At 43.0% G+C, this 57,671-nt stretch carries 39 protein-coding genes and 1 pseudogene (2 of these 40 only partly in view); 23 read left to right on the top strand and 17 right to left on the bottom strand.

Annotation, left to right across the window (positions count from 1 at the left end; genetic code table 11):
• Positions 1 to 736, bottom strand: the 5' portion of a protein-coding gene (basC, locus tag H3U73_RS09190; RefSeq protein WP_198190433.1) for a putative histamine N-monooxygenase. The gene continues 581 nt to the left of window position 1, outside the view; the window shows 736 of its 1,317 coding nt (coding positions 1-736); the start codon lies at positions 734 to 736; its stop codon lies off the left edge, out of view.
• A gap of 61 nt (positions 737 to 797) precedes the next feature.
• Positions 798 to 3,662 carry a condensation domain-containing protein gene (locus H3U73_RS09185; RefSeq protein WP_198190432.1) on the bottom strand — a complete coding sequence of 955 codons (2,865 nt, stop codon included), beginning with the start codon at positions 3,660 to 3,662 and terminating at the stop codon, positions 798 to 800.
• 221 nt (positions 3,663 to 3,883) lie between these two features.
• Between H3U73_RS09185 and H3U73_RS09180 the strand changes: the two genes are divergently transcribed.
• From H3U73_RS09180 to H3U73_RS09150, 7 genes are all read left to right on the top strand, one after another.
• Positions 3,884 to 5,497, top strand: coding sequence for a (2,3-dihydroxybenzoyl)adenylate synthase (locus tag H3U73_RS09180; protein ID WP_198190431.1), 1,614 nt, complete (start codon positions 3,884 to 3,886; stop codon positions 5,495 to 5,497).
• 32 nt (positions 5,498 to 5,529) lie between these two features.
• A complete protein-coding gene (locus H3U73_RS09175) occupies positions 5,530 to 6,405 on the top strand; it encodes an isochorismatase family protein (RefSeq protein ID WP_198190430.1) in 876 nt (291 codons plus the stop codon).
• Positions 6,406 to 6,459: 54 nt separating this feature from the next.
• Positions 6,460 to 8,061, top strand: coding sequence for an ABC transporter ATP-binding protein (locus tag H3U73_RS09170; RefSeq protein ID WP_198190429.1), 1,602 nt, complete (start codon positions 6,460 to 6,462; stop codon positions 8,059 to 8,061).
• Positions 8,058 to 9,650: an ABC transporter ATP-binding protein gene (locus H3U73_RS09165; protein ID WP_198190428.1), complete on the top strand. Its 1,593-nt coding sequence runs from the start codon at positions 8,058 to 8,060 to the stop codon at positions 9,648 to 9,650. Before H3U73_RS09170 ends, H3U73_RS09165 begins: the two co-directional genes overlap by 4 nt.
• 64 nt (positions 9,651 to 9,714) lie before the next feature.
• A complete protein-coding gene (locus tag H3U73_RS09160) occupies positions 9,715 to 10,503 on the top strand; it encodes a 4'-phosphopantetheinyl transferase (protein WP_198190427.1) in 789 nt (262 codons plus the stop codon).
• A 163-nt stretch (positions 10,504 to 10,666) separates the two neighbouring features.
• The gene (locus H3U73_RS09155) at positions 10,667 to 11,830 is read left to right on the top strand and encodes an isochorismate synthase MenF (RefSeq protein WP_198190426.1); all 1,164 of its coding nucleotides are present in this window, start codon (positions 10,667 to 10,669) and stop codon (positions 11,828 to 11,830) included.
• A gap of 20 nt (positions 11,831 to 11,850) precedes the next feature.
• Positions 11,851 to 12,618 (top strand): SDR family oxidoreductase, encoded by a 768-nt coding sequence (locus H3U73_RS09150; RefSeq protein WP_198190425.1) that lies wholly within the window; start codon positions 11,851 to 11,853, stop codon positions 12,616 to 12,618.
• 95 nt (positions 12,619 to 12,713) lie between these two features.
• Here H3U73_RS09150 and H3U73_RS09145 read toward each other — a convergent pair whose 3' ends face one another.
• Both H3U73_RS09145 and H3U73_RS09140 read right to left on the bottom strand, forming a co-directional pair.
• Positions 12,714 to 12,914: a helix-turn-helix transcriptional regulator gene (locus H3U73_RS09145; protein ID WP_180214759.1), complete on the bottom strand. Its 201-nt coding sequence runs from the start codon at positions 12,912 to 12,914 to the stop codon at positions 12,714 to 12,716.
• Between the two features lie 39 nt (positions 12,915 to 12,953).
• Positions 12,954 to 13,547 (bottom strand): DUF2975 domain-containing protein, encoded by a 594-nt coding sequence (locus H3U73_RS09140; RefSeq protein WP_157784911.1) that lies wholly within the window; start codon positions 13,545 to 13,547, stop codon positions 12,954 to 12,956.
• Positions 13,548 to 14,150: 603 nt separating this feature from the next.
• On the opposite strand from H3U73_RS09140, the gene H3U73_RS09135 reads away from it, so the two are divergent.
• The 6 genes from H3U73_RS09135 (at position 14,151) to H3U73_RS09110 (ending at position 30,436) form a co-directional block, all read left to right on the top strand.
• A complete protein-coding gene (locus tag H3U73_RS09135; protein WP_198190424.1) occupies positions 14,151 to 15,068 on the top strand; it encodes a DMT family transporter in 918 nt (305 codons plus the stop codon).
• Between the two features lie 1,522 nt (positions 15,069 to 16,590).
• Complete coding sequence (locus H3U73_RS09130) at positions 16,591 to 26,679, top strand: ESPR-type extended signal peptide-containing protein (protein WP_198190423.1); 10,089 nt, start codon at positions 16,591 to 16,593, stop codon at positions 26,677 to 26,679.
• 978 nt (positions 26,680 to 27,657) lie between these two features.
• Positions 27,658 to 28,014, top strand: a complete 357-nt coding sequence (locus H3U73_RS09125) for a hypothetical protein (RefSeq protein WP_025331585.1) — start codon at positions 27,658 to 27,660, stop codon at positions 28,012 to 28,014.
• A gap of 587 nt (positions 28,015 to 28,601) precedes the next feature.
• Positions 28,602 to 29,147 (top strand): iron transporter, encoded by a 546-nt coding sequence (locus H3U73_RS09120; protein ID WP_025331586.1) that lies wholly within the window; start codon positions 28,602 to 28,604, stop codon positions 29,145 to 29,147.
• 108 nt (positions 29,148 to 29,255) lie between these two features.
• Entirely contained in the window at positions 29,256 to 29,591 is a 336-nt protein-coding gene (locus H3U73_RS09115; protein ID WP_025331587.1) for a cupredoxin domain-containing protein, read from the top strand.
• Positions 29,592 to 29,605: 14 nt separating this feature from the next.
• Positions 29,606 to 30,436: an FTR1 family protein gene (locus H3U73_RS09110; protein ID WP_198190422.1), complete on the top strand. Its 831-nt coding sequence runs from the start codon at positions 29,606 to 29,608 to the stop codon at positions 30,434 to 30,436.
• A gap of 112 nt (positions 30,437 to 30,548) precedes the next feature.
• Here the strand turns inward: H3U73_RS09110 and H3U73_RS10770 are convergent, their stop codons facing one another.
• Positions 30,549 to 30,674, bottom strand: a complete 126-nt coding sequence (locus H3U73_RS10770) for a hypothetical protein (protein ID WP_255516570.1) — start codon at positions 30,672 to 30,674, stop codon at positions 30,549 to 30,551.
• A 139-nt stretch (positions 30,675 to 30,813) separates the two neighbouring features.
• Between H3U73_RS10770 and H3U73_RS09105 the strand changes: the two genes are divergently transcribed.
• The 4 genes from H3U73_RS09105 (at position 30,814) to H3U73_RS09090 (ending at position 35,632) form a co-directional block, all read left to right on the top strand.
• Complete coding sequence (locus H3U73_RS09105; protein WP_198190421.1) at positions 30,814 to 31,632, top strand: FTR1 family protein; 819 nt, start codon at positions 30,814 to 30,816, stop codon at positions 31,630 to 31,632.
• A complete protein-coding gene (locus H3U73_RS09100; protein WP_198190420.1) occupies positions 31,619 to 32,512 on the top strand; it encodes an EfeM/EfeO family lipoprotein in 894 nt (297 codons plus the stop codon). Before H3U73_RS09105 ends, H3U73_RS09100 begins: the two co-directional genes overlap by 14 nt.
• Positions 32,513 to 32,522: 10 nt before the next feature.
• Positions 32,523 to 33,812 (top strand): iron uptake transporter deferrochelatase/peroxidase subunit, encoded by a 1,290-nt coding sequence (efeB, locus tag H3U73_RS09095; RefSeq protein ID WP_198190419.1) that lies wholly within the window; start codon positions 32,523 to 32,525, stop codon positions 33,810 to 33,812.
• Positions 33,813 to 34,018: 206 nt separating this feature from the next.
• The gene (locus tag H3U73_RS09090) at positions 34,019 to 35,632 is read left to right on the top strand and encodes a phosphoethanolamine transferase (protein ID WP_084551398.1); all 1,614 of its coding nucleotides are present in this window, start codon (positions 34,019 to 34,021) and stop codon (positions 35,630 to 35,632) included.
• A gap of 96 nt (positions 35,633 to 35,728) precedes the next feature.
• Here H3U73_RS09090 and pepN read toward each other — a convergent pair whose 3' ends face one another.
• Together pepN and H3U73_RS09080 are read right to left on the bottom strand one after the other, a co-directional pair.
• A complete protein-coding gene (gene pepN, locus H3U73_RS09085) occupies positions 35,729 to 38,371 on the bottom strand; it encodes an aminopeptidase N (RefSeq protein ID WP_198190449.1) in 2,643 nt (880 codons plus the stop codon).
• A 156-nt stretch (positions 38,372 to 38,527) separates the two neighbouring features.
• On the bottom strand, positions 38,528 to 39,823 hold the full coding sequence (locus tag H3U73_RS09080) for an MFS transporter (protein ID WP_084551396.1): 1,296 nt from the start codon (positions 39,821 to 39,823) through the stop codon (positions 38,528 to 38,530).
• Between the two features lie 342 nt (positions 39,824 to 40,165).
• Here H3U73_RS09080 and H3U73_RS09075 point away from each other — a divergent pair, with 342 nt between their 5' ends.
• The gene (locus tag H3U73_RS09075) at positions 40,166 to 41,566 is read left to right on the top strand and encodes an amino acid permease (RefSeq protein WP_084551395.1); all 1,401 of its coding nucleotides are present in this window, start codon (positions 40,166 to 40,168) and stop codon (positions 41,564 to 41,566) included.
• A gap of 236 nt (positions 41,567 to 41,802) precedes the next feature.
• Here the strand turns inward: H3U73_RS09075 and H3U73_RS09070 are convergent, their stop codons facing one another.
• The gene (locus H3U73_RS09070; protein WP_198190418.1) at positions 41,803 to 42,588 is read right to left on the bottom strand and encodes a thiazole synthase; all 786 of its coding nucleotides are present in this window, start codon (positions 42,586 to 42,588) and stop codon (positions 41,803 to 41,805) included.
• Between the two features lie 539 nt (positions 42,589 to 43,127).
• Between H3U73_RS09070 and H3U73_RS09065 the strand changes: the two genes are divergently transcribed.
• Complete coding sequence (locus H3U73_RS09065) at positions 43,128 to 43,634, top strand: MarR family winged helix-turn-helix transcriptional regulator (protein ID WP_084551393.1); 507 nt, start codon at positions 43,128 to 43,130, stop codon at positions 43,632 to 43,634.
• Entirely contained in the window at positions 43,621 to 44,268 is a 648-nt protein-coding gene (locus tag H3U73_RS09060; protein ID WP_078475514.1) for a peroxiredoxin-like family protein, read from the top strand. The genes H3U73_RS09065 and H3U73_RS09060 overlap by 14 nt, the downstream gene beginning before the upstream one ends.
• 198 nt (positions 44,269 to 44,466) lie before the next feature.
• On the opposite strand, the pseudogene H3U73_RS09055 reads toward H3U73_RS09060, so the two are convergent.
• From H3U73_RS09055 to H3U73_RS09045, 3 genes and pseudogenes are all read right to left on the bottom strand, one after another.
• Positions 44,467 to 44,925, bottom strand: a pseudogene (locus H3U73_RS09055) (YagU family protein).
• A 435-nt stretch (positions 44,926 to 45,360) separates the two neighbouring features.
• Positions 45,361 to 45,555 (bottom strand): sulfur carrier protein ThiS, encoded by a 195-nt coding sequence (gene thiS, locus H3U73_RS09050; protein WP_037394784.1) that lies wholly within the window; start codon positions 45,553 to 45,555, stop codon positions 45,361 to 45,363.
• Entirely contained in the window at positions 45,555 to 46,670 is a 1,116-nt protein-coding gene (locus tag H3U73_RS09045) for an FAD-dependent oxidoreductase (protein WP_198190417.1), read from the bottom strand. The genes thiS and H3U73_RS09045 overlap by 1 nt, the downstream gene beginning before the upstream one ends.
• A gap of 169 nt (positions 46,671 to 46,839) precedes the next feature.
• Between H3U73_RS09045 and H3U73_RS09040 the strand changes: the two genes are divergently transcribed.
• Positions 46,840 to 47,112, top strand: a complete 273-nt coding sequence (locus H3U73_RS09040; protein WP_084548210.1) for a DUF3079 domain-containing protein — start codon at positions 46,840 to 46,842, stop codon at positions 47,110 to 47,112.
• A gap of 817 nt (positions 47,113 to 47,929) precedes the next feature.
• Here the strand turns inward: H3U73_RS09040 and pta are convergent.
• Entirely contained in the window at positions 47,930 to 49,627 is a 1,698-nt protein-coding gene (gene pta / locus H3U73_RS09035) for a phosphate acetyltransferase (protein ID WP_198190416.1), read from the bottom strand.
• Positions 49,628 to 50,359: 732 nt separating this feature from the next.
• Here pta and H3U73_RS09030 point away from each other — a divergent pair.
• On the top strand, positions 50,360 to 51,178 hold the full coding sequence (locus H3U73_RS09030; protein ID WP_157785010.1) for a PQQ-binding-like beta-propeller repeat protein: 819 nt from the start codon (positions 50,360 to 50,362) through the stop codon (positions 51,176 to 51,178).
• A gap of 194 nt (positions 51,179 to 51,372) precedes the next feature.
• Here the strand turns inward: H3U73_RS09030 and H3U73_RS09025 are convergent, their stop codons facing one another.
• Positions 51,373 to 52,788 carry a hypothetical protein gene (locus tag H3U73_RS09025; RefSeq protein ID WP_198190415.1) on the bottom strand — a complete coding sequence of 472 codons (1,416 nt, stop codon included), beginning with the start codon at positions 52,786 to 52,788 and terminating at the stop codon, positions 51,373 to 51,375.
• Between the two features lie 257 nt (positions 52,789 to 53,045).
• On the opposite strand from H3U73_RS09025, the gene H3U73_RS09020 reads away from it, so the two are divergent.
• On the top strand, positions 53,046 to 54,050 hold the full coding sequence (locus H3U73_RS09020; protein WP_084551386.1) for an MBL fold metallo-hydrolase: 1,005 nt from the start codon (positions 53,046 to 53,048) through the stop codon (positions 54,048 to 54,050).
• Positions 54,051 to 54,326: 276 nt separating this feature from the next.
• On the opposite strand, the gene H3U73_RS09015 is transcribed toward H3U73_RS09020, so the two are convergent.
• The 4 genes from H3U73_RS09015 to efp form a co-directional block, all read right to left on the bottom strand.
• Positions 54,327 to 54,980, bottom strand: coding sequence for a TetR/AcrR family transcriptional regulator (locus H3U73_RS09015; RefSeq protein WP_100126139.1), 654 nt, complete (start codon positions 54,978 to 54,980; stop codon positions 54,327 to 54,329).
• A gap of 50 nt (positions 54,981 to 55,030) precedes the next feature.
• Positions 55,031 to 56,080, bottom strand: coding sequence for a UDP-N-acetylmuramate dehydrogenase (murB, locus tag H3U73_RS09010; protein ID WP_084551385.1), 1,050 nt, complete (start codon positions 56,078 to 56,080; stop codon positions 55,031 to 55,033).
• A complete protein-coding gene (locus tag H3U73_RS09005) occupies positions 56,077 to 57,462 on the bottom strand; it encodes an MATE family efflux transporter (RefSeq protein ID WP_084551384.1) in 1,386 nt (461 codons plus the stop codon). Before H3U73_RS09005 ends, murB begins: the two co-directional genes overlap by 4 nt.
• A 139-nt stretch (positions 57,463 to 57,601) precedes the next feature.
• Positions 57,602 to 57,671 carry the end of an elongation factor P gene (efp, locus tag H3U73_RS09000; RefSeq protein ID WP_025331610.1) on the bottom strand. It continues 491 nt past the right edge of the window, so the window shows 70 of its 561 coding nt (coding positions 492-561); its start codon lies off the right edge, out of view; it ends in the stop codon at positions 57,602 to 57,604.

The following is a 57,671-nucleotide window of genomic DNA, read 5'->3' as shown; positions in this document are numbered from 1 at the left end:
TAAAGCATTCCTGTCCCAGTTTAGAAAACTCCATCGGATGAAAACCGGCAGAACGGGTAATCCAGCGGATTGACGCGCCTGCCCGGATTTGTTCCGGCTGCAATGCGCGATAAAGAGCCAGCACACATTCAGCGGCACTTTGCCCAGCCCCAACCACGGTAACCTGTTTACATTCCTGCAATTGTTTCTGCATATAGGTAAATTGCGCTGAATGCTGTATCAGCGGGTGACTGGTATTTTTCAGCCACTCAGGATGGTAAGGTTTGGTACCCACACCAACAGCAATATCTTTACTGGAAAAAATTTGTCTGTCTCCGGATGCAGATTCACTTTCGAGAATAAATCTTTCCTGACGATAATCATAACTTACTGCCTTGACACAGGCATCGAAATGACAGGATGGCAACTGGCGTACTGCCCAGCGACAATAATCATCATATTCCTGACGCGGAATCAGAAAACGGTCATAGTAATAAAACTGATACAGGCGCCCCTGCTGACACAGGTAATTAAGATAACTTAAGGGATGACACGGATCAGCCATGGTAACCAGATCTGCCAGAAAGGGTACCTGCAATGTGGTACCGGGCAATAATAGGCCAGCGTGCCAGTGAAAAGTAGGCGTTTTATCCAGAAATACTGCATTGACTTCTGAATGACCAGATAATAATGCCGCCAGCCCCAGATTAAAAGGACCAATCCCAATACCTGCCAAATCCGTTTGCTTTATATCCATGTTTCTTCCGTCCCTATGTACAAAAAGTTAAATATTTAAATATTTACAACATGTAATGCTTTCATACTGAATCCATTTCTGCCCGGATCAGTTGTTCTACTTCCTTCATATTGCGGCAGCCGATTAACTGGCGCGGATTCAGAGTCAGTCTGAAACTGTGATTTATCCGGCTGGTAATTTCTTTTACATGCGAAGGGCGTAATCCGAGCTGGCTGAATGGCCGGGTATGTTCAATAACTATGGTTTGTTCGATATTCAGCGTATCGCGGTAAATATGTTCTAATTGTTCTCTTTGGCGGATAACTGCATCAGCACACTGCCCATTCGGATTGATTGTGATACCGGATAATGTCTGATTTAATACAGAATCAATATTTTCCAGACCCTGATCAGCCAGTTGCTGACAGACGCTGACCAGAACTGCGAGAAAATCGTGAATGATGGCTGCATCAATGGCAGCCTGTGCAAAATCAATATTAAACAGCAATGCGCCGTCATCACTGAGCATGAAGCGAATATCTATCGCTACCTGTGGTGTCTGAGTTAACCCGTTAACATAATGAACTGCGCTACCCGCCGGTAATACCGGCCACGATAATCCATTAGTAATAACGATTGGTAAAACCGGTGCCTCGCCATGCTGCTCAAATAGTAATCTTGCCAAGTCCACACCGGAAAAGGCCAGATGCTGCAAACCGTCCAGCATACTCTTTTGTAACTTAGCCGCCTGTTCGATAAATCCGGTTGCAGATGACCAGCAGACCACAACAAAAGTGGATTGATTGGAGAATTCACCCTCATACAGCGGCAAAACCGGTACCGCTGCCGACAGCAGGCCGGGTGTCTGCTGCCAGCGATTTAATACCGCCAGAATCAACGCCATCAATAAGGAATTTTTAAAGAGCCCCTGCCGTAAACCTGACTGACATAATTTATCGAATGTCTGTGCAGGCAATACGGCGCTTTGTCGCTGATAGGGTGAAGTTTCCAGTGTCGCTAAAGGCTGTTTCCAGGGTAATTGCGGGATGCTTGTAACAGGCTGCAACTGTGCCTGCCAGTAGGCAAGTGCTGTGTTATAAGTCTGACTATCCGGTTGCTGCCTGTTTTCAGACAGCAGTGGCGCCTCTTTCAGCTCCGTATCCGTGAATAACTCACACATCAGCGCTGCAATAGACCGTCCGTCGAGAATCAGCGCATCAAAGCGCGCAAAGACAATAAACTGCTGTGCGGATAACTGAAAAAGTGTGATATCCCACGGCGATTCCTGTAAATCAAATATTTCCTGCTGATAACGCCGGCGAAAACTGTCAATTTTTTCGGTAGCTGCTGCCGACTCTTCTCCACACAGATTGATTTCAGTTAAATTAATAATTACCTGCGGATTTACCCACTGTACACAACGCCTAACATCAATATAGGTTCTTAGGCTGGCATGATGCTGTACCATATCAGCCAGACGCTGCCGGAATGCGGGTAAATCCAGTGTTCCGGCATATTCGCGAAATTCCTGCATCGCCACACCGCCAAGCGCAAAAGCGGTACTTCGGCCGGACAAATAAGATTTTTGCAGAGAGTTTAAAGGGGTGGCTTTTTCATCAGGTTCCGTAATATTCAGGTACTGATTCAATTCAGTTAGTGGGCGTGAAAAATATTCCGGCTGCGCGATCAATGTATTCAGCAGAGTCAGAAAACGTTCAAATAGTCCGTTTACCCATGTATCGGCTAATGCATCCAGACGAATATCCCAATTAATGAGTAAATCATTATTTAGCTGCACAAACTGTGCATCCAGTGCCACCTGCGGCCCCTGTGAAATACACCAGTCCATACTGCCAAAATATTCATGTACCTTGGATGAGAACAGATTTTTTTCAGGTAAATCAACTGCGGCAGTAAATACTACCGGTGCGATTTGCGGCGTAGCATGATGACGTGACAAACGCCGCATTACATTGACACCACTGAATTGCCGGTGATCCAGACATTGCCGCCATTCAGTCGCCAGACGCCGGCAAAAAGTTTCCAGATCAGGCGTTTCAGTCATATCAACATTTAACAGCACCAAATCAGCAAAATCACCAATGGTTCGGTTAATATGAGGCAAAAGCGGTTCCCGCCAGAAAAACGGCACATTAAGCCGGTAAGCACGATCATGGGTGACCTTGCCCAATGTATAGGCAAACAACCCCAGTATCAGAGCAGAAAAGGTTAACCGCTGCTGACGGGCAAACTGGCGCAACAGCAATGCCTGCTCTACACCGATAATTGCACTTAAGCGTGTGCTTTGTGCTCCGGCCGGGGTTGGTTGCTTTAAAGGTAAAGCAGGCGCAGGTGCGATAGTATCCATGCGTGACAGCCACCACTGGCGAGCACGCTGTTGCTGTTGGCGCTGGTACAGATCCTGCTGAATCCTGTTGCGCCAGTCATAAAAAGATGGCGGTGAAGGCAGACAGACGGTACTGTCTGCGTAAAACTGAGCCAGATCCTCCATCAGAATCCGGAAGCTGGAAGGATCAACAGCAATCATATCGGCATCTATATGCAGGCGGAAAACCTGATTACCCAGAAGGCTGACAGAAAAACGCACTGTCTGTCCTTCATCCAGACTGAGTTGCTGATGTGTCCATTGTCGGCGTTTGTCTTCAAGTTTCTGTTGCTGCTGTGCCTCAGATAAATGTAAAAAATTATCTATTTCCAATACATTTTGCGGTGGTGTATCTCTGATTCTTACTTCACCTTCAGCATTCAGTTGCAAACGTAACAGCTCATGCCGCCGGTACAGACATTCAATTGCCTGCCTGAGCCTGTCTAAATCCAGCTGAGTGCCATTGAATTCGGTATACAGATGCGCAGCTACACCACCAAGCATGGCGTCATGTACACGCCCAAACCAGCATGCAGACTGCATTGAAGTAAGTTCACACATTATTTCTTTACTCTGTTGACAAATTTACGATTTTTGACGATGATACAGGTAAATGAAAATGATTACTAGTTTCATTTAACTAAAATTTATCACGACAGCAAACCGTAATTAGCAACCCTGAACAGACCATCAGAAAAATGTTGGATGATTCAATTTATTTTGATTAATCAATATTTTTTTCTGATTCAGCTGGTTTAACAGATAGAAAAAAGGCTGATAAGATGATTAGCTATACACACTGGCCTGAAGATTTAGCCCGGAAATACCGCCAGAAAGGTTACTGGCTGGATCAGCCGTTAACCCGCGTGCTGACACAAACTGCCAGACAGTTTCCGCAGTCAACTGCCATTATCTGTGGTGAACGGCATTTCAGTTATGCGCAGTTAAATCAGCTTTCCGATAATCTGGCAGCCCGACTGAGCGCACAGGGCTTTGGTATAGGTGATACTGCACTGGTGCAGCTACCTAATATTGCCGAATTTTATATTGTCTTTTTTGCTCTGCTGAAAGCCGGTATTGTGCCTTTGAATGCACTGTTTAATCATCGTCAGCATGAATTAAAGAGTTTTTTCAGCCAGATTAAACCCCGGCTGCTGGTGGCCTCACGCCATCATGAAGTATTCAGTGGAAATGATTTTCTGAATGAACTGACTGCTTTACAGCTGGCGCCGGCTTTAACTCTAATGCTCAATGCCTTTGCTGATGATGAAAGCCTGCCGGACTGGTATACCACTGCGCATTCTGATATCTGCCATTATGCTGCTACGCCGGCAGATGAAGTGGCTTTTTTCCAGCTTTCCGGCGGCAGTACCGGTACACCAAAACTTATTCCGCGTACGCACAATGATTATGATTACAGCGTGCGTGCCAGTGCCGAAATCTGCGCTCTGAATCAGCATACCCGATTACTCTGTGCCATGCCGGCAGCACATAATTATATGCTGAGCTCACCCGGTGCTCTGGGTGTATTTCATGCCGGCGGATGTGTAGTAATGGCGGCAAGCCCCGAACCTCTGAGCTGTTTCAGCCTGATTAAACAGCATCAGGTGACCATGGCTTCGCTTGTACCCAGTGCCGTATCTATGTGGTTACAGCAGGCACCTGAGCAACTGGAAAAGCTGCACTCACTACAATTAATTCAGGTAGGCGGTGCCAGTTTCCCGGAATCAGTGGCACGACAAGTATTAAATGTTTTCGGCTGTCAGTTGCAGCAAGTATTCGGGATGGCGGAAGGACTGGTGAACTATACGCGGCTGGATGATAGCGAAGAGCTTATTGTCACCACACAGGGGCGTCCTATCAGCCCGGATGATGAAGTAAAAGTGGTGGATGAAAACGGTGACGAAGTGCCTGCCGGAGAAACAGGTATGCTGAAAACACGCGGTCCCTATACTTTTCGCGGTTACTACCAGAGCCCTGAACACAATGCACAGGCTTTCGATACAGAAGGTTTTTATTATTCAGGTGATTTGGTACAGCGTAACAGCAACGGATATTTGAAAGTGGTGGGACGGGTTAAAGATCAGATTAACCGCGGTGGCGAAAAAATTGCTGCTGAAGAAATTGAGAAACTGATGATTACCCATCCTGATGTTACCGAAGCTGCACTGGTGGCTATTACGGATGAACGTTTTGGTGAAAAAAGCTGTGCATTTATTGTGTCACAGAATCAGCACTTAACTGCTCTGAGCCTGAAACGCCATCTGCTCAATCTGGGTATTGCTCATTACAAACTGCCTGATCAGGTATGCATTGTTGATAGCCTGCCGCTTACTGCCGTCGGCAAAACCGACAAAAAACGCTTACGTGAAACCTTTCAGCAAAATCCTGCCTGAAATAATTATCAGAATGAGAAACGAGAGACAGCATGACTATCAAACAAATCGATGATTATCCGATGCCTGCTCTGGCACAAATCCCGCAAAACAAAACCAACTGGGAAGCTGATACTGCACGCTCTGTATTATTAATTCATGACATGCAGAATTATTTTCTGAATTTTTATCAGCAGGACAGCACACTCATCCGGACAATGATAAAGAATCTGCAAAGTTTGCGCAGCTGGGCGGCTCAGCAACAAATTCCCGTGGTGTATACCGCCCAGCCGCATCAGCAGCATCCTCAGCAACGGGCGCTGCTGAATGATATGTGGGGTGCGGGTATTACTACCGCACCTGTTGAAGAGCAGAAAATAGTTGACGCCCTGACACCACGTCCGGAAGATACCATACTGACCAAGTGGCGTTATAGCGCTTTTCAACGTTCAGATTTACTGACACACATGCATAACTGGCAGCGTGATCAGCTGATTATCGGTGGTGTTTATGCGCATATCGGCTGTATGCTTACCGCTGCAGAAGCATTTATGCAGGATATTCAGGTATTTTTTGTAGCTGATGCACTGGCTGACTTCTCTGCGGAGCAACACCAGCAAGCGTTAAATTATGTTGCCGGCTGTTGCGGGCAGGTCACTACTACAGAGGCATTGTTACCGGCAACAAATAGTCTTACCCGTGCATGGCTGACACAAAAAGTTCAGACATTACTGGAAATACCGGAAGAAACCATTAACCCCGAAGAAAACCTGATTCTCTACGGTTTGGATTCTTTACGCATTATGCAATTTGCCGCAGAACTGAAACAGTATGACATCAATATTGGCTATGATGTACTGGGTCAGCAGCCTTCACTAAACAACTGGTGGCAGCTCATCGAAAAACAAAATAAAACTGTTTCAGCCTAGCATTGGCTGCAAATAATTAGCCGGACGCTGCATACAGCTTTAGGAACATAAAACATGACTGACTTAAATCTATCCGGCAAGAGCATACCGCCCGGTCTGGCACATCAGTGGCGGGTAGCCCTGCCCGGGCTAATAAGCGGTACACTTGCCGCCGTAATTGCCGGTATCGCCATGCTGGCAGGACTATGGTTTATCATTAAATTTATCGATAACATGAGCTGGTGCTGGCTGAATTATGCACTGGTCAGCTGGCTGCTGGCCGCATTGTTTACGGCCTTGTCCTCATGGCTGGCACATCAGGCAGAAAGCCGCTTTGCGGCGGCTTTACGCCGGACAGTGGCACAGCATTTAATCCGCCTGCCGTCCAATATACTGGCTAAACAGAATGAGCAGACACTTAAACAGCTGCTAACCGATGATGTTGCCAGTTTGCATCATATGCTGGCGCATTTACCCGGTGAGATTGCCGTATTCACGGTTATTCCGCTTTTATCCATCGGTATCCTTATTTATTTTATCGGCATATCGGCAATATGGGTATTATTACCCGGACTGATTGCTTCTGTTTATTATCTCATCATCATACCGCGCATGACCCGGCGTGACGGTACCGCACGTATGCAGGTAATGCTGGATATTATTAATAAGGCCGATGAATATGTACGCGGGATTCCGGTTTATCGTATTTACGGGCAGCATTCCAGCGCATTAACTGCTTATACAGAAGCAACTGAAAAATTTACCCGCAATATGGTGCACTGGGTAGCCAAGGCAGCCACGCCGGCAGCCATAGCCACTGCTATGCTACAGGCAGTAGCGACATTTGCCATTGGCTACTGGGTTAGTTATACACAGGACACCACTACTCTGGCAGCCACTCTGTTATTCAGTCTGGCCATTGTGACACCCGCATTACGTCTCGGGCATGGTATTGATTACATCAGAGCCGGACGCGCTGCTGCCAAACGTCTGACCGAATTTTTACATCAGCCCTTATTACCGGCCGGAACCATAAATCATCTGCCGGAGCCGGCAGTATTATCTATGCATGATGCAGTTTTTTCTCAGGAAGAACAGCCGGTTTTACGCAAACTCAGCTTCACATTTCCCGCCGGCGCCATTACCGCTATTACCGGCCCCAGCGGAGCAGGTAAAACCACTTTACTCAATGCATTAGCCGGATACATACCATTGACATCCGGAACTGTTCAACTGGGTAAGACCGATCTGTCTGCATTACATGACGACACCCGCCACCAGCTGATTCTGTTTATTCCGCAAGGATATGATGTTTTAGACAATACGATTCGTGCCAATCTGGCCTTAACTGCTCCTGATGCCAGCGATGAAGTCATGCAGCAGGCTCTGGCCAGAGCCAATCTGAATCTGGATTTATCAACACCTGCCCGTACCCTGTCCGGCGGAGAAAAACAGCGTATCTGCATTGCACGGGCTTTTCTCACTCAGGCAGAAATTATCTTAATGGATGAGCCTACCAGTGCGCTGGATGACCAGAATGCCCGGGAAATATTTCAGGCTTTGCAGGAACTGGCTCATACGGCGCATAAAACCATTATCATTGTTACTCACCAGCCGGCTCTGGCCGATAAAGCCGATGCAAAACTGGTACTGGAAGCATTAAGGAGCGAGGCATGAATACAGCAGCCGGCAACAAACACTCCCTTTTTGAAACCATACCGGCCGCCACCAGACCCCGCCTGATTGCTGTCAGCATCGGCTGGATACTGGTTGCCGTACTGGAAGCATGTGCTTACACCATACTGGCTCTGGCTATAGTAAATCAGCAGTCGCCACTGTGGGTATTGATTAGTGCTGCTATAGCCATAGTGATTACGGTACTGGTTACCCGTAACGGCTTTCTTACCGGCGTACGTCTGGCCGGAGATTTATTTGCCGCACTGGGACGTTCTCTGTCCAGCGCTAAATTATCCTGGTTTAATGACCAGCGCCGTGCGGTTATCAGTAAAACTGCCGGACAGGAAATTCCGAATTTCATGAGCATTCCGGCGCATCAGTTGCAGACGTTTTTACATGCGCCCTGTCTGCCCCTGTTTATCTGTATCGGGCTGGCCTTTGTTGCCGGTACAGGCATCATGTTAGCTGCACTGGCGATGATATTGCTGTCCTTACTATTACAAGTATGGGCACAATATGCTTTAAATAAAACTGATGCACAACGCCATCAGACCGAACTGGACAGCACCACGGCAACCATTGAACTGGTTGAACACCTTACTCTGCTGCGTACAGCCGCAGGATCGGCTCATGCGCTGGATACTATCCAGCAGCGCTGGAGCACTCAGGAAAACCTGCTAAGCAAAATTAACTGTAGTGCAGCCAGTGCAACGCTGATAGCTACTTTAGCTAATGTGCTGCCCATGGCAGGTATGGCGGTTTATTGTATTTTGTCCGCTCAGAACGATGAATACCTGATACTGGCTGTATTATTACTGATGGGGCGCGCCGGCGCACCATTAAGCGCACTGGCTACTGCCGGTCTGAGCATTAATGATTTAATCAGCTCACTGCGCCACTTTCAGCAACTTACCCATCCTCCGGTACTGCCTGAAACAGAAGAAACGCGCACCCCGAAGCATGCACAGTTATCTCTGCATAATCTGAACTGTATCACCAGCTCGTCAACCATTAATCAGGATATCCCCGAAGGTGCACGCTTACATGTCGCCGGTGTTAGCGGCAGTGGCAAAAGTACCTTGCTGCAACTATGCCTGCGCTTTGATGATCCGGCTATGGGTGAAATCAGATTAGACGGCATTCCACTGCCTCAACTGTCTTATCAGACACTGACCGACAATATGGCTTATGTGGCTCAGAACCCGATTATTTTTACCGGCACTCTGGCAGACAATATCCGCATTGGCCGTTTTGACGCCAGTGACGCCGAAATCGAAGCTATTGCCAGACAATGTATGCTGGGAACAGTTATCGACCGGACGGATGAAGGCATTCACCAACATGTCGGCCAGCAGGGCTCTGCCCTATCCGGCGGCGAACAGCAGCGCGTAGCCATTGCCCGTGCTCTTATCAAGCATGCGCCGATACTGATTCTGGATGAAGCCACATCAGCACTGGATGAAAGCACGGAACAACAACTGATTGATACTATACTCAGCCAGTCCCGCACCCTGATTTTTGTGTCGCATCGCAGTGCGGCTCCGTGGCAGCCTACCCTGACTCTGGATTTATCGCCGGATATGACATAAACACCAGATATGATTCAGGCAAATACTACTGATTAGAGCCATATCTTAAAAATACGGGCTATGCATGTCATTTATATCAGACCCGAGTAAAATAGACTGCCGGCAAAACACTTCTGCCGGCAGCAGAAAATTGCTATTGCCGGTGAATGATTTACCTGCATTATTCTGTCATCGCACAATCAGCATCGGCAATAACACCATTCACCAGATATGCATGCCATTAGCCGACACAGCGGTTTTGCATAAAATTGGTCAGATACATAACATCTTTCTGCCGGACAACATCAGACAAAGCCGGCACAAACGCCAGACAGAATTTATAGCCGGCCGGCTGGCGGCAAAATATGCATTATTACAGTATGGTTACAGCAACTTTACTCTGAAAACAGGCTCACAGGGACAGCCGCTTTTTCCTGAATCCTTACAGGGAAGTCTGAGCCACACCAGCAATCAGCGCCAATGTCTGGCTATTGCCTGCGTACAGAAAAAACAGCCGACACACCGCTTTCTGGGTATCGATATTGAATACCAGCAGCATCAGAGTATTATGAATGAGCATAAATCCACTCTGAGCCTGTTTCTCCGAGCAGCTGAATTACGCTATATAACCAAACACACTACTGACCTGCCGCTGATGGCGCTGCTGCTTTTTTCAGCTAAAGAGAGCATTATCAAAGCATGGTTTCATCAATATCAGAAACTGATTAATTTTACTGATATAGCTTTCCAGTCGTATCGTCATTCATACCTGAATTTCCTGATTGATTTACCGCTTACCCATGCAAATCCGCAAACAGCAGAAGTTTGTTTCCATTGCACAAAAGAAAAAATAATAACCATTGCATATATCTGAAACAGCTTGTGGCTGAATTTTGCCCAGAACAGAAAATTTTTCTGTATTTTTATTATAATTATTGATAATGATTACTATTTGCATTAATATAAACAAACTTACATAGCCTGATTTATCTAGACTTTTCATTACATACAACCCGCATCTGTCTACAGGTAATAAAATGACGATTACAGAATCAAGCGCTGTTTCCCGCTCTCCTATTCAATCTCAGGATCAGTTTGCCTGTTTTGCAACCAGACAGCATCACATCAGTGCCAGACATCTTATCCACAAAATACACATGCCGGTTAATCAGTCCGAATCCTGCAATCAGCAGATTGCCGACTGTTTTAATCACATCAAAGCGCAGGGATATGCCAATCCCATTCTTATTGCTGCTATTCCATTTGATACCAGAAAAAACGGTACCTTAAATTTTTACAGTGAATTTAATCAAACTTCACCAGCTCACTTTGAGCACAATACTGGTTCAGCAGGCAAAACAGCAAACTCCCTTATCCGCAAAAAATCATTGGTAGAGCGTCAGGCATTCGAACACAGTGTTCAAACAGCTTTAAGCGCTATGGCGGATAAACAGATGCAAAAAATTGTACTGTCACAGGCAACAGAATTTGAATTTGCCCGGCAGTACAGCCCTGAGGATTTACTGAATATTCTTATCCGGCAAAATCCTGATGCCTATAAATTTATGATTCCTGTGGAAGAAGACCAGTATATTTTTGGTGCCAGCCCGGAATTACTGCTATCGCGCCAGCAGCAACAGGTACGCAGTAACCCACTGGCCGGCTCCCGACCACGCCCGGCCATTCCGGAACACAACAGCCAGACTCAGACAGAACTTTATCAGTCGGTCAAAGACAGGCATGAACATCAGCTGGTTATCGATAATATCCGGCATAAGCTCAGCAGCTATTGCTCAGCATATCAAGCATCAGAAATACCCGAAATTTTAACTACATCAACCATGTTTCATCTGTCATCAGTCTTTCAGGGGCAACTGAAAGCCGATGCGCCCGATGCACTTAATCTGGCACTTCATCTGCATCCCACACCAGCCGTTTGCGGCACACCAACGGATATCGCCAGAGACTTTATTCTCAATCATGAAGGCTATAACCGTCATTACTACAGCGGACTGAATGGCTGGATGGATGCCAGCGGTAACGGAGAATGGGTCGTTACTATCCGCAACGGCTTACTGAATCACAATATTATCCGCCTGTATGCCGGAGCAGGCATCGTTGAAGGCTCAGACGCAGCAGCAGAATGGTTTGAAACCGAAGCCAAAATGCAAACTATGCTCAATGTATTTCAGCAACAGTAACATTATCTGGAGAAACAACCATGCAGCAAGCTATTATCGTTACCGGTGCAGCCCAAGGTATAGGGGCTGCGATTGTTTCCAAACTGCTCAAACAGCACTATCATGTTATCGGAATCGATAAACAGCCCTATTCACCGAGCTGGCCGGTACAACAGATGATTGAAGCCCAGTATCAGACTTACTGGACAAGCATTAGTCAGGATATCACTGCTTTCGAAGAAACCCGTATATTACTCAATACCCTGATTAATCAATACAATATAACTGGTCTGGTTAATGTAGCCGGGGTATTAATCCTTACACCATTGCTGAGTGCCACTGAGGCACAATGGCAAACCAGCCTGAATGTTAATCTGCTGGCGCCCATATTCATCAGCCAGCATTTAGCCGCACATTTCCGGCAGCAGCGACAAGGCTGTATTGTTACCGTCAGCTCTAACAGTGCACGCATGGCACGCACTGAAATGGGTTTATATGCCACCACCAAAGCAGCACTCAGCCACTTCTGCCGCAATCTTGCTCTGGAAGTTGCCCCGTATGTCCGGGTTAATATCGTTTCACCGGGCTCTACCCTCACAGCGATGCAACAACAATTATGGACCGACAACGAACCACCGGCCGGAATACTGGATGGTGACTTAACACAATATCGTCTTGGCATTCCTCTCAGAAAACTGGCTCAGCCGGCAGATATCGCCAATACCGTTTCTTTCCTGCTCTCTGAAGAAGCCACACAGATCACTATGCAGGAAATTGTTGTAGATGGCGGGGCAACACTGGGCGTCTGATTCGCTTTAAAGAAAACAGATAAAATACGATTTTTATTTTAGTTTTTCTTATGGGTAAAATATGACAATGCGCTAATGAAACGACATGATAAAGGTTATAATGTCGTTTCCGAGTGATTATCTTTAATATATTCCAATATATCAGCCGGCTGGCAATCCAGATACTGACAGATTGCCTCCAGCGTAGCCAGCCTGATACCTTTTACTTTTCCCTGTTTAAGCAAAGATAAGTTTTGCTCGGTAATACCAATAGCAGCAGCCAGCTCTTTTGATTTCACTTTCCGTTTAGCAAGCATAACATCTAAATTTATTCTAATCGGCACATTAAACTCCTGTTAAATAAACTGCTTATTTTCTTCTGCAATCTGGCATGCTTTTTTTAGTATCTGACCGATAATCATAATACTGATAGAAGGGAATAACAGAATTAAATCACTACTTTCAAATGATATCGAAATATACCGATCCGGAAAATGATTATTAAGCGTTAAGATAAACGATAGCAGAGGCTCTGAGAGCAGTTGTAAAACCTCCCAAATCACCAAAGCTTTACCAAATGCATAACAGTAATTTGCTGATTTCACAGAAAAATAATCTGCTTTACTGTAGCTTAAAAACAGCAATCTGAGCTGAACGAAACCATAAGCCAGAATCGCAATGATTATGGTATCAATTAAGGTAGCAGAAACTGCCTGCCATAGAGAAAGTCTGGATATATCAATATCAGCATTACCATCACCCATACTATGAGTAATAAAAAATGAATATCCTCCGGAATTCAGTCCGATATTATGAATATCAAAAAAATAAAATAATAAAGGAGATATCATTCCGATACCTATACAGAATATAGGAATCAGGGTTAACTGAGACATTAATTTGCAATAACGGTTCAATCGGGAATGTGTTTCAAGCCTTACAGTGTTCATGTTTAGTACCTTTTTATAAAAATATAAAAACCAGACATACAATATCATGTAAATTTAAATTTAACAATAAAAAATTAAAATAAAACGATAATAATTTATTATATAAAATTAATTATTATAATTATTCTTCAACCAGATAAAACAACAGCCGGCTTTTATATCTAAAATGAACTAAGCCTGTTCCCTGCTGATACAGAATTAATCTTCAAATAACCATTAAACCGTTACAGAATAAAACAATCATTTAAGTGGTCGGTTGCATTATCAAATGTTATAAAAATAATCAGCACCGGCGATGATAAATATATTGATTTGACATAATCGGTATAAAAACCAGATTAAAGTCAGTAAAAACATTTCTGCTCTGACTATTATTCAGTAAATACAAATTCAGAAACCGAGAGATGGGACAGGCAATCAAGAATTCTTAAAAGTATAAAAACAGACTTGTTAAACAGTATAGAATATTGGCTTTAGCATATGATTATTTAATTATCGTGTCAGATAGCTACAAGTTTGAATGAATGATCGAAATCTGATTCTGAGTTTAGTCAGCATATTCGAAATCTGCCATGTGGAAAGATTTATCGGAGAAAGTTCATAATGCCTAAAGCCTTAGCCGGAATTTTATTTGCACTATCAGCAGCCGCACTAAATGGTTCTATAGGTATTATCAGTAAATTACTGATGGCCAGTGGATTGAATCCTTATGAAATAGCGTTTTATAAAACGTTTCTGGCTTTTGTTTTTGTTTCACTACTCTTGATACGTACTCCATTTGCCCGGCAAATTCAGATAGTTGCCCCTGTATCAGATAATAATATAAAAATCTGGATGCATATTGGTCTGTGTGCTCTGTTTGGAATATTTACTTTGTTTTTCTTTGAAACAATCGCTTACGGGCATGGCAGTGCGGCGAATGTAGTCGTAATACTCATGGCTTCCGCTACGATAGCTGCATTAGTTTTCGGCTGCTTATTATTAAATGAAAAAATTAAAATATCAGCCGTTTCCGGTGTTGCTGTTGCAATCGCCGGCATTAGCGTTATTTCATGGTCCGGGCAGGCCTCATTATTATTATTGATATTTGCCAGTGCCGCAGGAGCCGGTTACGGGCTGTTTAGTGTATTGGTTAAGAAATTCGGTTTACATGGTGGTATTTATCTGACCAGATTTTTATTATTGTTTGGTCTGATCTATCTGGCTATACCCTATTTAGCAACCTTCCGGCAAAATCCTTTTGATTTTCACTGGCAAACCGTCGCAGGGCTGATAGCTTTGGCCATTTTACCTACTATTCTGGGATTTTACTGTACTACCAAAGCGCTTGGTTATTTATCCGCTGCTCAGGTTCAGGTAACTGAATTAGCTGAGCCAATATTTGCCATGCTGATGGGCTGGCTGATTCTGTCTGAATTACCTGACTATGCTTTTTTCCTCGGTGCTCTGTTAATTATTACCGGTATTATGCTGATTAATGATGTATTGGGTTTATTAAAAACTTATTTTTTAAAAGAATAAAGATCAGCAAAAGGTAATCACTCTTTTGTTAGTTATCATATCTTTAATCAAAAAATCTGCAATGCTGATACTCTGGCAGAAAATACACTATTCATAATTCCACCTTTAATATATTTTTTATTGATGTTTTATACCATTCACTTTTATTTATCACCCTGAAAACTAATTTTCTTTAAAGATAAAAAAGCAATCTATAATAGAATTAATTCAGCCAAAAACTAAACCCGTTGATTCATTCTAATATATAAATTAATTTTGATTTGCAATGTACAGATTTAATGGATTTCTCCCGCAAGAATTAAAATTCGTTCTGAAGAAATCTGAAAAGTTACACTCTTATAATATTAATCTATGCTATTACAAATAAGATATTGAACCAAACGGAGCGGTTTAATATCATAATGCTGATTATCTAAATAGCATTATGATATTGATAAACGTATGGATACCTTATTTAATATACCACAAAGAACATTAAACGAATTTGATGATATATCATAACTTTTCATTGAATATCGAGCATTTTATGGTATTAAGGATTGTCAATCTGAATCAAAAGAATTCATTAAAGAAAGATTGATAAGCAATGATTCAATCATTTTTCTAGCCTACGATAATTAAACAGCATATGGTTTTATACAGTTATATTTTTCATATTCTTCTTTAGCTATATCACCCACTATCATTTTGAATGATTTATATATTATAAAAAGCGACAAAAGATGCGGTGTTGACACGCAATTAATGGAAAACTAAGAAACTTCGCTAATAATTCTGTATATAACGGCATTCCATTATGCACATCAATCGATAACTTCAAAGCCAGAGCTCTGTATGAAAAGTCAGGTTATAAAATTGATGATCAATTTGTTTACTATTTTTTAAAGCCAGATAAGAAATGAGATATGAAAATTTATGATTTAGCCGGCTAATTTGTTCGTCTTACTTTCTTATCTCTGCTGATTTGGATTTATGTTTTCTTAAATCCAAATTATTTTTTATCTTTAATATCCGTTTTAAATAATTTGCAAATATCAAATATTTCTTTTTCTATCATTCACGGCCATAAAATGACATAGTTTATTGTTTCTCTCTCATATTTATTCTTTATTTTATTTTTTACATTAAATTCTTACATTTAAAGTTAATTATAAATAAGTACATTTATATTTTTTTATGTTAATTCTATATATTTAATATTAATTATTCAGTTTGCTCATACCTTTGTATTAAAAAGTTACAAGATTAAGTTAATCATTTATCTATTCTGAAAATATTAATAATTAATAATTAAGAATTTATAAGCTTTTATTTTTCAAGCGTAATCTTTTTCATTAATTGGATTTAACGCTGGGTAAACCTTTGTCATTGTTTATTCCGGAAGATTATTTCCTGAGTCGGCTATCTGCTGATACAGCCGTCAAGATAAGCAGATATTTTACAGCCGGGTAAGCAGATTCAAATTGTAGTACAGGGGGTTGGATTGTTGGTTTTGTAACTTTAATCAATCAGGAGAAAACCTATGAACAAGGTTTATCGGAATGTCTGGAATGAAAATACCCAAACATGGGTAGCCGCATCAGAGCTGGCGAATAGTAAAACCAAATCAAATACTGTTTGTGAACAATCAATAGTTAAAAAAATTATTAATAAGCTAGGACTGAAAAAAATTGTTAGCGTAACAATAACAGCGCTGATTTTAGAATGGCAGGCAATTGCTCCAGTATATGCAGCTAATGCGGCAATTGTCGGCGGCAATAACAGCGGTACAGTTTGGCCTGGTGGCGGCTATCAATATGGCGGCCATGGTAGCATGGTATTCTCGGGTGATGACGACCATTGTGGTGCAGACAGAGTTAATGGTCGCAGAACCGTTTCAGACGGCATTACAGCAAAAGATGAATACTTACGTTTCATTAGAAATACTGCGTTTGGGACCAGTCATCCATACGGAAGCGTAACTTCTAACAAAGCAGAAGCATGGAGTGATGAAGGTAAGACCGATGGCGGAACCGGTTATCAGGCCGCCCCTACCGGCGGTGATAACAATGCAATGCCTGTAGCTTATGGTATTTATTCTTTTGCCTATGGCTGCGGTTCTTACGCTACCGGGAATTATTCCACTGCATTCGGAGCTAACGCAACTGCAACTGCGGGCGGAGCAATGGCTTTCGGCGTAGCATCTCTGGCTTCCGGCGCTGCATCAATTGCCTTTGGTATAAGCTCTCAGGCAACTGGTATTTCCAGTGTGGCTCTGGGCTCTATGGCTTCTTCAAATGGTACCGGCAGCGTAGCAGTTGGTTTAAGCAGTGCTGCAAATAAAGATGCAGCGGTTGCTTTGGGTGCGGGTGCAACTGCATCCGGTAACAGCAGTGTGGCAGTCGGTAATGCAGCACAGGCAGTTGGCGATCAGAGTATCAGTATTGGCGCGGGTAATCAGGTCAGCGGGCGTAAATCCGGGGCAATCGGCGGTGTACAAAGCAATGCCATTTTCAAGGATGGTGAAATAATTGCAGCCCCGAGCAACCCAACCAATATTACCGGTAACAACACTTATTCTCTTGGTAACGAAAACGGCACAATTGCTGTTGATGATTCTGGTGTTTTCGGTAATAAAAATACCATTAGCGGTACAACTGAAGGCGTAAATAATATCCGTATTGTTGGTAATAACAATACTGTTAGTTCAGCCAAAGATTTGGTTTTTGGTAATGATAATACTGTTAGTTCAGCCAAAGATTTGGTTTTTGGTAATGATAATACCGTCACGGCCACTCGTGGCCTGATTCTGGGCAATGATAACACGGTTAATGCCGATCGTGGCTTAATTATTGGTAATAACACAAGTACAGGTGCCAATGCTACTGATGCAATTGCTATTGGTAATTCTGTCAGCGTTAGCAATGCCAGTGGTATTGCAATAGGTACCAATGCTACGACTATTGTAGACACAGGTGTCGCTCTGGGCAGCGGATCAGTTGCCGATATTGAGAAAGGAAAAACCGGCTTTGACCCTACTGGTACAAATTCTGCTGCGAATAATCCGACCTGGACCAGCACCGCAGGTGCTGTTGCTATTGGTAATACAGGCAGCGGAATAACCCGTCAGTTAACCGGTCTGGCAGCAGGTACAAACGATACCGATGCGGTGAATGTGGCACAGATGAAAAATCTGGCCAGTGTTACAACCACTGGTTTAAGCTCGTTGTCTACTGCTGTAAGCAAAGTCGGTGATATGAGCAATGTTAATAGTAATATCAGCACACTGAACAGCAATGTTTTAGCTTTACAGTCTGATGCGCTGCAATGGAAAAACAATGCCGATGGTTCCGGTGCCTATGATGCCAGCCATGGTACTAATCAGGCGCAGAAGATTACTAATGTGGCTGCCGGTCAGCTGGCAGACGATTCTACTGATGCAGTCAATGCCAGCCAGCTTTATCAGGTATCTACTTCTTCTGCTTCCGGTATCACTTCTTTATCCACTGTTGCTCTTAGCACTACCGGTAAACTGAATACGGTAAGCAGCAATGTTTCTGCTTTGCAGTCTGATGCACTGCAATGGAAAAACAATGCCGATGGCTCTGGTGCCTATGATGCCAGCCATGGTACTAATCAGGCGCAGAAGATTACTAGTGTGGCTGCCGGTCAGCTGGCAGACGGTTCTACTGATGCAGTTAATGCTAGCCAGCTTTATCAGGTATCCACCTCTTCTGCTTCCGGTATCACTTCTTTATCTACCGCTGCTCTTAGCACCACCGGTAAACTGAATACGGTAAGCAGCAATGTTTCTGCTTTGCAGTCTGATGCACTGCAATGGAAAAATAATGTTAATGGTATTGGCGGCTTTTATGATGCCAGTCATGGTACTAATCAGGCACAGAAAATTACCAATGTAGCTGCCGGTCAGCTGGCAGACAATTCTACTGATGCGGTCAATGCCGGTCAGCTTTATCAGGTATCCACCTCTTCTGCTTCCGGTATCACTTCTTTATCTACCGCTGTGAGCCGTGTCAGTGATATGGCCAATGTGAATGGTAATATCAGTACACTGAGCAGCTCTGTTGCTGATTTAAAATCTGATGCACTGCAATGGAAAAAGAATACCGATGGTTCCGGTGCCTATGATGCAAGCCATGGTACCAATCAGGCGCAGAAGATTACCAACGTTGCAGACGGTCAGCTGATAAATGGTTCTACTGATGCGGTTAATGCCGGTCAGCTTTATCAGGTATCTACTTCTTCTGCTTCCGGTATCACTTCTTTATCTACCGCTGCTCTTAGCACTACCGGTAAAATGAATACGGTAAGCAGCAATGTTTCTGCTTTACAGTCTGATGCGCTGCAATGGAAAAACAATGCCGATGGTTCCGGTGCCTATGATGCCAGCCATGGTACCAATCAGGCGCAGAAGATTACTAATGTGGCTGCCGGTCAGCTGGCAGACGATTCTACTGATGCTGTCAATGCCAGCCAGCTTTATCAGGTATCTACTTCTTCTGCCAGTGGTATCACTTCTTTATCTACCGCTGCTTTAAACACCACCGGTAAACTGAATACGGTAAGCAGTAATGTTTCTGCTTTACAGTCTGATGCGCTGCAATGGAAAAAGAACACAGATGGCTCTGGTGCCTATGATGCCAGCCATGGTACTAATCAGGCGCAGAAGATTACTAATGTGGCTGCTGGTCAGCTGGCAGACGGTTCTACTGATGCAGTTAATGCCAGCCAGCTTTATCAGGTATCCACCTCTTCTGCTTCCGGTATCACTTCTTTATCTACCGCTGCTCTAAACACCACCGGTAAACTGAATACGGTAAGCAGCAATGTTTCTGCTTTGCAGTCTGATGCACTGCAATGGAAAAATAATGTTAATGGTATCGGCGGCTTTTATGATGCCAGCCATGGTACTAATCAGGCACAGAAAATTACCAATGTAGCTGCCGGTCAGCTGGCAGACAATTCTACTGATGCGGTCAATGCCGGTCAGCTTTATCAGGTATCCACCTCTTCTGCTTCCGGTATCACTTCTTTATCTACCGCTGTGAGCCGTGTCAGTGATATGGCCAATGTGAATGGTAATATCAGTACACTGAGCAGCTCTGTTGCTGATTTAAAATCTGATGCGCTGCAATGGAAAAAGAATACCGATGGTTCCGGTGCCTATGATGCCAGCCATGGTACCAATCAGGCGCAGAAGATTACCAATGTGGCAGACGGTCAGCTGATAAATGGTTCTACTGATGCGGTTAATGCCGGTCAGCTTTATCAGGTATCTACTTCTTCTGCTTCCGGTATCACTTCTTTATCTACCGCTGCTCTTAGCACTACCGGTAAACTGAATACGGTAAGCAGCAATGTTTCTGCTTTACAGTCTGATGCACTGCAATGGAAAAACAATGCCGATGGCTCTGGTGCCTATGATGCCAGCCATGGTACTAATCAGGCGCAGAAGATTACTAATGTGGCTGCCGGTCAGCTGGCAGACAGTTCTACTGATGCAGTTAATGCCAGCCAGCTTTATCAGGTATCCACCTCTTCTGCTTCCGGTATCACTTCTTTATCTACCGCTGCTCTAAACACCACCGGTAAACTGAATACGGTAAGCAACAATGTTTCTGCTTTACAGTCTGATGCGCTGCAATGGAAAAAGAATACCGATGGTTCCGGTGCCTATGATGCCAGCCATGGTACCAATCAGGCGCAGAAAATTACCAATGTGGCTGCCGGTCAGCTGGAAAACGGTTCTACTGATGCGGTTAATGCCGGTCAGCTTTATCAGTTATCCACCTCTTCTTCTACCAGCTTTAACTCATTGTCTACCATTGTGAGCCGTGTCAGTGATATGACCAATGTAAATGGTAATATCAGCACACTGAGCAGCTCTGTTGCTGATTTACAGTCTGATGCGCTGCAATGGAAAAATAATGTCAATGGCTCTGGTGCCTATGATGCCAGCCATGGTACTAATCAGGCGCAGAAGATTACTAATGTGGCTGCCGGTCAGCTGGCAGACAATTCTACTGATGCAGTCAATGCCAGCCAGCTTTATCAGGTATCTACTTCTTCTGCTAGTGGTATCACTTCTTTATCCACTGTTGCTCTAAGCACTACCGGTAAACTGAATACGGTAAGCAACGATGTCTCAGCTTTAAAATCTGATGCATTGCAGTGGAAAAGTAATGTAGACGGTAGCGGAGCTTATGATGCCAGTCACGGAACTAATCGTGCGCAGAAAATCACCAATATTGCTGCCGGTCATATAGATGAATACTCTACTGAGGCAGTCAATGCTGCTCAGTTTTATCAGCTATCTACTTCTTCATCTACCGGACTGAGTACATTATCATCCACTTTAAATCGTGCTGGTGATCTGACGAATGTTAACAGTAATATCAGTACATTAACTACTAAAGTGAATGATTTGGTTATTGATGCTCTGCAATGGCATGGAAATGCAGATGGTTCTGGTTTTTACGATGCCAGTCACGGAACCAACCGTGCGCAGAGAATCACCAATATTGCCGCCGGTCAGGTTAATGAACATTCTACTGATGCGGTCAATGCTGCCCAGCTCTACAGCTTATCCACAACGACTTCAACCAGTCTGAGTAATCTGAATGAGGCGGTAGCCACTACTGGTAATATTGCCAATATCTCTCATAATGTCAATGTCTTAAATGACCATGTAAGCACTCTGCTCAGTGGCGCGCTGCAATGGAAAAGTAATGCTGATGGCTCAGGCTTTTATGATGCCAGCCACGCAACAAGTAATCCGCAGAAAATCAGTAATGTAGCAGCTGGTGTACTGGATGAGCATTCTACTGATGCAGTCAATGCCGCTCAGCTCTACAGCTTGTCTACAATCACTTCGACCAGTCTGAGTAATCTGAATGAAGCGGTAGCTACTACTGGTAATATTTCTACTGTTGCCAGCAATGTTTATGTTCTGAATACTCAAGTTAGCTCTCTGCTTAGTAATGCGTTGCAATGGCATGGAAATGCTGATGGTTCTGGTTTTTACGATGCCAGCCATGGAACATCCAGTCCTCAGAAAATCAGTAATTTAGCGGCCGGTGTACTGGATGAGCATTCTACTGATGCGGTTAATGCCGCTCAGCTCTACAGCTTGTCTACAACCACTTCAACCAGTCTGAGTAATCTGAACGCAGCGGTGGCCAATACAGGTAATGTTACCAACATCACTAATAATGTTACTCAGCTAATGGCTGATGCCCTGCAATGGAAAAAAAATACCGATGGCTCAGGTGTTTATGATGCCAGCCATGGCACCACTCAGGCGCAGAAGATTACTAATGTGGCTGCCGGTCAGCTGGAAGACGGCTCTACTGATGCGGTTAATGCCAGTCAGCTTTATCAGTTATCCACCTCTTCTGCTACCAGCTTCAGCTCACTGTCTACTGTTGTAAGCCGTGCCGGTGATCTGACCAATATCAATGGTAATATCAGTACAGCAAACAGCAATATCGCTGCTTTACAGTCTGATGCGCTGCAATGGAAAAAGAACACCGATGGTACTGGTGCCTATGATGCCAGCCATGGTACCACTCAGGCGCAGAAGATTACTAATGTGGCTGCCGGTCTGGTGGAAGACGGTTCTACTGATGCAGTTAATGCCAGCCAGCTTTATCAGGTATCCACCTCTTCTGCTTCCGGTATCACTTCTTTATCTACCGCTGCTCTAAACACCACCGGTAAACTGAATACGGTAAGCAGCAATGTTTCTGATTTACAGTCTGATGCGCTGCAATGGAAAAACAATACCAATGGCTCTGGTGCTTATGATGCCAGCCATGGTACTAATCAGGCGCAGAAGATTACTAATGTGGCTGCCGGTCAGCTGGAAGACGGCTCTACTGATGCAGTTAATGCCGGTCAGCTCTATCAGTTATCCACCTCTTCTGCTACCAGCTTCAGCTCACTGTCTACTGTTGTAAGCCGTGCCGGTGATCTGACCAATATCAATGGTAATATCAGTACAGCAAACAGCAATATCGCTGCTTTACAGTCTGATGCGCTGCAATGGAAAAAGAATGTCAATGGTAACGGCGGCTTTTACGATGCCAGCCATGGCACCAGTCAGGCGCAGAAAATTACCAATGTGGCTGCCGGTCAGCTGGAAGACGGCTCAACTGATGCGGTTAATGCCAGTCAGCTTTATCAGTTATCCACCTCTTCTGCTACCAGCTTCAGCTCACTGTCTACTGTTGTAAGCCGTGCCGGTGATCTGACCAATATCAATGGTAGTATCAGTACAGCAAACAGCAATATCGCTGATTTACAGTCTGATGCGCTGCAATGGAAAAAGAACACCGATGGTACTGGTGCCTATGATGCCAGCCATGGTACTAATCTGGCTCAGAAGATTACCAATGTAGCTAACGGTGATCTGACGTATAACTCTACCGATGCTGTAAATGGCAGCCAGTTATCTACTACTAATTCCAATCTGAGTATCGTTTCCAGCTCAGTACACAAAGTGAACGATACAGTAAACAAACTGGAAAAAGACAGCTTGCAATGGGTAGAGGAAGAGAATGGCAACAGTTATTATGATGCCAGCCATGGTGTTACCAATGCCCGGTATCGAATTACCAATGTTGCAAACGGTTCACTGGCACCTGATTCATCAGATGTAGTGAATGGCAGCCAGCTATATACTACAAATTCTAGTATTAATGCTGTATCCACTTCGGTAAATTCAGTAACTGCTGCTGTAACCAGACTGCAGGACAATACTCTGCAATGGAATGGATCTGCCTACGATGCCGGCCATGGTTCTACTATGGCGCAGAAAATCACCCGCGTAGCCGAAGCTGATTTAGCCCCGGATTCCACCGATGCAGTCAATGGCAGTCAGCTAAATCAGACTAATTCGAGGGTAGGCAGCTTAAGCTCTACAGTGGCGAATCTGAATGATAGCCTGAATAAGACCAATACGCGGATTAACAGTATTGCTGAATCCACTTCCAGAATTTCCGATAATTTGTCTTCTGCTACAGATAGAATCAATACTCTGGATCAGAATGCCCTGCAAATAAATGGTGAAAATTATGATGCAAACTACAAAAAAATCACCAATATTACAGGCGGAAAAATTGAACTGGGTTCAAATGAGGCAGTAACAGGCGGTCAGCTGTTTACCACCAATGATAAACTCAACACCGTTTCCTCCTCTGTAGGTAATCTGACTGGCAGACTGAATGGTGCTATTGACCGTCTGGATACAGTTTCCGGCGCAACAGCTACGCTGTCGACCAGCTTAGCAGAGGTTAATACCAGCATCAGTACCCTGCGACGCGATGCACTGGGTTGGAATGATAATGCTTATGATGCCAGCCATGGTTCCGGCGCTGCCCAGAAGATTACTAACGTAGCCAACGGTACAGTGAGCAATAGTTCTACCGATGCCGTTAATGGCAGCCAGCTGTATAATCTGTCCACCTCACTGAGCAGCAGTCTTTCCACTGTGACTGCCGGTAACAATACCGGACTCTCTACTACCAATAGTAATGTTTCTACTTTGTCTAGTAGTCTGAGTTCTGCTGTGAATAACATCAGTAATCTGCAACGCGACGCACTGCAATGGAATGGTAATGCTTATGACGCCAGCCATGGCTCCGGCGCTGCCCAGAAGATTACTAACGTAGCCAACGGTACACTTAGCAGTGGCTCTACCGATGCCGTTAACGGTGACCAGCTGTATAATCTGTCAACCTCACTGAGCAGTAGTCTTTCCACTGCGACTGCCGGTAACAATACCGGACTTTCTACTACCAACAGTAATGTCTCTACTTTGTCTAGTAGTCTGAGCTCGGCAGTGAATAACATCAGTAATCTGCAACGCGACGCACTGCAATGGAATGGTAATGCTTATGATGCCAGCCATGGTTCCGGCGCTGCCCAGAAGATTACCAACGTGGCTGCCGGTCAGCTGGCAGACGGTTCTACTGATGCAGTCAATGCCGGACAGTTATACAGTATTTCGTCTTCCATCATTAGCAGTGTATCAAGCTCAGTTGATCAGGTAGTTACTGAGAGCAGGACAACGATAGAAACGATGAACAAAGATATCAAAGCTGCTCAGGATGATATTAAAACTGCTCAGGATGATATTAAGACCTCAAAACGTTTGATTGACGAATTGCAGAAGAACTCAGTGCATTTTGACGATGGTACAACAGCCTTCTCAAATCAGCTGACTCGTGAAGCAAGCAACGAAAGAACCATTAGTGGAGTTGCAGACGGACGAGTAGACGCAACGTCTAATCAGGCAGTAAATGGTCGTCAGCTCTATTCGCTGTCCACTTCCACCTCAACCAGTCTGTCCAGCCTGCAGGATCAGCTTCACCTTGCTTCCGGCACCATACCGGCAGGAATATCCACAACATTGAGCTCATTACAGCTTAATGCCCTGCAATGGAACGGTTCAGCTTATGATGCCAGCCATGGCTCCGGCACTGCCCAGAAAATTACCAATGTTGCTTCTGGTGATACAGGCCAGAATTCAACAGAGGCAGTGAATGGCAGCCAGCTGTGGCAAATGAAAAATGAATGGAAACAGGATTTACAAAGTCTTTCCAGCTCAGTGGATAGCAAGCTGGCACAAAACAGTGGTGGCGGTAATGCTTCTGCGATCAATGAAGCAACTGAAAAAGCCAATCAGGCTATTTCGGATACCCGGAAACTGTCTGCTTCAACAGCTGATGCCCTGTCTGCAGTAGCAGCCAGCCTGGGCGGTAATGCCAGCTACAACCCGCTCACCAGAGCCGGCACAGGTGGTTTCACTGCACCAAGCTATACAACCAGCAATGCTGATGGTACTGCGGTAACAGCCAATAATGTAGGCGATGCCATTAACAATCTGTATAACGGCGGCAGCAAATATGCAAAAGTTAATTCCACTCAGGCTGTGGCTTCAGCAAGCGGAAGTGATGCTATTGCTGTAGGCGGTGCAGCAGCTGCCAGTGGTAAGGCTGCTGTAGCTATTGGTTCACAAGCAGCAGCCAGTGCAGAAAACGGCGTAGCTATTGGTAATCATGCCAGCGTTACTCAGAATGGCGGAATTGCGCTGGGTGCCAACTCTGTGGCCAATACGGCAGCAGGTATTAATGGCTACATTCCGGTTAGTGCCACAGCACAACAGGCAAGAGCCATTCAGGCAACCACCAGCACTCAGGCCGCTGTGTCTGTGGGTGACGCCGCCAATGGTGTTTACCGTCAGATTACAGGTGTCGCTGCCGGTACTGCCGACACCGATGCAGTCAATGTGGCACAGCTGAAAGGTGTTAATGCCCGCATGGAAAATATCAACCGCTACGTCAATGATGTTAACGACCGCGTACATCGTGTAGAACGGCGTGCCTATTCCGGTACTGCTCTGGCCATGGCACTGTCTGGTGCTTATCTGCCGCAGTTAAATGCCGGTGAACAGACAGTAGGTGTAGGCATGGGTTCATATCATGGTTATGCTGCAGTTGGTATTAACTACAAAGCCACAAACAATACCGGTAAGTTCTCATGGGGTGCAGGTGTCTCCACTACCGGACGTGAAACCGGCTTTAATGCAGGTATAGGCTATAAGTGGTAATCATCAGATAAATAGCTTCAAAATCGGGCATACCAGTGTATGCCCGATTTTTTGCTGAAAATAACAAATAAAAGCATTGAGAAATTACATTATCCTGATACTAAAGACTGAATGATGAAATACCAGTTTTTTTAGTTATATCAATTCGCTTCTAATACCAATAAAACAACACTTTAAAAATAAAACTGTTAACCATTAAACAAAAAATATTGCAAATACACTAAATCGAAGAATATGCAGCCGGTTTCTGTTTATTATCCATTTATATTATTCAATAGTCATCACAGCCTGTTCAGCGAATATGGCTGCAGTTAAAGATATTCTGTCCTGTATACAATAAGTAATTACACAATCGTCTGCTTAATCTCGCATTTATCATAAAAATATGCAAAATACATAACAGCCGGCAATACATGCCAAAAAAATAAAAACTGGCTTTTCAGTCATAAAACAGACTTAATAATCCGGATAAACAAACCATTTTTACCCGGAATGAAAATGCATATCAGATAACTCATACATATATATGAGTCAATAATTGACAGTTCCCTGCTTTAGCGGCAAGATAAAGACGTTACGTTCAATAGCGTAACCAGCTTTGACAGGCTGAACAAAGAGGCAGACTTTTTGCTACTTACCAAAAAAGTAGCGTTGGTCTGTAAAAACCCATTGCCACCGCTTTTTTTCATGGTGGACAGTGGCAGGGAGGCTTTACGCCTACCGGTATACTCTTTGTCGGTCTGTCAACCCTGCCATTTGTCTGCCGCCATCTGTGTTTAACAGCACACTTGCGGTCTCATGATTAAAGAGAAGGGCAATGATATGAACATCTACAAAGCAAATCTCCCCTTTCAGAAACCACAATCTAACCTGTTTGTCCAAAAACTACTGACAATCAGGTGTCGTCCTGATACACAGATATACTACATACTTCATACAATTACTCATTCAGCATAAAATACAAAGGGAGAATAAACAATGAAACTTCTTGCGCCTGACAAGAATGCGCTATCCACAGCATTGCACGACAATCTACAACTGCAATACCCCTTTGCACTTTATTATATACAACAAACTACATCACTCGGCAGCCAATGGCATAACGAACCAGAGGAAATTACCGAATATACAGCCTATATCCTGTCACCCTATATCATCAAAGCCGACTCAGACTGGCAGGATAGCGGGTTGCTGGTTTTCAAGCCCTGTAACAGCATCATCAGTGCCGAAACCCTGGTATTTTCATTCTGCAAACAGCATAACTGGGAACCCCTGCTCTGGCAAGGGATAGAACCCATAGCACAACAAATATGGCAGGCAGTACACAGAACCTAATCATTTTCTGCTTATAGTAATTTCACCATAGGCAACTATTTTCGATAACTGTTTATTCATACCACCAAACCAGCCCGAACAGTTTTCTACTTCAAACTAACACATACCAATTAAAGTACTATCCGGAATCTGTTCCGGCTGATCATTTCCATAACCAGCGCTATCACAACCACAAGCTTAATTTAACATTACTTAACTTATATATCAATAGTTTGCCTGCACCACAACAGCAAATAATTTAGAAATTCCTCCATCAGTTTTCCGGTTGGTAACGACCAGATTAAGATTGATAACGGCTGAAACCATTTCCAGCCGGCGTTTTCAGCTTTTTTAATCTATATATTTATTAATAAAGGATATATTCAATTGTCAATTTAGATTTGTTATTTATAAGACACTTTTACGGACAACCTCAAAAAATTACTGTTATTTGCACCACAATAAATAACAATAAACACCAGTAAAAAACATAATTTAATTATTTTCTAACATTGGTAAAAGGAGTATATTGATAATCCTTATCAATTGATATGCAGTCATATCTGATTCAATTTGTCTCAATATGAATAAAATAGGGAAATTATAAAATGCTGTTACAAAAAATTGCTATCGCCAGTGCCGCTCTTGTATCAATGGCAGCCTTTGCTCAGGAATACCCCATGGGCAAACCTATTATTAAAAACGGAATGGAAATTTCCGGTGTATATCTGCCGCCTATTACTATGGACACTGATGGCATGGATCACAGTAATATGCATTTGCCGGCCAGCAAATCCGACGTGCACATGGAAGCCGATATTCATGCAACAGAAGGTAATCCTAACGGCTTTGCCGAAGGAGACTGGATTCCCAATCTGAATATAGAATACTCCATTACCAAACTGACTAAAGGCAAATTCGAACATTCAGGTAAATTCATGTCTATGGTTGCCAATGACGGTCCCCACTATGGTGACAACATCAAACTGAATGGTCTGGGCAAATATCGTGTTACCTACCGTATCTCCCCACCAACAGCCAACCAGATGGCTCGCCATATTGACAAAGAAACCGGCGTAGCACCATGGTTCAAACCATTTGAAGTCAGCTGGGATTTTGATTATGCCGGTGTAGGCCGCAAAGGCAGCTATTAATCGCATTTAACTGGCTGTGATCAGGGATTATTCTAGCTTCAACTGGCTGAATAATCCCTTAATTACATTATTACTGCCACAACACCTTTCACTGTAAGAATATCTGTTATGAAAAAATTTCTTCTTATCTTATTGGGTTTATGCAGTCTTATGTTTTCATTTTCAGCCATTGCTGACGATAAAGTCACTCTGGAACTGAAAATGAAAGATGGTGATCTGATTCCCCTGACCCTCAATGCACCAGCCAACAAGATTATTCGCATTAAGGTTACCAATATTGGCAAAGGTCCCGTCGAATTTGAAAGTACCCAACTGGTCAAAGAAAAAGTACTCGCCCCGGGCGCCTCATCAGTGGTCGTCATCGCCCCGAAAAAACCCGGTACCTATATCTTTTTCGATGACTTTCATCTGAATAAGCCCAAAGGGCAGTTAATAGTAAAATAAAAGCAGGAAATACAATGGGACAAACAATTTTTGTCGTCTGGCGTGAATGTTTCGAAGCATTACTGGTTGTCGGCATTATATATGCATGGATTAAACGTAATCCTGACAGTAGTCATGGTATGCGTTATTTGTTTGGCGGTGTCGGGCTTGGTGTACTGATTTCTGTCATACTGGCATTAATCATCAACGGCGTATTCAAAGCGCTTACCGATGACCATCAAACCATGTTTATGATGGGCATGTCTGCTGTTGCCTGCATACTGATTGTGCAAATGGTGTACTGGATGAACAAACACGCCCGAAATATGAAATCATCCCTGGAACAGGAAATGGCACAACAGGTAGCCCGCAATTCATGGTGGGGAGCTCTGTTTATTATAGCCATTGCTATTGCCCGTGAAGGCAGTGAAATTGTCGTATTTCTGTCCGGCCAGATTATGCAGCTGAACAGTCAAAATTACTCCGATTTCTGTCTTGCCGTACTTATCGGCATAGCAGTATCTGCTCTGACATTTTATGCATTTATTCTAACCAGCCGCTTCATCCAATGGAAAAAATTTTTTACCATAACCGGTATTGTCCTGTTATTTCTGGCCATTTCATTATTGCTGAGAGCTGTTGAAGACGGTACCAATATGCTGCTGGAGCATGATGTATCAATTCCTGATTTCCTCATTAGCCCGGCGTGGGATACCTCATACTTTATTGACGATAGCGGTCTGATCGGCAGTTTTGCTTCCTCACTGTTTGCCTACCGCTCCCAGCCAATGTGGATTAGCGTCATTACTTTTGGTGTATTCTGGTTATTAATGGCTATATTGTTTTTAAGGAAAAAATCCAAATAAGGCAAAACCTGCTACATATCTGATTTACTTACTTTGGGCATGTGCCGGTTATTTCTTCAGCATATGATTTACCGGCACCATTTAATCATGATTTGATTGTTTTTATACAGCCTTATCCTTCTCTAGCATTACTGATAATTAGCTCAGGCTGAAAATCATGCCCCAGACACTTAACGCCCTTATCAACCATATCTGTTACTTGCTGCAATATGGTGAATACGAACAAAAGATATGTCACGTTTGTCCCCTGCTGTCACAATAAAAAGTAATCGGCGCAATGCTTCATCAGTTGCTACAATTGCACTGAAAAACCCTGTATAAATTTCAATCGGAACAGGTCTTTAATCAGTTAATTTTAAAATAAAACGAGATATAGAATGGAACAAACCTTTTTTATTGTCTGGCGTGAATGCTTTGTAACACTGATTGTTGTCGGCATTATTTACTCATGGATTAAGCATAATCCGGACAGCAAAAGCGGGATGCGCCATCTGTTTAGCGGCTTGATACTCGGTGTACTGTTTCTGGCAGCAATTATCGGTGGCGTGTTCAGATATATTCCCGATAAAAATCAAAAAATGCTTATGATGAGCATATTGATATTGATTACTTTACTGACATTTTTAGTTGTGTTTTTGATGTTTGAGTTTATCCTGAGCATGGGATCAGCACAGGAACAGAAAAAAGCTCAACAGATGGCACGTTCATGGACAGCAGCCATGTTCATAGCAGCGCTTACCATTGCCTGTGCAGGCAATGAAGTTATTTTATGGTTGTCCGGTCAGATCAGACAGCTGAATAATCCTGATTATACTAATTTATGCCTTGCGGTAATTCTCGGCATTGCAGTATCTGCCCTGACATTTTATCCATTTGTTGTAATTAGCCGCCGCATGCAGTTGAAAAAATACCTTATCATAACCAGTATTATAATGTTAGTTCTGATTTTCCCCTCATATGTCAAAGCAGGTGTATATCTGTCGACACACAATGAACCCCTTCCTGATATTATAATGTGGCCGGCAGTGAAAATCTCACATTTTATTGACAATAGCTTTCTGTCCGACAGCTTTCCTGACTTAATTTCTGCCTATAATTCGCCGCCTGTATGGTTTAGCATCATTTCATTTGTTAGTTTCCTGCTATTAATCGCCATACAGCTCTTCTTAAGGAAAATTTTAAATGACACAGAATAAGTTCTGTACACTATTTATTATTTGCTCTTTACTGGTGCCTGCCATTGCTGTAGCACATGGTTTACGGGCACCAATTATCAATGATTCTAATGCTGTAGTCGCAAAAGGGGATATTCCCACTCCGGAAAAATACCAGTCAGCAATTCGTAATTATCAGCAGGAAGTTGTACTGCAACTAAAAACCACTCAGCAATATCTTAATGCGATTGAGAATGCCTGCAAAAACGGACAGCTGCAACAGGCGCAACAAAATTATATCCGTGCCCATCAGAGTTACGAACAAGTACGGATTATCGTTAAACTGTTTGGTAATGCCGACCAGAATATTAATTCGCGCGCTGATTATTATCTGCAAGGTACCGATGATCCGAATTTCAGCGGTTTTCACCGTTTAGAATATGATTTATTTAAACTCAAAGACCTACAGCAAGCACAGGCAGAAAACAGCAATCTGCAATATGAAATTATTGATTTACAAAAACGTGTAGCTGCCGATGATCTGGATATTGCCAAAATAGTTCAGTCAGCATCCGACTTTCTGGAAATGATTCTGCAAACCAAACTTGCCGGCAAAGAAAATCAGTATAGCCACAGTGATCTGGCCGATATCCATGCCAATGTAACCGGTTCAGCACAAATCATGCACCATCTGCAGAGCTTTATTCCGGCAGAGCAGCGTAAAGCACTGAATCATGGTTACCAGCAGATTTTTGCCATTCTGCAGCATTATCAACTGCCCCAGAACCAATTCCAAAGTTTCAGCCGGCTCAGTCAGACAGATCACGATATCCTGTATTCCTTACTAAGTACGCAGACAGCACGGCTGGCCCAGCTTAGGGCGCAACTAAGTATACGTGTTTATTATAAATATCCTCATTAAGGTTTAAGTTATGTCTAAAAACACCTTCAGACATCAGCCTGTCTCAGCTGCCTCGCCTGAAGACAATCCGGCCAGCACTACGCGACGCAATAGCATGAAAATGCTGCTGGCCGGAGGGCTGGGTATCGCCAGTCTTGGCGCCGTCAAAGCAGCCAATGCGGCCGGCAACTGTACTCATGATTACAATCAGGCCGTTGATTACTGGGGTAGCCATCAGGCCGGCGTAATCACCCCCGACACCAAAGAAGCTATCTTTGTTGTCTTCAACGTTACTGTAAAAAACAAAAAAGAGCTGCAACAGTTATTCCAGCGGATTTCACAACGTATTGCCTATCTCACCAGACCACAAACACTCACAGCAGGAAAAAATGACCAGCTTCCTCCGGCAGAATCCGGGCTGCTTGGTCATAATCTGTCTCCCGACTCACTGACAATTACCCTGGCCGTGGGTGCCAGCCTGTTTGACCAGCGTTTTGGTCTGTCTCAGCTCAAACCCAAAAAACTGATTCCTATGCCCCGCTTTCCCAACGACCGGCTGGAAAAAGCATGGTGCGGCGGAGATTTATCAATCCAGTTCTGCGCCAACAGCCGCGAAAGTGTCATTTATGCCCTGCGCGATCTGATTAGTCATTGTAATCAGTATATGGTGCCGGTATGGAAAATGGACGGATTTCTGCCGGCCAGAGATATCGACAATCACACTACCGCTATTAATCTGTTTGGTTTTAAAGACGGTACCGGTAATGGCTCCATTAGCGATAGCAAACTGATGGATGAACTGGTATGGGTAACCAAGAACAACCAGGAACCGGCATGGTGTCTGGGCGGCAGTTATCAGGCAATCCGTCTGATTCGCTTCAATCTCGAATTCTGGGACAGAACCCCGCTCGAAGATCAGGAAAATGATTTTGGCCGTTACAAAACCAGCGGAGCACCCATTGGTATGCAGCATGAAATGGATGACCCGAAAATGAACAGTGACCCTCATGGCGACCGCATTCTGTTTGATTCACACATGCGCCGTGCAGAACCACGTATTCCTGAACGGCACGTAGCCAAACTGCGCCGGCGCAGTTTCAGTTACTCGCTGGGTGTATTACCCAATGGTCAACTTGATATGGGTCTGATTTTTGTTGCCTATCAGAATGACCTGAAAAAAGGTTTTATTGATACCCAAAACCGCCTGAATGGCGAACCGATGGAACGTTATATCAAACCATTCGGCGGCGGATTTTTCTTTGTTTTACCAGGAATGGCCAAAGAAAATGACTATCTGGGCAGACTGCTGCTTGAGCAATAAATATAAATTCTATATTTGAACTCTTGGTTTATGTTACCATATAGTCTGCATATCCAAATGATAACAAAATACTGAAAGCATTCTATTGTTATTAATTTGTTAAGATTTTCTATAGTATAATTTACATAATTCCAGCTAAATACTGTTTATTAATAAGAATACTTTATATTTAATCTTAATAATTTCAAACATCACCTTAAAATATAATGAAATCATTTATTTATAAAGTATTCATTAGTATCTCATCTCAATTGATACTCAGTACAATCATTTTAATTGCATTGTCTTATCCGATAACATCAGTCAGTATTATTACCAGTTGCTGTGTCTTTTTATTTCTGCAACTGTTTTCCCCAAAAATCTGGAAAATTTACACCATTCTGACTTCAGTTATTATTTTTCTATATCATCCGACAGCCGTCAATTATGGAACACCCAACTTTGGTATAATTGCCTCATTGTTCAGTACAGATGAAAAAGAAACTCTTGAATATATAACCACTATTCATTGGACAACTTATCTGAATTCTCTGTTTTTGGCGACTATACCGTTAATCTCAATGAAACTAAATTGCCGCCCCATTTTACCAAAACTACCTGCCCGTTATTCAGTTATTCCAATAATAATTGTTCTTTTAATTACGGTAAGTTTAACAAAGAAAGAATATTATAAGGATGAAGAATATACTGGATTTCCCTTACATGCCCAGCCATTAGAGTTTTTAGTAGATACGGGTATCAATATTAATTATTATTTAAATGAATTACATAAATTGCATGAAAATCTAAATCAGCCTGATAACTGGAAAATAAATAATATAAAACAAAATTACAAATATTATGTTCTAGTAATAGGTGAAAGTGTTCGTGCAGATTATCTGCATTTATACGGAATGAAATTTAATAATACTCCCTTCCTTGATAAAAATGCAAATTATATAATGGAAAATCTGTATTCTGCCGGACCCAATACGCAAATCTCTTTATCTCATAGTCTGGCGTTAAACAAAAATAATTATAAAGAAGTCAGTATCCGGGATAACGTACTGACCCTTGCTCAAAAAGCCAATATGGATACGATATGGCTATCTAATCAAGGCGCAATAGGTCGTTATGACACATTGGTTTCATCAATAGCAACACAAGCACAAAAAACCTTTTTTTTAAAAAAAGCAATGTATGATTTTGGCAAAAACACCTATGATGATGAATTAATTCAACCTTTTGAGAAATTTCTTTTACAACAGCAAAGTAAAAACAATAATACACTATTTGTTTTACATTTAATGGGTTCACATCCAGATATCTGTGCCCGACTCAGAAACGAACCTGCTCATTATATAAACAATCATACACTGAATTGCTATATAGATACTATTAAAGAAACTGATAAATTACTGCAACAGATTTATCTTACTTTAGAAAAAACCAAGCAACCATTCACTATTTTATATTTTAGTGATCATGGATTATCACACAGTAAAAGTAACGATGCAGATATTACACTCAGACACGGTGCTTCATATTATGAAAACTATCATGTTCCTTTAGTTATAATAAACAGTGATCAAACCACTCAGCTACGAAACAGTGCTCAGCGAAGTGGACTGGAATTATTACAGGGTCTGGCAGAATGGCTGGGAATTTCAAGCACACAATTAACACATCTCCCCGAATTTTTCAGTTCTCAAAACAGCACAAATATTGAAGTATTGTCAGGCGGATCATTACTACAATTTCTGAAAAATCTGGATCATGACCCGTTACCACCGGAATTACGAAATGAAAAATTAAATTCAAATATTACTGAACACCATTAAGTAAAAATTGTTTTTTCATTTTGAAATAAATTATCTGGTATTGCTAAAAAATCGACAATACCAGATAACTTTTTTGAAATAATAAAATTAAAATTTTTAGCCAAAAATTTTATCTACAATTTCACGACTATCTTTGGACAGCCCGTCATGTTTTTGAATCCGCTGTAACTGCTCAGCCATCAAGGCTTTGCGTTGCGGTTCCAGCCGGCCGTACAGATTAAATGCCTGTACCAGACGAGAAGCCACCTGCGGATTAAATCCATCAATATGCAATATATGCTCAGCAATAAAACGGTAACCACTGCCATCGGCTGCATGAAAGTGCTGAATATTACGGCTAAAGCTACCCAGTAAAGAACGTACCTTATTTGGATTTTCTAAGCTGAAAGCGTGGTTCTGCAATGCTGCCTGCACCTGTTGCAGAGTATCCGTACGCTGGCTGCTGCCTATCAGAGTAAAATACTTATCCATGACCAAATCATCATGAGCATGGCGCTGAGCAAACTGGTCTAATAACTCATTACGCTTTGTATCAGCCAAATGATTAATGGCCAGAAGCATTCCGAATTCATGAGTCATATTGGTAGCCCGCTGCGGATACTCGGCAGCAATGCTTTGCAATAATTCTGCTCTGGCCTGTACGCCCCATTGCAGTAAAGTATTGCGCAGGCTGCGAATACCGGCCAGATCAGGATGGTACTCCTGCGGAGCAGCATGTTTACTGTTCTGCTCCTGCTCATCAGCCCACTGACGCCAGTGTGTCAGCGTATCCTCCATACTGCATGCTAGATCCTGCAACAGTGCCTGACGTGCACGAACATACAGCTCGGGATTAATGCTCTGAGCATCTTCCCACAATTCTGCTTCAGCCGGCACTTGCAACAATACTGCCTTATACGCCGGATCAATATCAGCATTCAGTGCTGCCGTAATGGCCTGAGCCAGCGCGGCATGATGTGGTACAGGCTGACCGGCTTCAAGCGCAGCCAGATTTGCCGTAATGGCACGCCGGTACAGAGTTTGTGCTGCCTCCCAGCGGGCAAAAGAATCACTATCATGCGCCAGTAACAGCATTAAATCAGCATCACTATAGGGATACTCCAGTCTCACCGGAGCACTGAATCCGCGCAATAATGACGGTATAACTTCTTGTGTTACATCATTAAAGACAAAAGTCTGTTCAGCCTGATTAAATACCAGTACTGTTTCCTCAACCACAGAATCACTGTTATCCAGCCGGAACGAAACTGGTGAGCCATCTTTACCGATTAAACCGGCTTTTACCGGAATCACCATTGGCTGTTTTTCATGCATATCCGGAGTGGGTGGAATAGATTGCTGCAAATGCAGACTAAATGTACGTTTTTCCGTATCATATTCACCATGTGCTTTAACCTGCGGTGTACCGGCCTGGCTGTACCACAACGCAAACTGTTCCAGATTAACACCATTGGCATCAGCCATAGCCGCACGAAAATCATCACAGGTAACAGCCTGTCCGTCATGCCGCTGGAAATAAAGCTGCATACCTTTCTGAAAACCGGCTTCACCGAGAAGAGTATGGTACATACGTACCACTTCGGCACCTTTTTCATACACAGTCAGCGTATAGAAATTATTCATTTCTTCGTATGAAGCCGGTCGTACCGGATGTGCCATCGGACCGGCATCTTCCGCAAACTGCATACTGCGCAATACCCTGACATTATGAATACGGCGTACAGCTCTGCTGGCCCGGTCGGCTGAAAATTCCTGATCACGAAAAACGGTCAGCCCCTCTTTCAGCGACAACTGAAACCAGTCCCGGCAAGTGACCCGGTTACCTGTCCAGTTGTGGAAATACTCATGCCCGATTACACCCTCTATCGCCTCAAAATCAGCATCTGTAGCTGTATCACTGCTGGCAAGCACATATTTGGTGTTGAAAATATTCAGGCCCTTATTTTCCATGGCGCCCATATTAAAATCACCAACAGCCACCACCATAAAAATATTTAAATCATATTCCAGATTAAAGCGCTCTTCATCCCACTGCATGGCATGCTTCAGCGACTCCAGAGCAAAACCTGCCTTAGCACGGTCTTCCGGACGGGTATAAAATTTCAGCGCCACTTCTTTACCGCTACAGGTAGTAAAACTGCCTTCGAGCACCGCCAGCTTGCCTGCTACCAGAGCAAACAGATAGCTTGGCTTGGCAAACGGGTCACGCCAGCATACCCAGTGACGACCATTATCCAGCTCACCACTATCAATCAGATTACCGTTAGACAGCATAACCGGATACTGTTCTTTGTCACCAATAATGGTGGTGGTAAACTGGCTCATGACATCCGGACGGTCAAAGTAATAAGTAATTTTACGGAAGCCCTCCGGCTCATTCTGGGTATACAGATTATCACCGGATTCATATAAACCCATCAGCGTTTTATTTTGTGCCGGATACAGTCTGGTCGTGATTTCCAGTACAAACTGTCTTTCCGGTACCGTATGAATAATCAGCTTTTCATCTGCCACAGCATACTCATGCGGATATAAGGATTTACCATCTAAAACAATCTGCAATAGTTCCGCACTGCCATCAAGCACACAAGGTTTTTGCGTCTGCTTTGGTACAACAGTCATACGATTGATTACTGTGGTATAAGCTTCGTCCAGAGTAAAAGTCAGATTAATATCAGCCACCGCAAAATCCGGTGCCTGATAATCTTTAAGATAATGAACCACTTTTTCTTCACTCATCATTAACACTCTTTATTCAAATCTGTTTTGGTTATTGTACGACTGCCATCAATACAATCAACCTCATCATGCCCTGTCCGGCAACATAATTATCTTTAAATACGGCCATGTTCGCCGTTCTCAATTCCTGCCGGCTATTAATAGCAGAATTGGCAATTATTGTTCATATTTAACCTGATAACGACCACCGTTATCAGAACCACCATTTTTTTTCAGCATAGATAACAATAAAGAGGCAGCTGCTGATAATGCCATCCATACGGCAACAAAACAGATAACCGGAAAATAACTACCGCAATATACCCGCAGCAAACCACCAAGCCAGGCGGTTAATAAACCGCTAATCTGATGAATCAGAAAAAATGCACCAAAAATAAAGCCTTTATACCGATAACCAAAAATAGAACCGGCCAGACGGGATATAATAATGACGGTTCCCATATAAGTTATTCCGAAAAAAATCCCGAACAGCGGTACCATCACCGGCTCCGGCCACAAAACCAGTGCCAACAGGGTTATACAGCGCACGATATACAGCAGACACAGCAATAAAGGCAGAGATACTTTTTTAGCCACCAGATAACCAATCAGTACACTGCCCACGGTTTCTGCCAGCCCCAGCAAACTCAGTGAAGTACCGGTAAACAGATTGGCGGTTTCATTCTGGCTTAATATTTCCTGTATTGCCGGAACATAATGTACATCAATAAAAATCATTGACGTACCGCAGCCGGAAAAAGCTAAGGCAGACAGCACAAACCGACGGTCCAGATACCAGTAACGGGGTAAAGGTGCGGTAATATTCTGGCTGACCGGCTTAGATTTAGGCTTAGATTTAGATGATATATTTGCAGGCTGCACTATTACTTTTTCAGGCACCCAGATACCTTCCATCCAGTTCAGCAATGCCGGAACAATAGCCAGACAGGCAAATACACCGGCCAGAATAGCACAAAGCATCGGCCATGAGATAAACCCGTCCAGATAAATCCACAGAGGAGACAATATCATCAGACCGGCAGCGATACCGTTAGTGGCCAGCACATACGCAAACTGGCGCCGCTCAGGTATCACATATCTGTCAATCAGAATACTGACCGGTACAAAAGTCAGGGCAGCAACCGCATATGCAGCCAGCAGCAGAAACCCCAGCACAAAAGTCATGAAACTGTTATTAGAGGAAAACAGCAAAAATGCGCAGGCAGCTGCCAGCATTCCCGATAACAGAACATGACCAGCACCACAACGGTCACACAGCTTACCGACTAATGCTGAGTAAATACCTTGCGCAAGGCCAAAAAAACCACCAACCAGAGCCATTGTTTCAATACTCACAGCATAATGATCTACCAGACTGGTAAAATAAACCTGATAAACCCCTTTTATTGCTGTGCTGATAAACATCACAATAAAACCATAGCCCACCACTAATCCGGTCTGGATTGCGCGCATGGACAAGCTCTCCTTCCTTATTTATCTGTTATTATGTCTTTTTATACCGGTCTAAAACCGGTAACACCATCACCTTAATACAACAGCCTCTCATTCTCAACAACTATATTCAGATATTGCCGGCAACAACAATAAACTGTGATAAAGTATTACAAATTCGAACCGGTATGTACCGGTAAAAATGCTTATATCAATGAATGTATATAAACATAGTGATGAACCAGTCTGTGGTTAGCAGCATATATATTTATCATAATTAACTTTATATCAACGTATACACTTCTAAAAATAAAACCATGTTTTCTATTTTTGTTTTGTTTTCCAGTCTGTAAAGGATACACCATGAGCCGACCACCTGAGTTAAAACGCACACTGAAAAACCGACATTTACAATTGATTGCTATTGGTGGCGCAATCGGCACCGGTCTGTTTATGGGTTCAGGTCGAACGATCAGCCTGGCCGGACCATCTGTGTTGTTTACCTATATAATCATCGGCGCATTTCTGTTTTTTGTGATGCGTGCCATGGGTGAATTACTGCTGCACAATCTGCATTACAAATCTTTTGTCGATTTCACTACCGATATCTTGAATCCGACTGTAGGTTATTATGTCGGCTGGTCATACTGGTTTTGCTGGGTAGTGATTGGTATGGCAGATATTGTAGCGATTACCGGTTATACTCAGTTCTGGTGGCCGGAAGTGCCATTATGGCTGCCCGGCATTATCTGCATTGCCATCCTGCTGGCGCTGAATCTGTTATCGGTCAAACTCTTCGGCGAACTGGAATTCTGGTTTGCCCTGATTAAAATTCTGGCGATTCTCGCACTTATCGGCTGTGGCGGCTATTTATTACTAACCGGCTTTACCAGCCCCAGCGGCATTCAGGCTAAAATCAGCAATTTATGGTCTTACGGCGGTTGGATGCCTCATGGCTGGTCAGGTTTTTTTGCCGCATTTCAGATTGCTATCTTTGCTTTTGTCGGCATTGAGCTGGTCGGTACCGCTTCAGCCGAAACAGATGATCCAAATACCACCCTGCCGGCTGCCATTAATAAAATACCGGTGCGTGTCATTATTTTCTACGTACTGGCACTAACCATTATTATGACGGTTACCCCGTGGAATATGGTCGCCCCCGACCGCAGCCCGTTCGTCAATATGTTTACCCTGATTGGCATCAGTGCTGCGGCCACTATTATTAATTTTGTTGTACTCACCTCTGCACTGTCTTCCGCCAACAGCGGTATGTATTCTACCGGCCGTATGCTGTACGGTCTGTCAAAAAACGGTGTTGGTCCGAAGGCTTTTGCGCAGCTGTCCGCCAACGGAGTGCCGCAAAACGGTCTGTTATATTCTTGTGCTCTGCTGCTGATTGGCGTTGTTCTGCTTTATGCGGAAGGCGACGTAATGAAAGTATTCACGATTGTCACCACCGTATCCAGTATTTGCTTTATTTTTGTATGGGCAGTCATTCTGATTGCCTATCTACGCTACCGCCGGCTTTATCCTGAAGCGCATGCGCGCTCAGTTTACAAAATGCCTCTGGGTATACCCATGTGTTATGCCTGCCTGATATTTTTCGTTTTTGTTCTGTACCTGTTCAGTCAGGATAAAGATACGCTTACCGGTCTGATCGCCACACCAGTGTGGTTTATTCTGCTGACCATGTTCCTGCCTTTATATCGTCAGCAACTGAAAAAACGCATTACCTATACCGATACAGACCATCTGAATCATTAATACCCAAAAATCTGTCCTGTTTAATTACTATCTGCATCAATTAAACAGGACAGAATAATTAATAAAAGACCTAAAGCTTATATACGCTTTAGGTCTTTTATTGAATACTAATCTTAATCAGTTTGCTGCTCTTCAATTCAATATGTGGGAGAATTCTCCTTATCCGGCAACTGTTAAGCAAGAACCGCTAAGCCATTTCACACAAACTCAGTATTCAGTGACAAATGAAAACATAGTTAAGCATAGTGCCAGAAAGGCTGTCCGACCTGAGGTGTAGAGGCTTGTGCATTGTCTCTCGGTACTACCGGATCCGCTTCATAAGCCATTCTTCCTGCATTAATAGCCAGTGCAAACGCTTCTGCCATCATCACCGGCAAGCCACTACGTGAAACCGCGGTATTCAGCAATACCCCGTCAAAACCCCACTCCATTACTTTTGCCGCATGCGAAGGTAAGCCTAGCCCTGCATCGACAAGCAGAGGAATATCCGGTAAGCGTTCACGCAGGACATGCAAAGCATATTCATGTACCGGTCCCAGACCGGTACCAATCGGTGCAGCCCATGGCATCAGTGCCTGACAACCGGCATCCAGCAAGCGACGGCAGGCAATCAAATCTTCAGTACAATATGGCAGTACCTTGAAACCCTCTTTAATCAGGATTTCGGCTGCACGCACCAGCTGAAATACATCCGGCTGCAAGGTATCATCATCACCAATCAGTTCAAGCTTAATCCAGTCTGTCTCAAATACCTCGCGAGCCATCTGCGCAATTGTTACCGCCTCATCTACACTCAGACAACCGGCAGTATTAGGAAGAATCGGTACAGCCAGCTCCTGCAACAATCCCCATATACCCTGCCCATGCTCTGCCGAAGTTGCGCTCTGCCGGCGTAAAGCAACCGTAATCATAGCCGGCTGCGCTTTCCTTACTGCCGTACGCAGTACTTCGAGTGTGGGATAAGCAGCAGTGCCTAACAACAAACGACTATTAAACTCTTCATCATAAAGTTGTAAAGCCATATTCACTTCCCCCGTTAACATAAAAAATAAAAATCTTCTAACTACAAGCTATAAAGGCAAACTGCACAAAGTATTTATACTTTATAACAAAAACAATAACTTTTCACTTATTTTCACCTAAAACGACATTTGTTATTATTACCCGGCGCATATACATCTAATTATCATAATTAACATTTTTATTTTAAATATCAAAGCACCGCACACATAGCTTTTATCATGATAGGAAACAAAAACCCTGTGTAATAAATGTCATGGTAAATATCAGTCCTAATAAATGAAAACGTTTGCAGCTTCTCTTTCTGCCGGCATGGTTACGACAATTCAATTTATCCTAGACATCAAGCAAAAAATTTCAGAAATATCTAAGAAAACAAATAAATTCTTAATTACTACAACCATCCGGAAAACAGCAAACACAACCATTCATATCAATTTACCATAACAATACAATTCTGAAATTATTGACAATAATTTTCCTAGTCTATACTATAATTAATAAATAGTAAGGTCACTAACTAATTTATAGAAATAACCGTATGCAACTTAAAAACCGTTATTTATCCTTTTGTAACGTTCTGGAAAAAGAAAAAATTGCAGATCTGGATAAAATTAAGACATGCTTTACTCTATTATCCGTTGCAAACACTATTGATATTGAATGCGCCAAACGTCTGCAGCAATTTCATTTATCCGAAAGCAGGCTGATTATTTTAGTATTGTTAAAAGAATACCCTGAGCTGTCATTACAAGAAATTGCTAAATTATTAGGCATAACCAAAGCATCAACAACAACACTAATCAGCTCATTAGTTAATGAAAAACTGATTTCAAAAAGAACTGCCAGTCAGGATAAAAGAATTTCCCTCGTCTCATTAACTGATACCGGCACTAAACTGGTTAAAGAAATTCTGCATCAGCACAGCCAGTGGATAGAAAAAATAACCCAAAATTTATCTGCTGAAGAATTAACGATATTTAAAAAAATTCTGCAACAAATTCATCAAAACGTTTCACAACAGGAAAGTCATAATGAAAATAATTGAAGAACTAAAATCAATACAGCAAGATATGTTTACCCAGTTACCTGCAGAAGTATTGAATGTAATGGGAAATTCATTATCAGAAATGCTTACGCAGAATTTAGATTGCCATGCCATAAAAAGCGGAGATACCGCACCAGATTTTTCTCTGGTAGCGCCAAATAATCAAAAAATCGAACTCTATAAATTACTGGAAACAAAACCAGTCATTCTCAGTTTTTTCCGGGGCAGCTGGTGTCCGTTTTGTGTTAAAGAATTAGAACACTTTAACCAAAATCTGAAATTAATCCTCGATACTCAAGACGTTCACTTTATCGCTATTTCTCCGCAAAAACCTGATATCAGCGCTCAATTAATACAGGAACACAATATTAATCTGACTATTTTATCGGATACGGGTAATCAGATAGCCAAACAGTACGGTCTGGTATTTACCTTACCTGAGAATGTCAGAAATTTATACAAAAACTTAGGTGCAAATCTGCCTGATTTTAATGGCGATGACAGTTATCAGCTGCCCATACCAGCCACTTATATTATCGACCAAAATAAAAAAGTTATCTTTTCCTATATCAATGTCAATTACATGGAAAGAGCTGACACTTCGGAACTAATCAAAGCACTGAAAAAAGATTAAGCCTGCCATCATCATGATTTCATCCATCACAAAGCACCAAAGCCAGCAGGCAGAAGTGCTTAACATAATGCCCGTGCATGTCTGTATCATCAGGAATAGCGGCTAAATAATATTTTCCCGATTGTTACAGATATACACGGGCATCGTATCCGGTCTTAAGCATATAAGCCGGTACATCATGCATAAATCAGATGAGTTTTACTGAAACTCCGGATCCGGTTTTTCGGTCAGGCGGTTACGCAGATCGCGGCGGAAGATTTCAATTGTCCACATCCATAATAGCGTACCAACAAGTTCAGAAAACAATTCATCAAACGGCAGATTCCATGGTGCCGGAGATAAATTCAGCACCGGCAGCATAATACCGTGAAACAGAATAGTTACACCAATACCAAAAGCCAGACCCTGCCATAATTTAACTTTAGGAAAAATTTCAGCAGCTATACAGTAAATAATAGCTCATACAATTGAAAACAGAATATGTATGGTACTACCACCCCAGTTCACTACCTGATCTGAATAGGTGTAAACCATGCTGTGAATATCAATACCCATATCCTGAATCATCTGAATGGGCGGTGCTATACGATCCGGGGTTCGTGGCGGCATTATTCCTTCCGTACCTGATTTCACAAATGCAGAAACCAGACCGCCCATAATACCGGCAAAAAAGGCTACACCGTAATTGCGACTGGATGGTTGTGTGCGAGTAAACAGATTAGACATAATTATTTCCTCTTAATGTAATAATGATTACTGTTTTTTTCTATTAATTAACCCAAAATTGGGGTCGCAAGTGTAAATGCATATTTAATGCTAAATCAAGTAAATTTACCCTCCGAATATCTTTCCAGCAGAGCATAAATAACTGTTTAAAAATCTGAATGGCTGTTTAATCAGCAATATACTGATTTTGTATACTGGAAAATCCATATACCCCTCATCGAATTTTCACTGCTCAAATCACCAATTCATTTACAGATAAACAAAGTAAATTATTCTTCCCGGCAGGTATAAACCGGCTGTTGCCAGATAAGCAAAAACCCTGTATCAAACAGGGTTTTCAAAATAAAACATAACTACCAGCGGGTACTACCCGCCCACTACCGGTCTGACAATATCCACTTTATCCTGCGGCTGCAACTGATAAACAGAATATTGTTTTTTAGATACAAAACAAGTATTTACCGAAACCGCAAATGGTGATTCCGGCATCAGCTGCTCCAATAGATCAGCCACAGTATTACCATTAAAATCAATTACATCATCATTAACACTAATATCCATTAATCTGTTTCTCCATTGTCATTTTCCGGTAAAACATCAATATGATAGCGTGCTGGAGCATCCGGAATGGATTGCTGCTGCATTAAGGCCTGTAATACCCGTACTGTCGCAATACTTACTGCCGGCGAAATCATAAAACCGTGCCGGAACAGACCATTTACAGCCACTACATGATTTTGCTTATCATAACGTATTTCTGGGCTTTCGTGATTAAGTGTCGGGCGCAGTTCAGCCATACTTTCCAGAATCCTCGCCTCACCGAATGCCGAATGAACAGTATGCAAAGCAGACATCAGTTCCAGACCGCTGCGCACACTCAGATTACTGTCATCTTCACTTTCAATCTGTGTAGCACCGATAACAAACAACTTATTCTGTTTGGGTGCAATATAAATAGGATAGCGCGGATGCAATATCCGTACCGGACGATTAAGCTCAATATCAGGCGCATAAACCCGCAGCACCTCTCCCCGTACCCCGCGCAGACGGCTATGACCATGGCTATTCCAGTTACTTTTGCCGCCATAGCCGCGGCAATCCAGCGTCCAGTGAGCCAGACCGGCACATTCAGCCAGATCACTGCTCTGCTCCCAGTGACAGCTAACCTGCTTTTGCTCGAGCACATCGGCCAGAGCCAGTAATGTCTGGCGATTATCCAGCTGCCCCTCGGTCGGTAAAAACAATCCCTGCTTAAAACGACCGGCCAGCTGTGGTTCATGCTCACTGATTGCCTGTTTATCCCACATCTGCCAGACGCTGTTATCCTGATGGGCACGCTGCAAGTGATTAGTAAATTGCTTTGCTAAGGCACGATCCTGCGGATGCCATACAATCAATGAACCATTTTGCTGCATAAATACCGGTGTCGGAAACGAATCCACCCACTGGCGCCAGATGGGCAGACTGGTATAACCCAGTTGTACCACAAGCGGCGTTGCTTCTACTGCCTCGGCTGTAGGTGCCAGCATAGCTGCCGCTGCAAAAGCAGCAGCACCTTCACCATTACGTTTACCGGCATTAAATAATATTACTTTACAACCCTGCTCTGCCAATAACCAGGCAGTCAAACGTCCCAATAAACCGCCTCCCAGCACTGCAACATCATATTGTTTCATCGTGCACCCATTTTTGTTGACTAGAATCTGTATTCAATTTCAGTCTGCATCCGGTACCATCAGCACCTCATCCAGACAAAATATTACAAGGTTTTCATTTAACCGTTCCTTGAATAAAACTATCTTAGCAGGTATAACTTCATATCAATCGTCACAAGTATGCATCATCATGGCCAAGGTTTTTCCGTTACACCCGAAACATCCCGAACGAATCTGCTGGGGTTGTGATAAATATTGTCGTGCTGATGATTTGCAATGTGGTAATGGTTGCATCCGTATTCCGCATCCCTGCGAAGATTTCGGCGAGCAATGGTATCTGGACGGAGACTGGTCCGGCTTGCTTTCAGAAGCACAGCGCGAACAGATTGCCGCCGCCGGTAAACCCTCTTTACCAGAAGAGAAACCACATAAACCGCATATCAAACTGGCGTTAAAAAAGTAAGCTGTCCTTAATGTAACAGCAAATACACTTACCTGTCAGAACCCATGTCGCAAAAAAACAATTTCTTTAATCCAGCTCATAAATTTGAAACACAGCAGCATGTGGTGCACATCATGCTAAGTTAATTCAGCATGAACCGGACTGACCATTAAACTAAATTTATGATTAAAAATCATATTGATATATTTCAAAACCAGATAAAAGATTGAAAACAGACCGGAAAAATTACCACGCTATCCATATTACAGAAAATAGTGGCTGTGCAATACACAATAGAAATGATTCCGAATGACGATATTACAGTATAAAAACTGTATTCTGGTAAAATTCCAAACCTGTATATATTATATTTATTTAAAATAGTAGATTCTTTCAGATAAACCAATACCTGAAACAATATTGCAAATAGTGACCAGCAGCAGACAGCAACCAAGCCGGCATGTGCGCACAGAAATGGTTCTTAGTTCAAAATAACAGCAGATAAAAATAAAACGCCTGCAAATATCTGCAGGCGAGTATTTAATACCGTAATATTTCCTCTATCTTTAAATTATGCCTCTGTATTCTTGGCTTTTTTCAGATCATCGTCTGTGTAATAGACTGTAATTTATGAATTCAATTTTGACAATAGTTTGTAAATATATAGCACCAAAAGACAACAATCTATCTTTTTATAACTAAAATTAGAAATAATATTTCTCAAAAGAATAGATTTATTAAAAGTTATTACCAAAAATTAAAAACAGACAAATGATATTACTATCATCTGTCTGCTGTATAACAAAATTACAATGCCTGCGGGCTTGTAATATCTTGCCTAGTTCATCTGTACTGCCTGAATTGCCGTCAGTGCAATGGTATACACAATATCTTCAATCAGGGCACCGCGTGACAAATCATTTACCGGTTTATTCAGCCCCTGCAACATCGGACCGACACTCAGCACATGTGCACTGCGCTGTACTGCTTTGTATGTAGTGTTACCCGTATTCAGATCTGGGAATACAAATACAGTTGCCTGACCGGCTACCTTGCTGTCCGGTGCTTTCTGTTTGCCCACACTTGGTACGCTGGCAGCATCATATTGTAAAGGACCGTCAATATGTAAATCAGGACGTTTTTGCTGTGCCAGTTTGGTTGCTGCGGTAACAGTTTCAACATCAGGACCACTGCCGGACGAGCCAGTAGAATATGAAATCATCGCTACTTTGGGTTCAATACCGAATGCTTTAGCAGAATCGGCAGACTGAATAGCAATATCAGCCAGCTGTTCGGCTGTAGGATTCGGATTAACAGCACAGTCACCATATACCAGCACCTGATCCGGCATCAGCATAAAGAATACACTGGATACCAGACTGGCCCCCGGCGCAGTTTTAATCAGCTGCAAAGCCGGACGAATAGTATTGGCCGTTGTATGTACAGCACCGGATACCAGACCGTCTACATCACCGGTAGCCAGCATCATTGTGCCCAGAACTACCGTATCCTGTAACTGTTCAGCAGCCTGTTCCGGAGTCAGACCCTTGCTCTTTCTCAGTTCGACCATCGGAGCAATATAACGTTCACGGATACTGTCAGGATCAATAATTTCCAGAGATGCAGGCAAAGTAATGCCTTTAGCCTGAGCCACTGCTTCCACTTCTGCTTTTTTGGCCAGCAGAACACAACGGGCGATACCTTTATTTTCACAAATTGCAGCCGCAGCAATGGTACGCGGTTCATTGCCTTCAGGCAGAACAATGCGTTTATTCGCCGCACGGGCACGTGCCATCATCTGATAGCGAAACGCTGCCGGTGCCAGATGTGTTGCTACAGGTTTCGCCAGTTCGCTACCCAGCACATCTGCATTTAATTGTGCCGCTACTGCTTTAGCAGCTTCCTGTGCCTGTGCAACCTGTACATCTGCTGGTACAGTAACCAGACCGATACATTCCAGCTGCTTACCATGTTTAGCCAGTTCAGCCTGAACATCCGCCGCAAAACCGGCAGATGGTACATTCTGTGCATCAGCAGTTAAAATAAATCCACTGATTTCAGTATGTCCGTGTGCATAATCATGCAAAGTCAGTTGTAATTGCGCAGCCACCGCCGCTGCTGTCTGACCGGCCACTGCTGCGACCAGAACTACCCGGGCATTCAGTGCAGCCGCAATTTTCACATTCTGTGCCGGCAGATATGTACGGCCTGCTTCAGGTATTGCACCTTCAATAACAACAACATCATGTTTAATTTCGTCCATCTCGTGGAAAGCAGCAACAAATTCTTCTACTACATCATCTGCTTGTCCCTGATATACACGTTCATCCAGATTACTCAGCGACTGCGGTACCGGTAATTTCTGATTCAATACAACCTGTACAAGTTCAGATGTATTATCCTTAGCCACATCTTCAGCAATTGGTTTAAAGTACAAAGGCACATGACCTGTTTGTACAAATACCTGCGCCACGCCCAAACCTACAGCAGTTATATTTGTCTGAGTTCCTGTCGGCACCAGCAAAAATTGTGACATAAACATCCCTTTCATTTAAATTACACTAGCAGCAAATACTGCACTTATCTTATCGTTAACGATTATAATTTACTTCGCTGCGCTATATTATAAGTTACATCAACTTTTGCATGAAAAAACATAAGCCGGCCGGATATTGCAACCACTAACCAAGTCATAAGTCATTATCTGCTCAATTATTTCCTGCCTGAATCAGGCAGCAGCACCAGCACAGCATTACTAATTTTTACTCAAAAATCATTATAAAAAACATTAGTTTGAACTAATAAAATCATCCAAATCTGTCAAATAACTGTATATGTTTATTTTTGCTATTGCTGAGTTTCGCCTTTGATATTTATTTTATATCGCTAATTTCGTATTTCTGTATTTTCTGTTTTTTATATACGCTTTTGATAGGCTTTATTCATGCATTATTTGGACATTTAAATTTTAGAGAATGATGATGGCAAATTATGAATCATTTATTTCTGACTCTTGCCCAGAAAATAGCTATACCGGCTTTCGCTTTAAGTAAGCCATAGCATTGCAGAAAAAAAAGCTAAGCAATTTTTGCTTAGTAAGCTTAAGCATGAATAATGGCCATTAGTAATTTCTCAGCTATTCTGAGTGTTATGGTGTTCACATTTCTTTAGCTTTTAGCGGGTACTCATGATGAAAAAACTCTCCTTATATACCATTGTTTTTGCTTGTCTTGCTTTATGTACTTTATATTTATACGGAAGGAGCAATATGGTCAGCTCAACAACCGGAGCAACTGCATCCAATACGTCAGCAAATAATACTACCAGAGCAGCTGCATCCAAAATATCAGCAGATAATACTGCCGGATTAACCACCGTAGCAGCTTCTTTTGATGCGCCCACAGGCATTGCTTTTGATAGCTCAAATGCCATGTATGTTACCAACTGGTCTGGCAATTCAATCACTAAAATAACCGCGGACGGTGAGCGTAAAACTATTTATTCCAATATTTCTTCTCCTGCCGGTATTGTAATTGATGCAGAGGATAATATTTACGTATCATCATACAGTGATGACTATATTCTCAAAATAACTGCTGACGGCAAAGCTGAAAAAATTTCTGATGGCTACCATACTCCGACAGGTATTGCTTTTTCCAATTCTGGAAATTTACTGATTACCAACCGCTCCACCGGAGAAATTGTGTCTCTTGATTTAAACAACCGTCGCAAGGAAATTATTGCACGCGGTCTATCCACTCCGGTTGGTGTAACACAGTTACCGGATAACAGTTTGGTTGTTTCCCAGTATAGTGGTCGCCTGACCTTAATCCGCCCGAATGGTCAGCAAACAGAGCTGGGCAAAGACTTCAACCGGCCGGGAGTAGGTATTGTCACCGTTTCGCCAAATATGGTTGCCGTGATTGATAATGGTGCTGATATGGTACGCACAGTTGATATTAAAACCGGGACTGTACGTAAATTAGTTACCTCTTTACCAGGAGCAGTAGCATTGGCTTTACATAATAATCGCTATTACATAGGTACATGGCAGGATGGTACTGTTTATGCTTTTAATCCTAAATAGTTCAAACTAGACATTAGTTTCAATAAACTGTTCAAACCAGTTTCTAAAACAAAACCTGAATGGCTTTTCATTCAGGTTTTGTTTTTACATAAGCATCTTTTAATCATCAGATACTGATCCGGAAATTTCCTGATCACAGAATTGTTACATATGTATTTCCAGCTATCTGACAAATAAAATAGTTTTTTAAACAACTATAGATTTGCCAGTGCTCTGCTCATTTCAGTAAAGTCTCCGCGCATCTGATACCACAGATTACTACGTGCCTCACTAAACTGCTCTTCACGACTAAGCAATGTACCTTCCGTAAATGCTGTGTATTTTCTGGGAACATGTCCGTCAAACCAGTAATAAGTTTGCGATGAAGTACTTTTTCCTCTATAGCTACGGTTTAATTCATATAGTCCACTGGTATGCACTTCAGCATTCATCACCGCTTCATTAATCGTCTTCACACTATATTGTTTGAAATAAAAATCTTCATAAACAGATTGCTCAACCATATTACCATTTTCATCAGCTACCTTTTTTGTACCCACTTTCAGATTTTCATATTTATCATCCGTCTCAATATTATCCTTATACTGCTGAAAATGACCGCGGGTCATATTTACATCAATCACCAGATTAGCCGATCCAGGGCTGTTTACAAAGCTGACATAGCTTGCCTGGAGTATGGAACGTATCTGGTAGGCCAGATAGTCATTTCCGCGGATAAATATCTGTACCTGTCCTTTTTGTTCATATACACCTGCCTGTCTGGTAGAATCTTTATAGGTGTTACCATAAGGACTATATACATCACTGGCCACACGGAACAAAGCCGCTGCCTGCCGGTATTCACTCAGTAGTCTTGCTTTGCGCACAATACCCTGCGCTTCCTGATAGTGACTTTCCGCTTCAGCAGTACGCCATTTTTTTTCATAAATAGCAGCTAATTTGGCACTGTCCTTATAATTGCCCAAAGGCAGATAAACATCATGAGCTTTGCGGAAATTATTCGCTGCCTCTTTATAATTTTTGTCTCTGACATTAGCCTGTGCTTCAGTGTAATATTCCTGAGCAGCAGTTTTATAATACATGTTCTGATTATCATCAGCGCGCTTTTTAATATCCTTATAATTAAAATACTCATAGCCCTGACGGTATAATTTAGCCTTGCGCAAATAATCTGCACTGTTTGAAGCTACAATTTCATTAGCCTGCTGATAAAACTGTATAGCCAGAGATTCTTTCAGACCATCTACTGTATACAGACTTAAATATTTTTCAATATAAGTGCTGTAACTTTTATCTGCCAGCTCAGTTTTCATCGCCAGTAACAGCTGATAGCTTTTAATCCGTAAGTCATAATCAGAAACGGTAGCCTGTTTAATATTTTTTTGCGCCATTTCCACTAAACCGCTAACAGTAACCTGCAAATACAGAATATCCTTGTCCTTCCATGGCTTATTCTTTTGCTCAAGCTTCTTAGCCTTAGTGTTGAAATTATTAGCCAGAACCTTCACTCCGCCTACATAATCACCGGTTTTGAACTTGTCCTCCGGCTTAACCGGTAATGTACAGCTTGCCAGCAACAGACATAAAAAGACCAGTAAAATTTTTTTCATTTTTCGATCTCCAGAGGCGCGAAAACAGGCGCATGATAAAATACAAAAGGCGCATATTAACACTCGTTAACAAAACAGACAAATGCCTTTACTTTTATCCTGATTTCATTCTGTGCATAACATCATCCCACCGTCGCAATTTCAGTATACCTACCTGAATGATTTATAATTAAGTTAAAATAGAACCTGCAAACAGCATTAAAACATTTAAACTGATAATATATTGCCGTAGCTGTATCAGCTAAAGACAACAGATAATGCTATTTAAGAAAAGAAACCCATATTACAATCCGGCTAAAAGTCACCATACACCTTACGGTTTCTGCAATCTGGAACCTACAGTCATCAAACCCCTGGAAGTCTGTCGCTGGAACTGGGAAAGGCATATCCATCATCTGCCTAAACCACCGCAAAACGGATATGAGCATTTTGCACGCGACTGGTATCAGAAACCGGACTTTACACTGAGCGGCAACCGGCTGTGGTGGATCAGCCATGCCACACTGCTCATACGTTTACAGCAATGTACCATTATTACCGATCCGGTATTTTCACAGCGGGTATCACCAGTAACATTTGCCGGCCCCAAACGCCGTACTCAGCCTGCAGCCAGTATTTCCCAACTGCCTTCAGTGGATGTTATCGCACTGTCACACAACCATTACGATCATCTGGATAAGGCAAGTATCCGCCAGTTAGCCGAACGTTTTCCGTCCATCACTGCCGTTGTTCCCCTAGGTTTGAAAAATAAACTGGAACATATGGGCGTACGTAATGTCATTGAACTGGACTGGTGGGAACAGGTGACGATTAAAGATATCCGATTTCATGCTGTACCGGCACATCACTGGAGCCAGCGCGGCATTTTCGACCGCAATCGTACTCTGTGGTGTGGCTGGATAATGCAGACAGCCGCGGGAAGTACTACCTATTTCAGCGGAGATACAGGTTTCAGCGAGATTATGTTCCGGCAGATTGCCGGGCGATTTGCCCCGATAGACATGGCTGCAATCCAGACAGGAGCTTATGCGCCCCGCTGGTTTATGCATAATCAGCACATAGATCCTTATCAGGCAGTAACAATTTTTCAAATACTACAATGCCGTCAGGCCGTTGGCATGCACTGGGGTGCATTTGAACTGGCAGATGAACCCATAGATGAACCACCACAGCTACTAGCTCAGGCCTGTGCACAACAGCAGCTGGACAACAGTCGTTTTGAAAGTATCAAAATGGGAGCCAGCCGCCCCATTCCTGATTAAATTAAACAATAATAAGAAATTTCATACCCGGCATATCGTTCTGAACGGAACTCACAGATTGCAAAATAAAAAATATTATCTTTAATTTTATTTAAATTTCAGTCTGCTACATCTGAAATACGGACTGACCAATTGATTGCCGTATTAATCAGTGCAAATTTATAAATATGCGTGCAGAAATAGTATAGTTTCTTAACTTGAACAAATGAAATACTGATAAAAAATATCGCATTAAAAATTCTGTTTAAGCTAAACCACTTTTATTTATTTTTATTTTCACACCTGATTACGCAAATCATTCATCATGCGACTGAATTCTTCCCGGTAGGCAGGGGTAACATAAGGTCGTAACAGAGTCAGAGTCTGGTGGGTACCACGAAATTTAGAAGCTTCAGTCAGTTTGCGTTCATATAAGGCACTGTCATAATCACACCAGTATTTGGTTATCAGCCAGATATTCACTGCCATTTCCTTGCGGGCAACTTCGTCTGTTTGTATAAAACCAATATCAGTCAGTTGCTGCAAGAGATTTTGCAGTAGTGGTGATACACGAACCCGGGTGAAATTATTGTGTTCACCCAATAATTCGGCACTGCGTGAAAGCATTGCATTTAAATCACTGAATAAAAAACGGTATTGCCACATTACATCATAAACACCAAGCATATAGTTCTTAATCGCTTCTGTGTCCTGTGGCGGACTGACCTGCTGCAGATAACACAGCAATTTCTCACTGTAGCGCTTGAATAACTGCATAATAATTTCATCTTTATTACGAAAATGATAATAAAGATTGCCCGGACTGATACCCAGAAAAGAAGCAATATGATTAGTGCTGATGTTGCGTTCACCCTCTTCATTAAACAGTTTCAGACTGGCATCAATAATGCGGTTATACGTATTGGGGCGTGATTCTTTCACCATATTAATTTCTTTCTGATTATGCAGTTTATCACCGAGCAAAGCATACAGATATTCTCTTAACCAGCCGCATGCGGCAAAACTTCCGGCAGCCAGACCGGTTCCGGTTCGAGCAATACCTGAAAATGCTGTGCTACACAGTTACGAACATATTTAGCCAGAGCAACTACATCGGCCGCGCTGGCCTGTTTTTTATTAACCAGTACCAAAGCCTGCTGCTCATGAACTGCCGCACCGCCAAGCTGATAACCTTTCAGGCCGCACTGGTCTATCATCCAGCCTGCTGCCAGCTTTACCTGTCCGTCAGGCTGTGGATAATGCGGCAAAGTCGGATATTGTTTTAATAGGCTTTCTGCCAGTTCAGCCGCCACAACAGGATTTTTAAAAAAACTACCGGCACTGCCAAGCACGCGCGGATCAGGCAGCTTCTGCCGACGGATACGGCACACTGCCTGTGCAACGATACCGGCAGTTAGAGGCTGCCCATGTGCTATCTCTGTGGCCACCTGAGCTAAATCACCATAATGCAGTTGTGGTGTAAAACTGCGGGATAATACAAACCGTACCGCCACAATGACATAACGGCCTTGCCGGTCATGTTTAAATACACTGTCCCGGTAAGCGAAGCTGCATTCATTCCGGCTAAGCCAGCACAGTTGCTGACTTTCAAGATCAAAACATCGTACAGCTTCAATACAGGATTGTACTTCAACACCATAAGCGCCGATATTCTGTACAGGTGCCGCCCCTACTGTACCCGGAATCAGACTGAGATTTTCCAAGCCGCACCAACCCTGTTCCAGCGTGTACTGAACAAATTCATGCCAGTTTTCACCGGCCGCAGCTTCTACGATAACCTGTTCACCATCATCCGCCACCAGCCTGATACCACGATTGGCCATACGCACCACCAGTGCCGGATAATCCTTACAAAACAAAATATTACTCCCGCCACCCAGCCACAGCACACTTTGCCGTTCAAACTGAGGCAGTGCCAAAATATCCGGCAACTGTTCAGTATTCGTTAATGTGACCAGCCAGCGTGCCCGTACCGGCAGAGCAAAAGTATTTAGCGGTTGTAAATCTGCATGTTCAATCACATTTATCATGATTTGCCTTCTGCATCTGTCAGCATAAATTTTTCACTTTTCCGGTGCAGATACCACACCAGTGCCACAGCCGCACCTGTCAATGCCAGCACCAGAGCCAGCCAGAAACCATAAAGTGCCATACCGAAATACAAACCAAACAAACAGCCGAAACCCAGACCCAGACCCCAGAAACTGAACGCATGAATCACCATCGGAATCTTAGTCAGCTTATAGCCGCGCAAGGCATAAGAAGCAATTGTCTGTGTTGCATCAGACAACTGGAAAACTGCTGCAAAAATCAACAGCGTACCGCCCAGTAAAATTACTTCCTGATCAGCTGTATATAAGCCTACCCAGAAATGCCGGAACAGCAGCAGCATGATCCCGGTAAAGCAGGCACCAAGCAGACCCATACACAACCCCACTCCGGAAACAAAGCGGGCACGCTGCCAGTTACGTGCTCCGGCTGCCTGACCCACACATACAGCCAGCGCAATGCCCACACTTTGCGGCAACATATAAATTAAAGAAGTAATACTGATTACCACCTGTTGCGCTGCCACCTGAGTGACCCCGAAACGGGCAATCAGCAAACTAATAAAAGTAAACAGACTCACTTCCAGAAAGAATGACATTCCGATCGGAATACCCAGACGCAACAAAGAAGCCTGTGTACGCCAGCGCGGCCACTCAAAGCGCGCAAACAGAGCAAAAGGTGCAAAATACCGCTGCCGTATAATATATATGCCTAGTGCAATGGCATTCAGCCAGAAACAGATAGCTGAGGCCAGACCACAGCCGGCGCCTCCCATCTGCGGCATCCCGAATTTTCCGTAGACAAAAATATAATTAAGCGGAATATTCAGCAATAGTGCAATCAGACTCACCACCATAATAGGTTTGGGGCGGTTTAAAGAAGAGGCAAAAGCATAAAATGCCCGGTGAATCATCGCTGCCGGCATACCCAGTGCAATATAGAATACAAACTGACCAAATACTGCATCCACATATGCACCCATATTCAGCCAGTGCTGCATTGGTATAATCATTGCCCACAGCAACAGCATACCCAGAACACCGAGAAACAGTCCGAACCATATTCCCTGCCGTCCCTGCTCTCCGATTTCCGTTGTTTTACCGGCACCGTATAACTGTGCCAGTATTGGCTGTAATGCCGTCATCACTCCCAGAAAAGTAATATACAGCGTAATAAATACATTCGAACCCAGAGCCACACCGGCCAGGTCGTTGGCACTGGCATGACCAGCCATTACAGTATCGACTACGCCTACACCTACCTGCGCCACCTGTGCAATAAGAATCGGCAACGCCAGCCGCAGCAATCTGCGACATTCAGCCAGCAACTCGCCCCGGCCGTGCTGATTCAGTTCAAACAACATGTTTCACCTACAAAATTAAACAATACAAACAACAAAATACCGTAGATCATCACATTCATCAGGCAGTTTACTGCTGCGATGCCAACAATAAAACAGGCTGCCTGAAATCATTCAGACAGCCTGCCAGCAAGAAAATCAGTTAAGCGCGTTTACGGAATTCAAAAGTACGTGAATCAATTTCCACTTTATCGCCATTTTCAATATAAGCA

Origin of the sequence: Snodgrassella sp. W8124, from assembly GCF_016100875.1 — a bacterium.
Classification (GTDB): Bacteria; Pseudomonadota; Gammaproteobacteria; order Burkholderiales; family Neisseriaceae; genus Snodgrassella; species Snodgrassella alvi.
Note: the sequence above shows the minus strand (reverse complement) of the source record. Positions and strands in the feature narration are given on the sequence as shown.

What these genes read in the sequence shown, in the direction of transcription:
- H3U73_RS09185 (WP_198190432.1), bottom strand. Translation starts at nt 3,662, where the DNA reads ATGTGTGAACTTACTTCAATGCAGTCTGCATGCTGGTTTGGGCGTGTA.
- H3U73_RS09180 (WP_198190431.1), top strand. Translation starts at nt 3,884, where the DNA reads ATGATTAGCTATACACACTGGCCTGAAGATTTAGCCCGGAAATACCGC.
- H3U73_RS09175 (WP_198190430.1), top strand. Translation starts at nt 5,530, where the DNA reads ATGACTATCAAACAAATCGATGATTATCCGATGCCTGCTCTGGCACAA.
- H3U73_RS09170 (WP_198190429.1), top strand. Translation starts at nt 6,460, where the DNA reads ATGACTGACTTAAATCTATCCGGCAAGAGCATACCGCCCGGTCTGGCA.
- H3U73_RS09165 (WP_198190428.1), top strand. Translation starts at nt 8,058, where the DNA reads ATGAATACAGCAGCCGGCAACAAACACTCCCTTTTTGAAACCATACCG.
- H3U73_RS09160 (WP_198190427.1), top strand. Translation starts at nt 9,715, where the DNA reads ATGTCATTTATATCAGACCCGAGTAAAATAGACTGCCGGCAAAACACT.
- H3U73_RS09155 (WP_198190426.1), top strand. Translation starts at nt 10,667, where the DNA reads ATGACGATTACAGAATCAAGCGCTGTTTCCCGCTCTCCTATTCAATCT.
- H3U73_RS09150 (WP_198190425.1), top strand. Translation starts at nt 11,851, where the DNA reads ATGCAGCAAGCTATTATCGTTACCGGTGCAGCCCAAGGTATAGGGGCT.
- H3U73_RS09145 (WP_180214759.1), bottom strand. Translation starts at nt 12,914, where the DNA reads ATGCTTGCTAAACGGAAAGTGAAATCAAAAGAGCTGGCTGCTGCTATT.
- H3U73_RS09140 (WP_157784911.1), bottom strand. Translation starts at nt 13,547, where the DNA reads ATGAACACTGTAAGGCTTGAAACACATTCCCGATTGAACCGTTATTGC.
- H3U73_RS09135 (WP_198190424.1), top strand. Translation starts at nt 14,151, where the DNA reads ATGCCTAAAGCCTTAGCCGGAATTTTATTTGCACTATCAGCAGCCGCA.
- H3U73_RS09130 (WP_198190423.1), top strand. Translation starts at nt 16,591, where the DNA reads ATGAACAAGGTTTATCGGAATGTCTGGAATGAAAATACCCAAACATGG.
- H3U73_RS09125 (WP_025331585.1), top strand. Translation starts at nt 27,658, where the DNA reads ATGAAACTTCTTGCGCCTGACAAGAATGCGCTATCCACAGCATTGCAC.
- H3U73_RS09120 (WP_025331586.1), top strand. Translation starts at nt 28,602, where the DNA reads ATGCTGTTACAAAAAATTGCTATCGCCAGTGCCGCTCTTGTATCAATG.
- H3U73_RS09115 (WP_025331587.1), top strand. Translation starts at nt 29,256, where the DNA reads ATGAAAAAATTTCTTCTTATCTTATTGGGTTTATGCAGTCTTATGTTT.
- H3U73_RS09110 (WP_198190422.1), top strand. Translation starts at nt 29,606, where the DNA reads ATGGGACAAACAATTTTTGTCGTCTGGCGTGAATGTTTCGAAGCATTA.
- H3U73_RS09105 (WP_198190421.1), top strand. Translation starts at nt 30,814, where the DNA reads ATGGAACAAACCTTTTTTATTGTCTGGCGTGAATGCTTTGTAACACTG.
- H3U73_RS09100 (WP_198190420.1), top strand. Translation starts at nt 31,619, where the DNA reads ATGACACAGAATAAGTTCTGTACACTATTTATTATTTGCTCTTTACTG.
- efeB (WP_198190419.1), top strand. Translation starts at nt 32,523, where the DNA reads ATGTCTAAAAACACCTTCAGACATCAGCCTGTCTCAGCTGCCTCGCCT.
- H3U73_RS09090 (WP_084551398.1), top strand. Translation starts at nt 34,019, where the DNA reads ATGAAATCATTTATTTATAAAGTATTCATTAGTATCTCATCTCAATTG.
- pepN (WP_198190449.1), bottom strand. Translation starts at nt 38,371, where the DNA reads ATGAGTGAAGAAAAAGTGGTTCATTATCTTAAAGATTATCAGGCACCG.
- H3U73_RS09080 (WP_084551396.1), bottom strand. Translation starts at nt 39,823, where the DNA reads ATGCGCGCAATCCAGACCGGATTAGTGGTGGGCTATGGTTTTATTGTG.
- H3U73_RS09075 (WP_084551395.1), top strand. Translation starts at nt 40,166, where the DNA reads ATGAGCCGACCACCTGAGTTAAAACGCACACTGAAAAACCGACATTTA.
- H3U73_RS09070 (WP_198190418.1), bottom strand. Translation starts at nt 42,588, where the DNA reads ATGGCTTTACAACTTTATGATGAAGAGTTTAATAGTCGTTTGTTGTTA.
- H3U73_RS09065 (WP_084551393.1), top strand. Translation starts at nt 43,128, where the DNA reads ATGCAACTTAAAAACCGTTATTTATCCTTTTGTAACGTTCTGGAAAAA.
- H3U73_RS09060 (WP_078475514.1), top strand. Translation starts at nt 43,621, where the DNA reads ATGAAAATAATTGAAGAACTAAAATCAATACAGCAAGATATGTTTACC.
- thiS (WP_037394784.1), bottom strand. Translation starts at nt 45,555, where the DNA reads ATGGATATTAGTGTTAATGATGATGTAATTGATTTTAATGGTAATACT.
- H3U73_RS09045 (WP_198190417.1), bottom strand. Translation starts at nt 46,670, where the DNA reads ATGAAACAATATGATGTTGCAGTGCTGGGAGGCGGTTTATTGGGACGT.
- H3U73_RS09040 (WP_084548210.1), top strand. Translation starts at nt 46,840, where the DNA reads ATGGCCAAGGTTTTTCCGTTACACCCGAAACATCCCGAACGAATCTGC.
- pta (WP_198190416.1), bottom strand. Translation starts at nt 49,627, where the DNA reads ATGTCACAATTTTTGCTGGTGCCGACAGGAACTCAGACAAATATAACT.
- H3U73_RS09030 (WP_157785010.1), top strand. Translation starts at nt 50,360, where the DNA reads ATGGTCAGCTCAACAACCGGAGCAACTGCATCCAATACGTCAGCAAAT.
- H3U73_RS09025 (WP_198190415.1), bottom strand. Translation starts at nt 52,788, where the DNA reads ATGAAAAAAATTTTACTGGTCTTTTTATGTCTGTTGCTGGCAAGCTGT.
- H3U73_RS09020 (WP_084551386.1), top strand. Translation starts at nt 53,046, where the DNA reads ATGCTATTTAAGAAAAGAAACCCATATTACAATCCGGCTAAAAGTCAC.
- murB (WP_084551385.1), bottom strand. Translation starts at nt 56,080, where the DNA reads ATGATAAATGTGATTGAACATGCAGATTTACAACCGCTAAATACTTTT.
- H3U73_RS09005 (WP_084551384.1), bottom strand. Translation starts at nt 57,462, where the DNA reads ATGTTGTTTGAACTGAATCAGCACGGCCGGGGCGAGTTGCTGGCTGAA.